Raw genomic sequence first — 49006 nt, forward strand, 5'->3', positions numbered from 1 at the left:
TCAGGCGGGCTGCGCGCATGCTTTACAGCGGTTTGATGGGCTTGTCTGGCTCGACGGGTGTCGCCGGTACCGGTTGCTGCACCGGACGCGGTGGCACCACGCGCGGGAAGCCCGGGGGCATCGGGGTTTGTGTCGGGGTGGTCGGTGTCACTGTCGGCAGCGCCTGGGGCGGGGGCGCTATCAGGCGCGCGGTGGGCCGCAGTTTCAGCAGCGCGGCCCAGTCGCGGCGGTTGAGGTCGCACTGGGACTCGCGCGCCGGCGAGCAATCCAGCGCGACGCCCACGCCATCCTCGCTGCCATCGCCCGTCGCCAAGGGCTTGGGCAACACCAGCCGGCCCGTGCGGTCGAGTGGCAGCTTGCGCATCATCACCGTGTTGAACACGTTGCCGCCGATCAGGTACAGCGTGCGATCCCCGCCCACGTTCGCCGCGATCACGATGTCGCAATGCGAGGGCCAACCCACGGCGCCCGTGCGCGACAGCGCCGCGCTCAGGCCGGCAAAGCCCACCACGTCGTCGCGCCCGCGCAGCAGGCACAGCAGGTCGCCCGGCTCGGGCTTGGAGTTCTCCGGGTCGGTGAACGTGTAGGCGTCGCCATCCTGCGCGCGGTAGGCGGCGCGGATGTAGTCCAGGTGCCGCGCCGAGGCGTGGAAGCCCGCCACGCCGGCACGCGCCATCACCCAGGAGACGAACGCGGCGGACCACGGCGTGTCGATCAGGAATGCGCGGCAATCCACTTCGCTCCAGCGCGAGCCATCCGGGGCCATGCAGCTGCGCGCGCCGGGGCGGTCGGCCACCGATTGCAGCAAGCCGCTATCGCGCCAATACGAAGCGACCCGCATCCATGCCGACATGCCGCCGTAGGAGAGCTCGCCGCGCTCGGCTTCGGTGAGGCTGAGGCTGGCGACGCGGCCCTGCGTATCGATGAACGGCTGGTTCCAGGCGCGATGTTCGTTGCAGGCCGTGCGCACGATGGACATCGCGGCCGCGCTCAAGCCGTAACGCGGCGGCAGGTCGCAGATCTCCGCCGCCGCCGCATGGCCACAGGCCAGCAACAACAGCGCGAGAGAGCAGCGGATGAGGGCGTGGAATTTCATCGGCAGGCATGCGGCGAGGACAACCGCACACTGCCAGAGCGCCGTTCAGGCGATGTGATGAGGTGGCGGGCCGAGCTTGAGCGACAGGTCGATCGCGTGGACGTGCTTGGTCAACGCGCCGATGGAGATGCAGTCCACGCCGTCTTCGGCGATCGCGCGCAGGCCGTCCAGGCCCACGCTGCCCGAAACTTCCAGCGGAATACGTTGCGCCGCCGGCACACCGTGGGCGATGCGCACGGCTTCGCGACGCAGCGCCGGTTCGAAATCGTCGATGAGGATGCGTTCGCAGCCGGCGGCCATGGCTTCGCGCAGCTGGTCCAGGTCCTCGACCTCCACGACGAGCGGCAGCGTCGGCTGCTGCCGGCGTGCCTCGGCCACCGCCGCGGTGATGGAGCCCGCCGCGCGCACGTGGTTCTCCTTGAGCATCACCGTGTCGAACAGGCCGATGCGGTGGTTCTCGCCGCCGCCGCAGCGCACGGCGTACTTCTGCGCCAGCCGCAGGCCGGGCAGGGTCTTGCGGGTATCGAGGATGCGCGCCCCGGTGCCGGCGACGGCTTCCACGTGCCGCGCGGTGGTGGTCGCGGTGCCGGAAAGCGTCTGCAGGAAATTCAGCGAGGTGCGTTCGGCACTCACCAGTGTGCGGCTGCGGCCGGCCAGCGTGGCCAGCACGGTGCCGGCGGAGACGCGGTCACCTTCGGAGATGCGCCAGTCGATCCGCACCTCCGGATCCAGCGCGCGGTGGCAGGCATCGAACCACGGGCGGCCGGCGATCACCGCGTCCTGTTTGCACAGCAGGTAGGCGATGTCGTCCGTATCGGGCAGCAGCGCGGCGGTGACGTCGCCACTGCCCATGTCCTCGGCCAGGGCGCGGGCGACATCGGCCTCGATCTGCGCCTGCGACAGCCAGGCCGGCAGGACGGGCACGGCGACGGACACGATTCAGCGCGCGGGGAAGTCGGCGACCTGGCTGCTGTCGATGGCCTCTTCGGCCAGCAGCACGGGGATGCCGTCCTCGACGCGGAACACCTGCTTGCGGTCGCGGCTGACCAGCGCCTCGCGCAGCGGCTGGGCGAGCGTGCTGCCATCGGCCTTGCGCACGGTGCCGGCGGCGATGGCCCGGTTCAACGCCTCCAGCCCGGCGGAGTCCAGCAGCGAAAGCGGCTGGCGGGTGTCGGGCGAGCAGAGCAGGTCGAGCAGTTTGCGGTCCATGGCCAGGTTCGGTTCTTCGTCTTGCGTGGAAGGCGGCTAGAATACGTCTTTAAGGCAGGGTAGGGCCATGACCTCCAAGCAAACCGCGCCGCTGGTCGGCATCGTGATGGGCTCGCGCTCGGACTGGGAAACCATGCAGCACGCGGCCCAGAAGCTCGACGCGCTGGGCGTTCCGTATGAAGTGAAGGTGGTCTCGGCGCATCGCACGCCGGACGTGCTGTTCCAGTACGCCGAACAGGCCGCCACGCGCGGGCTGCGCGCGATCGTCGCGGGCGCCGGTGGCGCGGCGCACCTGCCGGGCATGCTCGCCGCCAAGACCGCCGTGCCGGTGCTGGGCGTGCCGGTGCAGTCCAAGGCGCTCAACGGCATGGATTCGCTGCTCTCCATCGTGCAGATGCCCGCCGGCATTCCCGTGGCGACCTTCGCCATCGGCAACGCGGGCGCGGCCAATGCCGCGCTGTTCGCCGCGGCGATGCTGGCGCCGGAGCAGCCGGGCATCGGCGAAGCGCTGGCCGCGTTCCGCCAGCGCCAGACCGACGACGTGATGGCCAAGGACGATCCGCGCCAATGACCACGGTGGGTATCCTCGGCGGCGGCCAGCTCGCCCGCATGATGATCCTGGCCGGTGCGCCGCTCGGCCTGCGCTTCCAGTTGCTGGATCCTTCGGCCGAATCCTGCGCCGGGCAGTTGGCCCCGCTGCAGGTCGGTGCGTTCGATGATCGCGCCGCGCTGGCGCGCTTCGTCGAAGGCGTGGACGTGGTGACCTTCGATTTCGAGAACGTGCCGGCCGACAGCACGCAGTGGCTGCTCGACCACGCGCCGGTGTTCCCCGGCCCGCAGGCGCTGGCCGTGGCGCAGGACCGGCTGAGCGAGAAGACGCTGTTCCGCGAGCTCGGCATTCCCGTGCCGGATTTCGCCGCCGTCTCCGACCGCGCCGGGCTGGACGAGGCGCTGGCGCGCATCGGCACGCCGTGCATCCTCAAGACCCGCCGCCTCGGTTACGACGGCAAGGGTCAGTTCCGCATCAAGTCGCCCGCCGATGCCGACGCCGCGTGGGAAGCGCTCGGCGCGCAGGCGGGGACGGTCGGCCTGATCGTCGAGGCCTTCGTGCCGTTCCAGCGCGAAGTCAGCGTGGTGGCCGTGCGGGGCCGCGATGGCGAATTCCGCGCGTGGCCGCTCACCGAGAACTGGCACGTCGATGGCGTGCTTTCCGCCAGCCTGGCGCCGGCGCGCGTCGATGCCGCGCTGCAGGCGACGGCTTCCGCTTACGCGCAGCGGCTCGCCGAGCGGCTGGATTACGTGGGCGTGTTCGCGCTGGAGCTGTTCTGCCGCGATGGCGAACTGCTGGCCAACGAGATGGCGCCGCGCGTGCACAACTCCGGCCACTGGACGATCGAAGGCGCCGAGACGTCGCAATTCGAGAACCACCTGCGCGCGGTGCTCGGCCTGCCGCTGGGCGAGACCACGATGCGTGGCCACGCCTGCATGCTCAACTGGCTCGGCGAGATGCCGGATGCGACCGCCTTCCTGTCGGTGCCGGGCGGTCATTGGCACGACTACGGCAAGACGTCGCGTGCGGGTCGCAAGGTCGGCCACGCCACGTTGCGGGCCGACACCGAGGTGGCGCTGGCGCAGGCGCTGTCCCGCGCGGGCCAGGTGCTGGGGCGTTTGGGCCAGGTCGCGCCGGTGGTGGCGCGGCTGGAAGAGGGCGGCGCGTAAGGGGCGGGTGCACGCCCCACGCGGCGATCAACGCAGCCGCGACGCCACGAAATCCCAGTTCACCAGCTTCCAGAACGCTTCCAGGTACTGAGCGCGGCCGTTGCGGTAGTCGATGTAGTAGGCGTGTTCCCACACGTCGCAGGCCAGCAGCGGCGTGTCATCGCCGGTCAGCGGCGTGGAGGCGTTGGTCGTGCTCACCACGGCCAACTGCCCGTCCGCGCGCTGCACCAGCCACACCCAGCCCGAGCCGAAGGTCGCCAGTGCCAGGCGGTCGAACTCGCCGCGGAAGTGCGCGAAATCGCCGAACGCCTGCACGATCTTCTCGCCCAGCTTGCCGCCAGGCTCGCCGCCGCCACGCGGCCGCAGGCATTGCCAGTAGAACTCGTGGTTCCACACCTGCGCGGCCTGGTTGAACAGCTGGCCCTGCGCGCGGCGCACGATGTCCTCCAGCATCAGCTCGGCGAATTCGGTGCCGGCGATCAGCTCGTTGAGCCGGTCGACATAGGCGCGCTGGTGCTTGCCGTGGTGGTAATCCAGGGTTTCCGCCGACAGGTGCGGCGCGAGCGCGGCACGGTCGTAGGGCAGGGGCGTGAGTTCGATCGGCATGGGCGAGGGAGGGGGCCACGAGGGTCGCGGCCGTGCTTACAATGACGGACCAGGGGGCAGTCTATCCGACCAGGAGGTCGACGCTGCCGCCGCTACAGGAGAATCCCCATGCCGGTGATGGAACGCATCCAGGCGGAAGTCGAAGGGCATCCGATCGTGTTGTTCATGAAGGGAACCCCGCAGTTCCCCATGTGCGGCTTTTCCAGCCGCGCCGTGCAGGCGCTGCTCGCCGCCGGCGCCGAACACCTGCATACGGTCAACGTGCTTGAGGAGCCGGAGATCCGCGCCAACCTGCCGCGCTATTCCAACTGGCCGACCTTCCCGCAGCTGTTCATCCATGGCGAACTGATCGGCGGCTGCGACATCACCCTGGAGCTGTTCGAATCCGGCGAGCTCAAGCGCATCGTTGCCGAGGCCTACGCCTCGTGAGTGCCGGCGAGGTGGCCGCCGCGACGGGCGTGCTCGAAGGTCGCGTCGTGCTGGTGAGCGGTGCCGCCGGTGGGTTGGGCGCCGCCGCCGCGCAGGCCGCCGCCGAGGCGGGGGCCACGGTCATCCTGCTGGGGCGCAAGCCCGCGAAACTCGAGCGCCTGTACGACCGCCTCGCGAAGGTGGGTCCGGAGCCGCTGATCTATCCGCTGGACCTCGTCGGCGCCACGCCCGAGGACTACGCCACGCTCGCGCAGCGCATCCAGGAAGAACTCGGGCGCCTCGACGGCGTGCTGCATTGCGCCGCCGACTTCCCCGGCCTGACGCCGCTGGAACTGTCCGACCCGGCCGTGCTGGCGCGCGTGCTGCACGTCAACCTCACCGCGCGCGCGTGGCTCTCGCAGGCCTGCCTGCCGCTGCTGCGCCAGCGCGAAGACGCCGCGTTGGTGTTCGTGGTCGACGACCTCGCGCGCGTGGGCGCGGCCTACTGGGGTGGCTACGGCGCGGCACAGCACGCGCAGCGTGGCCTGCTGGCCAGCCTGCATGGCGAAACCGCCGCCGGCCCGGTGCGGGTGTCGGCGTTGCAGCCGGGGCCGATGCGTACCGCGTTGCGCGCGCGTGCCTATACCCACCAGGAAGACCGCGAGGCGGTGGACGCTTCGCGCTATGCCGGCGCCTGCATCACCTTGCTTTCAGCCGCAGGCGCTTCGCACCGCGGAGAGGTCTGGTCGGCGCCGCCGCAATCGGCCTAGCCGAATGCCGCCCGGCGCGGGACAATAGCCGCCTCCAGGCGCCGCACCGGCGCATGCCTGCCGGCACCCCATGCCGGCTTTCGCGTCTTTAGCGTGTCGGCCGGCGAACACCCGTCGCCGCTCGCGCGTCTCTCCAGAGTCCCCCGATGACCATCCTCTCCGCCGCCCTGCTGCTGTTCCTGATCCTCGATCCGCTGGGCAACATTCCGGTCTTCCTCAGCGTGCTCAAGCCGCTGCCGGCCCGTCGCCAGCGCGTCGTGCTGGCGCGCGAGCTGCTGATCGCCCTGTTCGTGCTGATGGCCTTCCTGTGGGGCGGCAAGTACGCGCTGGAGCTGATGCACCTGCGGCAGGAGTCGGTGTCCATCGCCGGCGGCATCGTGCTGTTCCTGATCGGCATCCGCATGATCTTCCCGCGCCCGGAGGGGTTGATGGGCGAGATCCCGGACGGCGAGCCCTTCATCGTGCCGCTGGCCATCCCGCTGGTGGCCGGCCCCTCGGGCATGGCGGCGGTGATGCTGATGGGCAGCGGCGAGCCGCACCGCCTGCCGGATTTCAGCCTGGCCCTGCTGATTGCCTGGGGCGCGACCTCGGCCATCCTGTTCTCGGCCACGCTGCTCTACAAGCTGCTCGGCCACCGCGCGCTGTCCGCGCTGGAGCGCCTGATGGGCATGCTGCTGGTGGCCATCTCCGTGCAGATGTTCCTGGACGGCATCGGCACCTATCTCAAGCTGCCCACCACCATCTGACGGCGGCGCCCCTGCCCGCTGTACACGGGGTGTGAGGAAGCGTTGACGGTGGCCTTGCAACGCCCGCCATGCTGCGGGTGCACATAAGTGCCTGTTTTGGCGCAAGTCTTTGTGTTGCAAGCGTTTCCATCCGTGGCGAAGAACGCATTCCCGGTCATGCAGCGGTCACATTTCGCGACTAACGTGTTAACCTGTTGTTAACCGTTACGGCCGAAACCAGACCGTCCGGTAGGGAACCCCAGATCACATCAGCGCATTGCCGGGAACGGTGGTGGCTGAGTCGTTTTTATCGCATCCGTCAACGCATCGAGGCTACCGCCCATGACCCACCCCCGTCAGTTCCGCATGTCCAAGCTCACGCTTGGCCTCGTGGCCGCCCTGGCCGCCGCTCCCGTCTTCGCGCAGAGCACCTCCGCCGGCGTCGGCGGCGTGGTCACCACCACCGCCGGCCAGCCGGTTTCCGGTGCCGAAGTGACCATCACCCACGTCGAATCGGGCACGGTCAGCCGCGCCACCACGGACGAAGCGGGTCGTTACACCGCGCGCGGCCTGCGCGTCGGTGGTCCGTACAGCATCACCATCACCAAGTCGGGTGAGGGCACCAAGACCGAAGACGGCATCTACCTGGGCGTCAACCAGACCGCGAGCGTCAACGCCGCGCTGACCGGTGACCTGACCACCCTGGAAACCGTCAACGCCGTCGCCGTGGCCGGTGGCTCGGAAGTGTTCAGCGCGACCAAGACCGGTTCGGGCACGCAGGTCAGCCAGGAAACCATCCAGGCCCTGCCGTCGATCAACGGCAACATCCAGGACTACATGCGCCTCGACCCGCGCGTCGCGTTCGTCGACCGCGCCTCGGGCACCATCTCGGCCGGCGGCCTGAACCCGCGCTACAACTCGGTCAGCATCGACGGCGTCGCCGCCAGCGACACGTTCGGCCTGGAAGGCAACAACATGGCGACCCGTCGCCAGCCGGTGTCGATGGAGGCCATCGAAGCCCTCGACATCAACCTGTCCAACTACGACGTCAGCATCGCCAGCGCCGCCGGCGCCACCGTCAACGCGGTGACCAAGTCCGGTACCAACGAGTTCCACGGCTCGGTGTACGGCAGCTACCGCGACGGCGACTGGTTCGGTGACAACCCGGACGGCACCCCGTTCAACGGTTTCACCAAGGAAAAGACCTACGGCATGACCCTGGGTGGTCCGGTCGTCAAGGACAAGCTGTTCTTCTTCGCCAACTACGAGAAGTTCGAGCAGGCCGCCCCGGGCGCCGACCTGGCCAGCACCGCTTACGGCAAGACCAATGCGGTCATCAATGATGACTTCATCGCGCAAGCGCAGCAGATCGCCCAGAACAACTGGGGCATCGACCCGGGCACCCTGAGCAGCAACGGCAACACCGACCTGGAAGAGTACGCGCTGAAGCTGGACTGGAACATCAACGACCAGCACCGCGCCAGCATCCGCTACAGCAAGCTCGACCAGAGCAAGCTGCGCATCAACGGCATGACCAGCAGCTCGGTCTCGCTGAGCTCGTACTGGTACCAGCACGAGAAGTCGATCGAGAGCTACGTCGGCCAGCTGTTCTCCGACTGGACCGACAACTTCTCGACCGAGTTCAAGGTGTCCTACCGTGACTACTCGGCCATCCGCGTCACCCCGACCACCGCGCCGAGCATCCAGATCCAGTCGGGCACCGATTCGCTGTACCTTGGTACCGAGCTGAGCTCGCAGAACAACATCCTGACGACCAAGACCTGGAACTACTACGGTGCCGGTACCTGGACGCTGGGCGACCACGACCTGAAGTTCGGCGTGGACTACAGCACCAACGAGATCTACAACTACTTCGCCCAGAACGGCTGGGGCAGCTACATCTTCCAGGGCCTGGACAACTTCGCCGCCGGCATCTGGTCCAGCTACCGCCTGGCCGCCGAGACCTCGCCCGGTTCGATCCCGGCCGACTACAAGTACAACAGCCTCGGCCTGTTCGTGCAGGACACCTGGTACGTCAACAGCAACCTGACCCTGACCCTGGGCCTGCGCGCCGACCGTCCGGACACCAGCCCGTCGCCGACCTACAACGCGCCCGCCTCGAACACCTTCGGCTACAACAACAGCGAAATCTTCAACGGCGATTTCCTGTTCCAGCCGCGCGTGGGCTTCAACTACAACTTCGACACCGAGCGCCCGATGCAGCTGCGCGGTGGCGTGGGCCTGTTCCAGGGTGATTCGCCGCAGGTGTGGATCGGCAACAGCTACTCCAACACCGGCCTGAACTACACCTCGTACAACCAGACCAACACCAGCACCACTACCACGCCTGTGCCGTTCTCGCCGGATGGCCTGAACCAGCCGATCCCGACCGTGCCGGGTTCGGCGTTGCAGAGCGTCAACTTCGTCGGCCACGACTTCAAGCAGCCGTCGCTGTGGAAGGCGAACCTGGGCATCGACAGCGAGCTGCCGTGGTACGGCATCGTCGCGTCGGCCGAAGTGCTGTACACCAAGGTCAAGGACGGCCTGTACTACCAGGCGCTGAACCTGGGCCCGGGCTACACCGGTCCGGACGGCCGCACCCTGTACTGGAACCCGAGCAAGGTCAGCTGGACCTCGTCGGAAACCGGCAGCAACTCGGCCGCCAGCCGCTACGGCCGTTATTCTAAGTACGACTCCGTCTACCTGATCGACAACACCGACAAGGGCAAGACCTCGCAGTTCACCGTCTCGCTGACCAAGCCGTTCTCGGAAGGCAGCGACTGGTCCTGGACCCTGGGCTACACCTACACCCACGCCACCGAAGTCGGCCCGCTGACCAGCTCCACCGCCAGCTCGGGCTGGGCGTACCAGTACGCCTTCGACGTGAACTCGAACACCGAGAACACCTCGCGCTACGAGATCAAGGATCGCATCAGCGGTTCGCTGGACTGGAAGCACAAGTTCTTCGGTGACTACGAAACCCGCGTGGGCCTGGTGTATGAAGGCCGCAGCGGTCGTCCGTTCAGCTACGTCTACGCCAACGACTTCAATGGCGACGGCCGTACCTACAACGACCTGTTCTACGTTCCGAATGGCGACGTGCTGTTCGGCAGCGTGAACACCGCTGGCCAGTTCACCCCGGATGCCACCATGGCCGCCAACTTCAATGCGTGGCTCGCCGCGCATCCGGAAGTGGCGAAGTACGCCGGCAGCTACGCCCCGGCCAATGCGTTCCGCACCGGCTTCGTGAACACCTTCGACGTGCGCATCAGCCAGGAGCTCCCGGGCTTCTACAAGGGCCACAAGTCGGAGATCTGGCTGGACATCCAGAACGTGGGCAACCTGATCAACAAGGATTGGGGCCACATCGTGGACTACGGCTTCTACGCCGACGCATCGGTGGCACGCCTGGCCGGCATCTACAACGGCCAGTACGTGTACAACTACACCGGCACCAGCCAGCCGACCGCCGCCAACTCGGATGCCGACGGCTTTAACGTCGGTGTGTCGCAGTGGTCGCTGCAGGTGGGCTTCCGCTACCAGTTCTGATTCGTCAGAACCTGAGTGGCACAAGAAACGGCCGGGGCAACCCGGCCGTTTTCTTTTGTCGGGGGGACTGGGTTACAGTCCCGCGGCTGCATAGAAGGAGTAGCTCATGGAACAAGGCAACAAGGCGGCGACGGCGCTGCCGGTGGTGGACGCGCGGATCTACCCGCGCGGCGGTCTGGACGTCCTTTCCCGCGCCGAAGTGGCGCGCCTGCGCGACGCGTCCGCCGGCGGCATGCACGAACTGCTGCGCCGCTGCGCGCTGGCCGTGCTGACCAGCGGCAGCGCCTCGGACGACCCGCGCGCCGCGCGCGACCTCTACCCGGATTTCGACATCCAGGTCACCCAGCAGGACCGCGGCGTGCGCATCGACCTCAACAAGGCGCCGGCCATGGCCTTCGTCGACGGCGAGATCATCCGCGGCGTGGCCGAGCTGCTGTTCGCGGTGGTCCGCGACCTGGCCTACATGGCCATCGAACTCGGCCCGCAGTACGCCGCCGACCTGGAGTCGGGCGAGGGCATCACCAACGCGGTGTTCGGCCTGCTGCGCAACGCGCGCATCTTGCATCCGTCCGACCCCAACCTGGTGGTGTGCTGGGGCGGCCATTCGATCTCGCGCGACGAATACCTCTACACCAAGCAGGTCGGCTACGAGCTGGGCCTGCGCGGGCTGGACATCTGCACCGGCTGCGGCCCGGGCGCGATGAAGGGCCCGATGAAGGGCGCGACCATCGCCCATGCCAAGCAGCGCCGCACCAACACGCGCTATATCGGCGTCACCGAGCCGGGCATCATCGCCGCCGAGTCGCCGAACCCGATCGTCAACCACCTGGTCATCATGCCGGACATCGAGAAGCGCCTGGAGGCCTTCGTCCGCATCGGCCACGGCATCATCGTGTTCCCCGGCGGCGTCGGCACGGCGGAGGAAATCCTCTACCTGCTCGGCATCCTGCTGCGCGAGGAGAACGCCCACCTGCCGCTGCCGCTGATCCTCACCGGCCCGACCATCGCCGCGCCGTACTTCGAGCAGATCGACCGCTTCATCCGCCTCACCCTGGGCGACGCGGCGGCCTCGCGCTACGAGATCATCGTCGGCGATCCGGTCGAGGTGGCGCGGCGCATGACTCGCGGCATCAAGCAGGTGCGCGAATACCGCATCGCCCAGCGCGACTCGTTCTACTTCAACTGGTCGATCACCATTCCCGAGGAATACCAGCGTCCGTTCGTGCCCACGCACGAGGCGATGGCCAGCCTGGACCTGCACCAGGGCCGTCCGGCGCCGGCGCTGGCGGCCGACCTGCGCCGCGCGTTCTCCGGCATCGTGGCCGGCAACGTCAAGGAAGAAAGCATGCAGCGGATCGAGGCGAACGGGCCGTTCGAGATCCACGGCGATGCGGAAATGATGCAGGCGCTGGACGCGCTGCTGCGGGCGTTCGTCGAGCAGCGCCGCATGAAGATCGCCGGGGACTACAAGCCCTGCTACCGGGTCGTGACCTGACCGGGACGCCGGCCTGCGGGGCCGGCCGGGGAGGGCGGGCGTCAAAGCCTTGACGCCCGTCCGCCCGAACCGACCGTTCATCCCGCCCGCGCTTGCCCCCGGCGGTCCCGGCGGGCACGCTGGGCACCTACACGCTGGGGAGCGTATGTATGCCGTGCCGTAGCAGTCGTGGCTTCACACTGGTGGAACTGATGGTGACCATCGCCGTGCTGGCGATCCTGGTCGCGATCGCGTTCCCGAGCTTCGAAGCCTCCATGCGTTCCAATCGCGTGGCCACCAGCAACAATGCGCTGCTGACAGCGCTCTCCATGGCCCGCAGCGAGGCGGTGCGCAATACCCGCGGTGGCGGCGTCTGCGCCAGTACCGATGGCAACGGCTGCAACGGCGAGTGGAGCAATGGCTGGATGGCCTTCGCCGACAACAACGGCAATGGTGAGTTCGACGATGGCGACACCGTCATCAACTTCACCCAGCTCAACGCCAAGATGCAGGCCGAAGCCGAGGGCGACGACGTGATCGCCTTCAACTCGCGCGGCATGCGGATCGCCGGTGGCGACCAGATCATCACGCTGCGCCCCGTCGAGTGCGGCGGCCAGGAAATGCAGCGCACCATCAGTGTGGCCCCCACGGGCACCGTGCGCGTCCAGAAGGGAGCATGCCAATGAGCCGCCGCCTGAGTTTCCGCCCGCGTGCGAGCGCGGCGGGTTTCACCCTGATCGAAGTGATGATCGCCGTGCTGGTGATGGGCGTGGGCCTGCTGGCCTTCGCGCTGCTGCAGACGATGAACGTGCGTTTCACCAAGAGCGCCCAGCAGCGCACCGTGGCCACCAACCTGGCCTACGAGATCATCGACATCATGCGCAGCCAGCGCAGCCGTGGCTCCTACTTCAACGGCATCAGCTACGACGGCTTCGACGGCTACACCGGCCCCTGCGACCGCGACCAGGACATGGGCCCGACCGCCAGCATCGAGCGCTGGAAGTGCGAGGTGGCCACCTCGCTGCCGGAAGGCCAGGCACAGGTGCAGTTGCAGGCGGATGGCACGGTGGACGTGACCGTGCGTTGGGGGGATTCCAGTTGGGAAACCGACGTCAACAAGGCCGTGACCGCGTTCAGCGTGAGGAGCCGGATATGAGTTTCGCCGTACCCCGCGCGACGATGCGTGGTTTCCGCCGGCAGGCGGGTCTGACGCTGATCGAAATGATGATCGCGATGGTGATCGGCCTGGTGCTGATGCTCGGGTTGGTCCAGGTGTTCGGGGCTTCCCGCCAGGCCTACCAGCTCTCGCAGGGCATCGCCCGCAACCAGGAAAACGGTCGCTTCGCGATGGACTTCCTGTCGCGCGACCTGCGCATGGCCGGCCACACCGGTTGCGTCAACGACCAGCAGCTGTTGACCGCCAATGCGGCGGGCTTTCCGATTGGCGGCAACATCCGTTCGCTGTTCCTCAACGAGGCCGACCGCAACAGCAACACGGTCGCCAATATTCCTTTCCCGCTGCGTTTCGACGTCGCGATCCAGGGCTTTGATGCGGCGGGCACCGAGCCGGGCGATACGGTCACCCTGAGCACGACGCCCGCGGCCGGCGCTGCCGCCGACTGGTCGCCGGCGCTGCCGGATACGCTGGCCAACCTGGCGCATACGCCGATCCGCGGCAGCGACGTGGTCGTGCTGCGTTACTTCTCGCCGGAAGAAACCAAGATCCAGGGCTATACCCCCGGCGGCACGCCGGCAGTCACTTACCCGGACGAAGGCGCCGCGGGCAGCACCCGCGTGGCCACCGGCGGCCATGGCTTGTATGCCGTCGCCGATTGTGGCGGCGCGACCGTGTTCCAGGCCACTGCGGTGCCGGGCAATACCGGCATGAACGTGGAGCAGAGTGGTCTGAACCTGAGTTCCCTGGCGTTCGTCGGCACATACGATGGTGCTCCGGCCTACAGTGCGGGCCAGGCGTCGCTGTTCCGTGCCGAGTCGGTGGCCTACTACGTCGCGCTCAATGCCGACAACGTGCCTTCGCTGTATCGCGCCCACTGGGAAGCCGCGCCGAACGGCACGCTCACCGCGGTCGAAGACGAGATGGTAGAGGGCGTCGAATCCCTGCAGCTGCTGTATGGCCAGGATTCGGCCGCGCTGACCTCCATGCCCAGCGGCTACATCAACGAGAGCTTCTCGGCGGCCGACATCGGCGGCGCGAACAACGCCGCGCGCTGGCGCCGCATCGGTTCGGTGCAGCTCGGCGTGGTAGTGCGTGGCGGCAGCGAACGCGCCGCCTCCGAGCAGGCGGATGCCGGCGAGATGAGCGTGCTGGCGGTGTCGATCAATCCGCCGGCCGACGGCCACTACCGCTCCGTATACGAAACCACGGTTGCGCTGCGCAACCGCCTGTTCGGGAACTGACGCATCATGAACAAGCGCAAATTCCAGTCGATGCGCCTGGGCGCCGGCCACCAGCAAGGTGCCGTGCTGTACGTGGCCCTGATCATGCTGATCCTGCTGGCGCTGATCGGCGTGGTCGGCATGCAGGTGGCCAGCATGCAGGAACGCATGTCGGCCAATTACCTGGCTTCCAACCAGGCGTTCCAGCAGGCCGAACTCAAGGTGCGCGAGCGCGAGGCGGCCATCACCAGCGGTGGCGAATACGACTACGAAGAATGCAACGTGCCGTTCGAGCCGGTGGAGTGGGCGAACGAAGTGGGCGCCGATGTCGGTTCCGAGGTGCGCACGCGCAACGTCAGCATCTGCAACCGCCAGTGCAGTGCCGGCGCCGGCGTCGATATCTCCGAGCAGCCCTGCAACATGTTCCGCACCACCGCGTTCAGCCGCAACCTCCCCGATGACGCCGCCGCTTCTTCCTCGCTGGCCGCGGTCGACACCATCTTCATCAGGCCCTGATCGATGAAACAGAATCTCTTCAAGTACGGCTTGCCGCTGGTCGCGATCGCCGCGCTGGGTTCACTGGTCTACAAGGGCGTTACCGCGCCGGGCCCGCTGAACATCGCCGACGCGCCGCTGTTCACCCGCGTGGCGCTGCCGCCGCTGAACATGCTGGTCATGGGCCGCGACCACAAGCTCTACTACGAGGCGTACAACGACGCCTCGGACCTGGACAACGATGGCGCGCTGGACGTCGGCTACAAGCCGGACCAGATCTCTTCCTATTACGGCTATTACAACTCCAAGGTCTGCTACACCACCGATGGCAGCAAGTTCGTGCCGCAGTCGGCGGCCGGCGGTACCAACGGCAAGCAGTGCGATGGCGCCACCTGGAGCGGCGACTTCCTCAACTATGTCACCACCTCGCGCATGGACGCCCTGCGCAAGGTGCTGTTCGGCGGCTACCGCGAGGTCGATAGCGCCACCCAGACCATCCTGCGCGCTTCCTATACCCCGCAGGACGCCCACAGCTGGGGCAAGCAGTACACCTCGGTGGCGGTGGACGGCTACGACATCACCAAATACACGCCCCTCAGCGCGCCGGGCACCGGCCGCAACCATCTGTTCGCGATAACCACGCTCAGCGACAACGGCATCCCGCAGATGCGCGTGTTGCGCAACACCACCTTCAAGATCTGGAACTGGGTGTCGATCGAGCGCCCGGTGGCGGGTGATGACTGCTTCACCGCGACCAATAGCCGCGTGAACTGCGTGAGCGGTTCCGGTTCGGCCACCGGCTGGCAAGTGGTGCCGGCGGCGAGCCTCTCCAACTTGAATATCACGACGTGGAAGCGCTCCGGCAATACGCCGGGTAGCAACGCGGACATGACCACGTTCTTCAACGGCAACAACAACAACAACCGTTGCGGCACGGGCACCAACATCACCCAGATCTACGCCACGGGCGCGAACAACAACCCGTTCGTGCCGGGCAGCAATAGCTGTACCCATGATACCTACAACACGCTGATCACCGGCACGATCTACGCCTCGACCGCCGGCGACTACAGCTTCGCCGTGAACGGCGACGACGCGATTGACCTGTACATCGACGGCCGCTTGGTGGTGGGCTGGTACGGCGATCACGGTGGTGACGCGTCCGATGGCGGCCTGACCAGCCACTCCGGCACGGTCAACCTGAGCCAGGGCAACCACACCGTGCAGGTCCGCCACCGTGAGAACGGCGGCGACGACTACTGGCAGCTGTACTGGAAGACGCCGAACTCCGGCGGTTCGGTCAGCATGACCAATTACCCGCTGCGCGTGGAAGCCTGCCCGCCGGGCGCCGGCAAGGCCACGCTGCGCGAGGACAACTGCAAGGTCTACTCGAACAACACCTCCTACAAGCCGACCGGCATCCTGCACGAGTACGGCGAAAGCAACCGCATGTTCTTCGGCCTGCTCACCGGCTCGTACCAGAAGAACACCACCGGCGGCGTGCTGCATTCGAACATGTCGAGCTTCTCGCGCGAGCTGAGCCCGACCACCGGCCAGTTCTGCCTCAACAGCAATTGCGGCAGCGGCAACGACGTGAAGGGCATCGTGCATACGATCAGCACCTTCCGCATGCTCGACTTCAACTACAACGGCTACCAGTACGGCTGCGGCTGGATCACCACCCGCCCGGTGAACGAGGGCGAGTGCTGGATGTGGGGCAACCCCGTCGCTGAGATGATGTACGAGACGCTGCGCTACTTCGGTGGCGCCACGCAGCCGCGCTCGGAGTACGACATCAACAACAGTTCGCAGGACATTGCCACGCTGGCGCTGTCCAAGCCGAGCTGGAAGCCGCCGTACACCTCCGTGGCCAATGGCGGTGGCGGCTACCCGGCCTGCTCGCAGCCGACCATGACGGTGCTGAGCGACATCAACCCGTCCTACGACTACAAGGTGCCGGGTTCGCACTGGGGCTCCTTCAGTGGCAGTGGTGATCCGACGTCGCTCAATGGCCTGAACGTGTCCACCGAAGCCGACGCCATCTGGGCGGCGGAAGGTGGCGGCACGCGCAAGGTGTTCATCGGTGAATCCAACGGCGTCGTCGACAACGCGCCCACGCCGAAGGACGTCAACAACATGTCGACGATCCGTGGCCTGGCGCCGGAAGAGCCGTCCAAACAGGGTACTTATTACTCCGCTTCGGTCGCGCGCTTCGGTGCCAACCACAAGATCGGTGGCGACAAGTTCGTGCGCACCTATTCGGTGGCCCTGGCCTCGCCGCTGCCGAAGTTCGACTTCCCGGTCGGCAATGGCCGCGTGACCCTGGTGCCGTTCGCCAAGTCGGTGCGTGGCAGCTCGATCGACGCCAGTGGCAACTTCCAGCCGACCGACCAGATCGTCGACTTCTACGTCGCCAAGGTGGCCAATACCGGCACCCACGACCAGGACGCCTCGGTCAACGGCGGTCGCCCGTACGCGGAATTCCGCATCAACTACGAAGACGTGGAGCAGGGCGCGGACCATGACATGGACGCCATCGCGCTCTATACGCTCGAGGTGACGGCGACCAATGAGCTGAAGGTCACGCTGAAGTCCGAGTACGCCGCGGGCGGCATCGACCAGCACATGGGCTACATCATCTCCGGTACCACCGACGATGGCGTGTACCTGGAAATCTGTGACCTGGCCGACGGCCGCACCAACGACGGCAACCGCAGCAGCTGCGCCGGCCAGCAGGCGTACAAGCTCAACACGCCGCCGAACCGCTCGCCGGGTTACTGCAATACGGCCTCGATGCCGAGCGACTGCACCGGCTTGCCGCCGACCGCCGTGCGCACCTTCAGCGTGGGCACCACCGCCGGTGCGACCCTGCTGAAGGATCCGCTGTGGTATGCCGCCAAGTACGGCAACGACCAGGGCGTGACCGTGGATGCCGACGGCGACCCGACCAACTACTTCCTGGTCACCAACCCGCTGTACCTGCGCGAGCAGCTGACCAAGGCGTTCGACGCCATCGGCACATCGTCCGGCTTCAGCGGTTCGACCGCGGTGGTGGGCGCGCGCGTCAACGCCAGCTCGTTCCTGGTGGTGCCGTCGTATGCCAGCCTCAACGACGGCAAGGACTGGGTGGGTGATGTCACTGCCTACTCGGTGTCTTCGAGCGGCGGCTTCGGCACCAAGCTATGGTCGGTGGCCGGGCGCCTGCCCACCACGTCCACGGCGGTGAATGATCGCAAGGTCTACACGGCCATCGCCGACGTCAACGCGGCCAACCGTGACGACAACGTGCGTGAGTTCCGTGCCACGGAGCTGGCGGTCGATCCGGACCACACCAGCAACGCCGAGATGTTCAACCGCCTGGGTTACACCGAGGGGGAGATCTCGGCCAACTTCGGCTCGGTCACCCCGAACCAGCTGGTGGCGTACCTGCGCGGCGATCGCTCGATGGAAGGCGCGGTGCTGAACTCCACGCCGTTCCGCACCCGCAGCAGCATCATGGGTGACATCATCAACTCCTCGCCGGTGGTCGCCACCAAGCGCGCCAACTATGGCTGGGCGGGCGCCAGCGGCTTGTCGCAGGACGCGCGTACGGCGTACACCGCCTTCGTCAAGGCCAAGTCCGGCACGGACGCGCGCGAGTACGTCTACGTGGGCGCCAACGACGGCATGCTGCACGCCTTCAACGACCAGGGCGACGAGCAGTTCGCCTATGTCCCGAACGGCGTGCTGGGCAACATGGCCTACCTGGCCAACCGCGCCTACCAGCACCGCTACTACGTGGACGGCAAGCTCACGCTGGGCGACGCGCTGGTCGACGGCAACTGGAAGACCGTGCTGGTCGGCGGCCTGGGCGCCGGCGGCCGCTCGGTGTACGGGCTGGACATCAGCAACCCGTCCGAGTTCGACGAAAGCAACGTGATGTGGGAAGTGACCTCCACTACGCAGCCGGACCTGGGCTACGTGATGGGCAAGCCGGTCGTGGTGCCGCTGCAGAACGGCCGCTGGGTCGCGCTGTTCGGCAACGGCTACAACAGCACCAATGGCCGCGCCGGCCTGTTCGTGGTGGACATCGCCACCGGCGCCGTGGTCAAGAAGATCATGGTGGACGACGGCATCGTCGGCAGCGAGACCGCCGCGGGCCTGTCCGAGCTGGGCTACAACGGCATGGGCAGCATCTCGGCCGTGGATACCAACTACGACGGCCTGGTGGACACCGTTTACGGTGGCGACCTGCACGGCAACATGTGGAAGTTCGACCTCAGCGCGGACGACGAGGCGAACTGGGGCACGTCCTACCAGGACGGCCTGGGCAACGCCAAGCCGCTGTTCATCGCGCGTGACCCGAGCGGCAACCGCCAGCCGATCACCGGCGGCATTGAAATCGCCGTGGGCCCGGGCACCGGCTACATGGTGTACTTCGGTACCGGCCGCTACTTCGCCGTGGGCGACAACGGGACCAAGGACGTCAGCAGCCTGTACGCGGTGTGGGACAACGGCACGGCCGTGGACAACTCGCGTGCGGCGCTGGTGCAGCAGACGCTGAGCGCCGGTTCGAATGGCGACCCGTCCACCCGCACGGGCAGCCGCAACTCGGTGAATTACTACACGCACCGTGGCTGGTACATGGACCTGATCGTCGGCACCGACGCGCAGGGCGAGCGCATGATTGCCCAGCCGCAGATTTCCGAAGGCAGCATCCTGTTCCCGACCTACACGCCTGGCGTGACCGCCGATTGCGATCCGGGCGGCCTGAACATGACCTACAAGCTGGCCTCGCTGACGGGCGCGCCGAACATGGGCACGGTGACACTTGAGCCCTCTGGCACGACGGTGGGCGGCGAGGACACCGTGGGCGTGGGTACCAAGGGTGACGCGCCGAACCAGAACGTGGGTTTGACGCACAACTCCACGCCGGACCAGGCGTTCTGCAACCCCGGCGATGACGACTGCACGTTGCCCGACGAGGACGGCGGCAGCGAGGCCCGCTGCACCGAGGTGATCCTGGACAGCCCCGACTCGACCAACACCCTGACCACCAACCGCGTGTGCGGCCGGCAATCCTGGCGACAGCTGCGATGACAACGAGGACTTCGAAGATGGACCTGGCTCGTATCCGTAACCGTCGCCGCGCAGCGGGCTTCACGCTGATCGAGCTGATGATCGTGGTGGCGATCATCGCGATCATCGCGGCGATCGCGTATCCCTCGTTCGCCGACCAGGTGCGCAAGTCGCGCCGGGGGCAGGCCAAGGCCGACCTGCTCGAGCTGGCGCAGCTGGCCGAGCGCTCGCGCACGGTGCACAACACTTACGCGGAGTTCGACCTGCCGTTCGCACAGTCGCCGCGCGAGGGTACGGCGCACTACACGATCCAGTGGGTCGGCGATCCGGATGCCTCCACGTTCGAGCTGGAGGCGGTGCCGCAGGGCAGCCAGGACAAGGATCCGTGCGGCACGATGAGCATCAACCAGGCGAACCAGAAGACGCCGTCGGCTGCCGACGTCACGCCCTCCTGCTGGTAACAAATCGTCTCGGAAAAGAAGTCGCGTTCGGGCGCTTGCATGCCTCCCGGAAATATCGTTACAATGCGCGCCCCCGCCCGAATAGCTCAGCCGGTTAGAGCACTTGACTGTTAATCAGGGGGTCGTTGGTTCGAGTCCAACTTCGGGCGCCAGAAATATCAAGGGCTTGCGGATCTTCCGCAGGCCCTTTTCTTTGTGGTGGGACAATTGGTGGGAAAATTAAGCTGTTTCAGGCGACTCCAAGGCGTCATCTGAGAAGGCGAGATCCTCGCCCTTGGGCAGCATCGGCGGCTGCACCACCTGCAGCTCGTGGTCGTATCGATCGGTCATCTGTGGTGTCACGTGGCCGGCCGCATCCTGCTTGTGCGCGCGCGTTCCACGCGTGTCGGTGATGCCGCGGTGCTTGAGCCCGTGCAGCGAGAACCGCTCGCTCTCCTCGATCACACCTTCCGCGATGGCGGTGGTGATCAGACGCTGCCATGCGGTCTTGAGAGTAGAGCGCGCCAGCGGCGTACCAGTCTGCGTTACCAGCAGCACTCGCTGCTCCGGTCGGAGAAGCAAAGGGCGCGCGTGCGCTTTGAGTCGCTCGGCGCGGTACTCGCGCAGCCACGTCCACGCCCAACGCAGTTCCTCGTTCCAGGCGGTGATGTTGTCGCGCGAGCCCTTGCGGCGCGAGCAACGCACACCTTCGCGCAGTGCATCGGCGTCGCTCAGGTCGGTCACCTCGATGCCGCGCAGGCGAGCGTTGTAGGCCAGAACCATGACGGCAGGCATGTAGGGCGGCACGGAACCTTTGCTGTGGAGTGGCAACGCTGCACGAGCCTTTGCGAACTCAAGCACGGCGAGGAAGGCATGCGGTTGCGGCATCTTGAACTGGGCACGCTCTCGTACGCTTCTAACGCCGCTGGCAGGGTTGGTTCGGCAATGGCCCATGCGGATGCCCCACGCGAATAGCCTGTGGAGATATCGCAGGACGTGGTTGGCCGTGGACGGGCGAGGGGGCAGGGCCGGCTGAATCATCCCGGCCTCGCGCCCCGTCGCTAGCGTCTCCACCAGTCGCTGCACCAGGGGCACAGACATGCGATCCACCTGCAGCTCGCCGAGCGTGCGGCCATCGCGCAGGATGAAGCCGCAGGCGATCGCCGCATGGTGGTCGTAATCGTCGCGAGAGCCCTTGGCTAACCCATTCCTCCTACGGCAAGACCACGATGCTGAAGAACCTGCGATGTGGCGAGTGCGCCCGGCTGCGGTGCAAGGCCGGCGCATTCGACCAGCTCCAGATCAAGTGCCCGCGCTGCGGCACGCTCAACCATGAAGGCCGGGAGCCTCACCTCAGATCGCCGCGAGCGATTCGACCACGAAGGCTCTCACCATGACCAACCAGCTATTGAAAGGCGACGCCCTGAAGATCCTGCCCACGTTCGACGCGGAATCGTTCGACGCGCTCATCACTGACCCGCCGTATGCCAGTGGCGGTGTCACCGCCGCTGCGCGCGCGCAAGCGCCTTTGAGGAAGTACGTTCAGGGTGGCGGCCCACACCTGCATGCGGACTTCGTTTGCGATGAGCGCGACCAGCGCGCCCACCTTCGCTGGATGCACCTGTGGCTGACCGAGTGCGCGCGCGTACTAAAGGATGGGGCGCCTGTACTGCTGTTCACCGACTGGCGGCAGCTCCCGCTCACCACCGACGCGCTGCAGCTGGCGGGCTTCACTTGGCGCGGTATCACGGTCTGGGATAAGACCGAAGGCGTACGGCCGCAGCTCGGTCGCTTCCGCAACCAGGCCGAGTACATCGTTTGGGGTAGCAAGGGCCACATGCCGCTGCAGCGCCGCGCGCCGGTGCTTCCGGGTGTCATCCGCGAGCCCGTGCGCAAGGCCGACAAGCACCACCTCACGGGCAAGCCGACCGCGCTGATGCGCCAGTTGGTACGGATCTGCGAGGCAGGCGGGAGGATCCTTGATCCATTCGCAGGCAGCGGCACGACGCTAGTGGCGGCTGCTGCCGAGGGATTCTGTTGTGCCGGTATTGAAATGACCGATCACTACGCGAAGGTCGCTCGCGCGAGAATGAGTCAGCGCAGTTGACAGATAGAGAGGGGGCGAAAGCCCCCTCTCGATGATCACTGTTTTGCCATTGCGGCGCGAAAGATGCTTGCCGGATCTATCATGTGCTCGTGACTATCTTGGCCGCCTTCCATCTCAATCCAGCGAATTGTGCCGGTAAATTTGCTATCACCGTCGACGTAGTCGTCGGTCACGGGCGACTGCGCATCACGACCAACCTCCGTGTACTCGTAACCGAAGCCTATGGATTCAGTGCGATCGAGGCGTCCGGTCCCAACCTGCTCGCCGTCGAGGTACAAGGTGATGGTTCCGCCCCTACCTAGCCCACCTCCGTCGTAAGCGAATTCCACCCGTACCTGATGTTCGCCCTCCGGAGTCGGTCGCTCTCCGCGCACGTGTGTCCAGTGAAGGCCAAACAGGTTGTAGCAAAAGGTGGGAACGCTCTCTTTGAGGTATAGAGACCACCCGCCTCCGTGTCCGCCGAGGTTGAGAATGACGCCGTTGGCGCCACCAGTGGGCACCTCAATGAGCGCGGTGAGCGACCATGAGCGATTGCGCCAATTGACCACGTGCTGCTCGACCATTCCCCCCATCCCAGGTAATAGTATTTGGCGGTCACCCACCAAGGTCGGCCTGCCAGCGACATCCGGCAACACCCGTTCGAAGCCTCGGTCGTCCAGCGGCAAGACGTTGTATTTACACGCCTCGATCAGGAACAGGCGTTGTAGTTCGCGCAGCTTCGCGGGAAGCTCCTTGGAGAGATCGTGTGCTTGCGTCCAATCGTTGTTACCGTCGTACAGCTCCCACTTGTCATCGTCGAGGGCAATGCCCGCGTCGCCCGTGGTTTCCCAAGGGGTGCGATGCTTGGTGACCGCCGACCAGCCTTGGTGGTAGATGCCGCGGTTGCACATCATCTCGAAGTACTGGGTGTCGTGACGCTCGGGCGCGTCTCCGTCGTCGAAGCTGTAGGTCATGGAGGTGCCTTCGAAAGGCTTCTGCATGACCCCGTTTACGAATGTCGGTGCCGGCAGGCCGGCGGCATCGAGCACCGTTTGGGCGACATCAATCACGTGGCAGAATTGGTGCCTCAACTCGCCTCTGGCGCTGATGCCGGCGGGCCAGTGCACGATCGTACCGTTGCGGGTGCCTCCCCAGTGCGATGCCACCTGTTTGGTCCACTGGTAAGGCGTGCACATGGCATGCGCCCAACCCACCGCATAATGTGGCGTCGATTCGGGGCCGCCGAGCTTGTCCAAGCGCGCATTGAAGTATTCGGGCGTCTCCAACTCACCCATGCCGCTGATGCTGATCAGCTCATTGAACGTGCCCTGTAGCGAACCCTCTGCCGAAGCGCCGTTGTCGCCGATGATCAGATAGATCAGGGTGTCATCCAAGAGTTCTAGCCTTTCCAGCTCGTCTATCAGCAGGCCGACGTGGTGATCGGTGTGCTCAAGGAAGCCTGCGTAGTTCTCCATCTGGCGGCGCAAGAAGGGCTTGAGCGCCTCATCCATTTCGTCCCAGGCCGGGATGCCCTCGCTACGCGGTGTGAGTTCGGCATCAGATGGAATGACGCCCAGTTCCTTTTGCCGTGCGAACGTGCGCTCGCGCTGGACGTCCCAACCCTCATCGAACTTGCCCCTGTACTTGTCCGCCCACTCCTTGGGGCAATGGTGCGGCGCATGTGTCGCGCCGGTGGCGAAGTACATGAAGAAGGGCTTGTCCGGGGCCAGCGCCCGCTGCTGGCCGATCCAGGTGATGGCACGCTGGGTGAGGTCCGGCGTTAAATGGTAGCCCTGCTCGGGAGTGCCCCACGGTTCCATCGGCGTGATGCCCTCACGCAGCGTCGGATACCACTGGTCAGTCTCGCCGCCAAAGAACCCGTAGAAGTATTCGAAGCCATTGCCAGGCGTCGGCCAACGGTCAAACGGCCCGACCGGGCTGGTCTCCCAGACCGGCACTTCGTGGCATTTGCCGATATGCGCCGTCGCGTAGCCGTTGAGCTTAAGCACCTCGGGCAGTGGCGCACAGGTGTTGGGCCGCATAGAGCTGTAACCGGGTGCAGAGGTAGCGAACTCGGTGATCGCGCCCATGCCCACGGTGTGATGATTGCGGCCGCCGATGAGCGCCGCGCGCGTCGGCGAGCACAGCGCGGTCGTGTGGAATCGGGTGTACTTCAATCCACCTGCAGCCAGACGTTCCGCGGTGGGCGTATGACAGGGGCCACCGAACGCGCTCGACGCCCCAAAGCCGACGTCGTCGAGTAGGACCACCAAAACGTTGGGCGCGCCTGAGGGCGGGCGGAGCGGCGTGATAGGCGGGAACTTGGCAGCCGGATCCCGTGCGTCATAGGTGGTCGGTCCAACGGGCGGGATGTCAGGGACAGGCAAGACGCTCCGTGCGACGTCGGTATTTTTGGGAAATGACTTCCGGTCATTCATGGGTTGCCTCCGCTGGCTCCAAGTCGCTTGAAGTCTGAAGTCCATGGGGGGGCGCCACCAACAGTGATCCTACTTAGGAACCCTCAGAGAAATTACCGTACCCCGGCGCGCGCAGTCGTCGCCCCGCCACGCCTGCGGTCTTCGTGCCCCCTTTTTTCTGCACCCCCGCGCCACCGGGCGAGGCGGCGCCGCTGCTGGCGATCGAGGTCCGCCGTCACGCCACCGCCGCCCTGCGGAACCCTGCCCCGCGACGCCCTGCAGACCTACCTCGACCACCTCGACGCGGCCGTCGACGGGCTGCTCGCTTGAGGGCGATCACTTCTTGGTCGCGTTCGCCGGCATGGCCGACGCGATATTCGATGAGGCGGCCATCCACGACGGCTGTTGGGTTCCGCGAGCGGGCGGGGTCGATGGCGGCGCGCTGTCGCCCCGCAGATGGCATCTTTATCTGGCAGTACGCCCTCTGGTATTTAGACAATGCAGGTCTGATGCCTGAAGGCGTGGCGCCGGTGCATAGAGGCTGAGTCAGACGAGCAGCTGCAGGGCGGCCCCCGAGGACCGTCCTGCATTCCCCTGTCCTAATATCACGCCGCTGCTCGGCTTGAAGCAGCCGCCTGCGCATTGCCACCGGACTTGGCGAGAAGGGTCAACTTTTCATCCGTCGACTTCTCTTCCTTCAGCGTGTCCAGCAGAAGGGGGAGAGCGTCCGTGTAGCCCAGCTGCTTGGCGAGCGCGGCCAAGGTGCCATACGCGGCGATTTCATAGTGCTCAACCTTCTGGGCACCGCCAATCAGGGCCGCGTCGCGCAGGGGGCCTTCTTCGATGGAGTCGATGATCTCCTTGCCTTCTTCCACGAGACCTTCCATTGCGGCGCATTTGATGCGCTTAAGGCGCACACCTAGCAGCTCCACGACTTGGTCAATTCGCTCTACCTGGCCTTGCGTCTCTTCGAGGTGCGTCTCGAAGGCCGTGCTGAGCTCGGGATTGCTTGACGCCCGCGCAAGCTTGGGCAAAGCCTTCGTCAGCTGCCTCTCAGCGCTGTAGATGTCCGAAAGCTCGTGAATGAAGAGGTCTTCGATGGTCTTGATCGCCATTGTGCTCTCACTCCAACATTTGTCTTGTGGAGGACCAACGTAGGCGTAGTCGTGTTAACGACATACCCCTTCGGCGTGATGTGCTTTGCGAGGTCTGTGAACTGTTCAAGCGATCTGAGCGGCCGCGCTACAATTCCCGCCAGCACTCTCCCGTAATGCGAGCTATTTGCTCGGGGAGGTGAGAACGTGAAGGGTGCGGCGGCAACCCCTTCCTCCGAGGGCTCACTCTGCGGTAACAGCAAAAGGCGCAGCGTGGGGTTGCGGTGATCTCACCGCCTAGGAGTAGATGATGTCCAGTAATGATCGCAATACGAAGCCGCAGGAGGGCGAAACTCGCCCCCAGAGTGATGTCGAGAAGCAGCGTCAGCAGCAGCAGGAGAATTCTCGTCCGGCTGAAGATAAGGAAGGCGATAAGCCGACCCAACGCAAGCCGTAACGCGCGCGTTTCTGACTGAAGAACGCGTTTCTGACTGAAGAAGCTGATGGCTGCAAAGGGAGGCTGCGCGGAAGCGCGGCCTTTTTTATGATCTGATTGAGGGCTTGAGATGTCCAGGCGCACGCAGGCTAGTGAGTTGATGGGGCTTGTTGTTCACCAGCTGCGACCGGCTGCGACCACAACCATGGCCTCCTGCAGCCGATGCGGACGCACTAGTCCCGGCGGACGGATCTGTGCTGACTGCTTGGGAGATGACTTGGGCAAGATGATCGGAAACAAGGGTGCGGCAATGCGCTGGCTGGAGTCCGTAAGGCGGGCTACCCAAGACGAGGGCACGGTACTTCTCTACGCAGCGAAAGAAGATGCCCTGAGAGGATGATCAAGTAAGCGTTGAATGGAGATCTGCGGATGAGCGGTCTAGGCGCGGCTATTGAAGACGCCAGCCGCGCAACCACTTGCTTAACCGGTAGGAACCCTTCGGCAACAACAATGTTCGCTGCTTGGATGGTACAAGCGACGCGCTCATTGAGAACGCATCCTCATGGGGGCGAAATGCCACATGGGCCAAGAACGTCGGGGCAATCCAGCGGAGGAAGAGAGCCGACTTGGATCGAAGCGCTGCATAGAGCGTTTTCATAAAGCCTCCGTCCGCATCAGGTGCGGTCCATTTGATCCGCCATTCGAAGGATCTCAGGGGTGAGGACGGGGAGCACGGCTGAGAAGCGCCCAACCTAGAGTCTACGCGCAAGCGCATCATGCGCTGATTCGGTGCGAGAGCGCTTTCCTTGAAGGGGCTGTTTATCTGGCGTTCCTTTGCTCGGGTCCCTCCGTCGCCCGTGAATCCAGCGCGCTGTATCGGGATGGCGTAGGGTGGTGAGGGCTGCAGAGAGTGAAGGCTTGACTTCAATGCATGAAGTGGAGTCATCGACTTGACCCGGTGCCCATTACCCAGCCCCGAGAAGGAGTGGGAAAAATGCCGATACGCGCCAACCCCTGCCGGAGATACCATGAGGTGGCGGGGAAAAGAGGCCGCCCTAAGTACTTGATTGAAAATCAAAGTGGCTATAACTGTTAATCAGGGGGTCGTTGGTTCGAGTCCAACTTCGGGCGCCAAATACATGAAAGGCTTGCAGGCAACTGCAGGCCTTTTTTGTTGGCTTCGGCTGGGGACGTTCGGGAAGCAGATCAGCGCTTCCGACCCAGGTTCGAGATCCGCTGTAGCGTCGGCCGCTTGCTGTCTAGGGGATCAACCGCATGAGGCCTGAAGATCGGGGGAGAGCACATGGCTCGCGTGCGCCCGACAACCAGGTTCACTTGGGTAGCGGGTGCCTATGGAACAATCGATCGTAGAGCTTGAGATAGAAGTCACGCTGCTTCCAGCATCCAGCCGAAAGCGCTCGGACTATCGCCCAAACCACAAGCACCCATTGACGGGCGAGTATTTCCTGGGGCACGTCACTTTCCACGACGGCCACGTTGATCCCGGCACGGTCGGGCGCGCTCACGTCCGGATCCTCGCGTACTACCACGATATCGAGTCCCTCATGGCGTTCGGTTCATGGACGATCTGGGAGGGGGCCCACCACGTGGGCAGCGTGCGGATTGCGGATGTCGGATCGTTCGTGGATCGTTAGCGGTAACGTTTGGACGACGCTACGCGCAGGGCAGCGCCGGGTGTCCACTGAACACTGGTTAGTCCACTCTGGTATCCGGCCTCGGAGGCTCTTCATGAAACGCGACAGGGATTTCTCGGCGCGAGCGCCCTTGGACCAGGCGTTCGTTCTTCAAAATACGTGGTGCGATATTTGTCAGGAGGCCGATATCGGCTTGGCTAACCCAACGGAATACGAAGAGGACGGTCGCGTATTCGTCGAAGGCGCATGCGCCAGATGTGGTAATGGGATCGTTACCGAGCTGTCGGCGTTGTAAGTAAAACTACGGCATCAAGAACGGCAAACTTACCGAAGAAAAAGTATTCACCGCGGCCCAAGCTGGCCACTCCCTTGCCCGTGGAGTGTCCGTGATGCCCGGTTCCAAGAAGCCCAACATCCTCGTCATCTTCGGTGACGACATCGGTATCCCGCAGATCAGTGCCTATACCCGCGGCCTGATGGGCTACCAGACCCCGAACATCGATCGCATCGCCAACGAGGGTGCGCTGTTTACCGATTCCTACGGCCAGCAGAGCTGCACCGCGGGGCGCGCCTCGTTCATCCTTGGGCAGGAGCCCTTCCGCACCGGCCTGTTGACCATCGGCATGCCCGGCGACCCCCATGGCATCGCCGAGTGGATGCCCACTATTGCCGACGTGCTGAAGACCGCGGGCTACGCGACCGGCCAGTTCGGCAAGAACCACCTGGGCGACCAGGACCAGCACCTGCCGACCAACCACGGCTTCGACGAGTTCTTCGGCAACCTCTACCACCTCAACGCCGAAGAGGAGCCGGAAGGCTATTTCTATCCGAAGGATCCCGCGTTCAAGAAGAAGTACGGGCCGCGCGGCGTTATCCATTCCCACGCCGGCGGCAAGGTCGAAGACACCGGCCCGCTCAACAAGAAGCGCATGCCCACGGTGGACGAGGAGTTCCTCGGCGCCGCGCAGAAATTCATCGACAAGAGCGTGAAGGACGACACCCCGTTCTTCGTCTGGTTCAACACCACGCGCATGCATGTGTTCACCCACCTCAAGCCCGAATCCGATGGCGTGACCGGCAAGGGGCTGCATGCGGATGGCATGGTCGAGCATGACGGGCATGTCGGGCAGCTGCTGGACCAGCTCGACAAGCTGGGCATCGCCGACGACACCATCGTGGTTTACACCACCGACAACGGCGCCGAGATCGCGCTGTGGCCCGATGGCGCGATGACCCCGTTCCGCGGCGAGAAGGGCACCACCTGGGAAGGCGGCATGCGCATCCCGATGATGGCCCGCTGGCCGGGCGTGATCAAACCTGGCACGGCCTACAACGACATCATCTCGCTGATCGACTGGTTCCCGACCCTCTGCGCGGCGGCGGGCGTGGACGACGTCGTGGGCAAGATGAAGAAGGGCTTCAAGGCGGGTGACAAGACCTTCAAGGTGCACTTGGATGGCCACGACTTCGGGCCGTACTTCCAGGGCAAGGAAAAGGAAGGGCCCCGAAAGGCGCTGTACTACTTCGACCAGGGCGGCAACCTCAACGCGGTGCGCTATGCGGACTGGAAGGTGAGTTTTGCCGTCGCCAGCCATGGCAACATCGCCACGGCAACGCGCGAGGTGACCTCCTGGGCGACGATCGCCAACCTGCGGATGGATCCCTACGAGCGCGGCATGGAAGAGGGGGGCGGGGCGACCCAGTTCCTCGGCCAGCAGATGTGGCTGCTGGTGCCGATCCAGGGACTGATCAAGCAGTTTTTCTCCGACTTCGGCGACTACCCCTACCAGACCGGCAGTTCGCTCAACGCCGCCGGCATCAACTACGGCCTGCTGCAACAGCAGGATGCGATGAAGCGGCTCAAGGAGCTGGAGACGATGCGGACGAACTGACGCCATCCGGCGTCGGGGGGGCTTGCGGGCCACCGCAAGCCTCCGGCCTCGCCATGTCCTACGGCGCAGCCCCCACCACATGCGTCTCCCCCACCGGCATCTCCAGCGCCTTGCGTACCGCAACCGACAGGTCCGCCCGGGTAAACGGCTTGGCGAGGAGGCTCATGCCGCGCGCCACGCTACCGTGCGCGGCCATGTCGCGTGGATAGCCGGAGGTCAGCAGTACGCGCAGGTCCGGCTTGCGCAGCTTGGCCTGCTGGGTGAGCTCCCAGCCGCTCATGCCGGGCATCACGATGTCCGAAAGCAGCAAGTCCACGCGCACGTCCGGGCGTTCCAGCAGCCGCAAAGCGGAGGCGCCGTCATGCGCCTCCAGCACCCGATAGCCCAGGTGCCGCAGCGCTTCGACCGTATAGGCCCGCACGTCGTCATTGTCTTCGGCGACGAGCAGCGTCTCCTCCGGCGCATCGACGCCGGCCATCAGCGGTGCAGCATCTTCGCGAGACAGCGGCAAGGGCAGGTCCGAACGCGGGAACAGCAGCGTGACCATCGTGCCCACGCCCGGCGTCGACTCCAGCAGCACATGGCCGCCGGACTGCTTGACGAAGCCATACACCATCGGCAGTCCCAGCCCGGTGCCGCGCCCCACTTCCTTGGTGGTGAAGAACGGCTCGAACACGCGCGTCATGGTCTCGTGCGACATGCCATGCCCGGTGTCGCGAATCCGCAGGCGGACATAGTCGCCCTCGGCGATATCCGGGTGGTGGGCGGCGTAGTCCTCGTCCAGATGCACGTTGCCCGCTTCGATGGACAACACGCCGCCCTCGGGCATGGCGTCGCGCGCGTTCACCGCCAGGTTGAGGATGGCGCTTTCCAGCTGCGCCGGATCCAGCTCCACGCACCACGCATCGGTGGGGACATCGACCTCCAGCCGCACCAGTTCGCCCAGCGCACGCTGCAGCATGTCCTGCATGCCGTGCATGTGCGCGCCGATATCGACGGCCTGGCTCTGCAGCGGCTGCTGGCGCGCGAAGGCGAGCAGGCGCTGGGTCAGCGAGGCGGCGCGCGATACGCCGCGCATCGCGTTGTCCAGCGCGCGCGCCGGCCGCGCGGCGGTGTCGCCGAGGTGGTCGATCATCATCCGCGCATGCTCGATGTTGCCGGCGATGATCGTCAGGATGTTGTTGAAGTCGTGGGCGATGCCGCCGGTCAGCTGGCCGACCGCCTCGATCTTCTGGCTCTGCCGCAGCGCGGCTTCGGCCTGCCGGCGCGCCGTGGTTTCCACCGCTTCGGACACGATGGCCGAGACCTGGCCATCCGGGTCCTGCAGCGGCCGGAACGAGAAGTCGAAACTGCGCGTGCCGGTGGGCAGCTGCAGTTCCAGTTCATGGCGCGATTCATGCCCCTGCGCGGCCGCCGCGACCGCCGCGCGGATCAGCTCCGGCGCGCCCGGCGTGGCCGCGAACCACGCCGAATCGGCGAAGGCCTGTCCGGCCACCTCCGGCAGCGTGGAGAGGATCGCCGCCAGCGAAGCGACGTTGGCCTGCACGATGTCCCCATGGATCGTCAGCAGGTTCTGGTGCTGGAAGCTGGACTGGAACACGGCCTGCAAGCGGCTCTCGCTGCGGCGCAGGTCGGCGGTGCGGGCCAGCACCTGGTGTTCGAGTGATTCGTTGATCTGCCGCAGCGACAGTTCCGCGCGCTTGAGGTCGCTGATGTCGCGGGCCAGGGTGTAATAGCCGGTGATGGCGCCGTGCGCATCGTGCTCCGGCACGCCGTCTACCTGCGCGTAACGCACCGAGCCATCGGCACGCGGCAGGTGGGTTTCGAAGTTGACCCGTTCGCCGCGCAGCACGCGTTCCAGGTGCGGACGGGCGCGCTCGAAGGCGTCCTGCCCGATGGCCTGCTGGATCGACTGGCCGACCAGCGCCTCCGGCGGCACGCCATACCAGTCCAGGCTGGCATGGTTGACGAAGCGGAAGTGGTGGTCCGTGCCGAAGTGGGTGATCAGCGCGGGCAGCGAATCGGTGATCAGCTGCAGGCGGTCGCGGCTTTGCTGCAGTTCGGCCTCGGCGTGCGCGAGCCGGGCGCGTTCCTCGCGTTCGGCCAGTGCGCGCAGCACGGCGTCGGGCAGGCGCTGAAGGCGCTGCTTGACGACATAGTCGCGCGCGCCACGGGTCAACGCCTGCACCGCCAGTTCCTCGGTCAACGTGCCGGAGACGAAGATGAAGGGAATCTCCGGCGCGTGCTCGCGGGCGAGGGTGAGCGCGGTATCGCCATCGAAGCCGGGCAGCACGTGGTCGGCCAGGATCACGTCATGGCCACCATCCTGGATGGCGCGCAGGAAATCGTCCCGCGTCCACACGCGTTCGGTGGTGAACGCCAGGTGCGCACGCTTTAGTTGGGCGACGATGAGTTCGGCGTCGAGCGCGCTGTCCTCCAGCATGAGGATGCGGATCGGCGCGGGATGTTGCGCCTCAGCCATTGCCGCGGAAGGACCCGGCCGGCGGCGTGCGATGCGGCGGCGGCTGGTTGGTGATGCCCCAGAACATGCCCAGGCCCTGGATGGCCTCGAAGAACTCCTTGAAGTCCACCGGTTTGACGACAAAGGCATTCACGCCCAACTCGTAGCTCCTCACCAGGTCACGCTCCTCTTTGGAGGACGTGAGCATAACGACGGGGGTACTGCTCAGGGCGGGGTCTTTGCGGACTTCGGCGAGAACTTCTAAACCGTTCAGTTTCGGAAGCTTGAGATCCAGCAGCACGACGACCGGCCCACCGTGATGGGTGCCGGCATAGGCGCCTTCCGAGCGCAGGTAGTCCAGCGCCTCGGCCCCGTCGCGCACATGGGTGACTTCGTTGAGCAGTTGGCAGCGGGCGAGCGCGGCCAGCGTCAGTTCGGCATCTTTCGGGTTGTCTTCCACCAGCAGGATCGGGCGCAGGTCCCTCATGTATCGGCTCCGGAAAAGAAGGGAACGGTGAAGTGGAAGGTGGCGCCCTTGCCGAGTTCGCCCTCGGCCCAGGTACGGCCGCCGTGGCGGTCGATGATGCGGCGCACGTTGGCCAGACCGATGCCGGTGCCCTCGTACTCGTCGGCATGATGCAGGCGCTGGAAGACGCCGAACAGCTTGTCGACATAGCGCGGGTCGAACCCGCAGCCATTGTCCTTCACGTGGAAGATGTCCTCGTGTTCGGTGCGCGCATGGCCAATCTCGATCACCGGCTCGGGCGTGTGGCGGGTGAACTTGATGGCATTGGAGAGCAGGTTCTGCCAGACCAGGCGCAGCATCGCCGGGTCCACTTCCACGCGCGGCAGCTTGGCCATCCGCCATTGGATCGAGCGGCCGGCATATTCCATGTCGAGCTTGCTGCGCACGTCCTCGGCGAGCACGCCCATGTCCACCGACGCCAGGCCCAGGGTGGAGCGGCCCATCTGCGAAAAGCTCAGCAGGTCGTCGACCAGCGTGCCGGCGGACTTGGCCGATTCGACGATGGTGGCCAGGAAGCGGCGCTCGGTGTCGTCCAGGCGCTCGCCGGCCGAGGCGCCGAGCAGTTCGGAGTAACCGACGATGTGGCGGAACGGGGCGCGCAGGTCGTGGCTCACCGAATAGGAGAAGGCTTCGAGCTCCTTGTTGCTGCGCAGGAGCTGCTCGTTGAGCTCGGCCATTTCCTCGGCCTTGCGCAGCACGATGTCGACGATGGCGGTGCGCAGTTCCAGCGCCGAATCGCGGTCCACTTCCTGCCAGGGCAGCGACTGCTGGCGCACGGTCTGCTTCCACGCCTCGAAGGACATGCGCGGGGTCAGCACCTGGGCCTGCGCCTTGTGGCGCGGGTCGCCGCCCCAGCGCACGGTGCGCACCACCTCGGGACGGAACCACAGCACGAAGCTGTCGTGCAGCTGGGAGATGGAGATGGCGAGCACGCCACTGGCCGGGCCGCAGAAGGCGTCAGCCTCCTGCCAGGCCGCGGGCAGCTTCTCGGTCCAGAACACGTCCTGATCGCCGTGGTGCAGCGTGAGCCAGTGGACGAGGTCGAGGATCTGCGACTGGCTGGGGCAGTCGCCCAGCATCACGCAGACGCCGCGATGGACGATGGCCGCGCCGCCGGCACCGGTGAGCGCCAGCAGGCTCTCCGGGTCGCGGCCCAGCGCGGCCATGAAATCCTCGTCGCCGGCCATGCGCGCCAGCAGGCGCACCTGGATGGCGCGCCGGGCGATGCGTTCTTCCACCGCCAGCGCGCGTTCCTTGAGTGCGATCTGCAGCGAGAGGATCTGGCCGATGAACTCGCAGGCAGTACGCACGTGGTACGGCACGCGGCGGGCGGCGCGGTTATGGCAGGAAATCAATCCCCACAGCTGGCCTTCGCGGATGAGCGAGACCGACATCGAGGCGCCGGTGCCCATGTTGCGCATGTACTGCAGGTGCACCGGCGAGACGCTGCGCAGCACCGACGCGCTGAGGTCGGTGGGCGGTTCGTCGGCGCGTGCGCCATCGCGCAGCAGCGGCACCGGCACGTAATCGCAATCGGCGATCAGGCGCACGCGGTTGCGCTGGTACAGGGCGCGCGCCTGGGCGGGGATGTCGGATTCCGGGAAGCGCAGGTCCATGTACGACGGCAGGATCTCGTTGCGATCCTCCGCCACCACCACGCCGTTCCATTCCTTGTCGAACTGGTAGACCAGCGTGCGGTCGAACTGCGCCAGGGTGCGCACGTGCTCGCTGGCGATGGCGCACTGCTCGGCCACGCTGGTGGCCTTCTCGATCTCGGCCATGAACTGCCGGATCGCCGGGTACAGGTCTTCCAGCGAGCCGGGCTCGCCGGCAATGGGCGCCTCCATCTCGACCAGCAGGCAGTGGGTCGAGCGGTGCGCCAGCGTGTGATGCGGGCCGGCCTCGCCGAGCTTCAGGGCGCCGAGGAAGGCGGAGGTGTCCGGCGCGAGCGCGGCAAGCGTGGCCTGCGCGTGTGCCAATGCGCCGCCGAGCACCTGGTCGAGCGGTTGCCCCAGCGGATCACCGAATGCCTCGACCAGCGCGGGATCGGCCACCGCGCGTTCGATCACCACCCATCGCGAAGGATCGACCACCAGCAGCAGACCGTAGGGCTGGATCGCGCCGGGCGTATGGATGGGCTCACGCGCGCAGGCGGAAAGGTCCAGCGTCGGGTCAAGCACGGTGTCTGGGGGCATTCGGGGCTCCTGTTGCGGACCGCGCTTTCCCGGCGCGCGAGGCGACTGCGCCACGTTCGGCAAAGTGCGCGCATCGGCGGGAATGTCGCGTATTCCGGCGTCCCGGCATCTTGCCGGAATCTCCCCATGATTCCCACCTGCACGCATCGGGCGCGCGAAGGCGCGTGAAGATCAGGCGAATGCTTCGCGCAGGTGCACGTGGACGCGCGTGAAGGCGGCGCGTGCGCCGGCCACGACGTCGGCTTCCTCGTGCGCGTCCAGGGCGACGGCATCGAGCGCCGAGGTGAAGCGACGCCAGTGGTTGGCCACGCCCTCGGCCGCGGGTGCGAGGTGCGAGGCACCGAAATGCACGCCCAGTCCCAGCGATGACGCGAGCTTGAGGATGACCGCGGCCCCCAGGTTCGAACCCTCGGCGACGTAGAGCCACCCCAGCGCGGCGGGAAGCGGCAGCGACGATGCCGGCAACTCGCGGCGTGGCGGCGGCAGGTCACCGCCCAACGCGCACAGGTCCGCGGCGACGAGGTCAAGGCGCGTGCGCGCCGCGAGATCCGGAAAGTGGGCCAGCAGGTCGGCACGCGCATACAGCGGGGCGATATCGGCGTGGAAGCCGTGCTGCATGCGCAGGAAGCCGGCGAAGCGCGCGCGGTCGCGGAAGATGCCTTGGGCCATGACCGCATGATCCAGCCGCGCATGCGTATCGCGGGTCAGCTGACGCAGGTTTTCGACGCGCGATGCGGCAGCGAGGGGGGAAGGGCCGAGCATGCGTTCAGCCTAACAGGATCGCTGGCGCGATTCCGCCAGCATTTTTACTGGCGGCGCGGCCGTAGATTTTCCGACGAACCGCGGCGCCATCGAGCATAGGATCCCAGCCCTCCGTTCCTGCGAGAACCGCAATGGCCTCCGCCAAGAAGCCCAACTTTCTCGTCATCATGGGTGACGACATCGGCTGGATGAATCCAAGCTGCTACCACCGCGGCATGATGGGGTACTGGACGCCCCACATCGACCGCATCGCCAATGAAGGGGCGCTGTTCACCGACTGGTACGGCCAGCAAAGCTGCACGGCCGGCCGCGCCGCCTTCATCACCGGCCAGTGCCCGATCCGTCCCGGGCTGACGAAGGTGGGCCTGCCGGGCGCGGATATCGGCATCCAGCCCGAGGACCCGACCATTGCCGAGATCCTGCAGCCCCTGGGCTACGTCTCCGGCCAGTTCGGCAAGAACCATCTCGGCGACAAGAACAAGTTCCTCCCCACGGTGCACGGCTTCAGCGAGTTCTTCGGCAACCTCTACCATCTCAATGCCGAGGAGGAGCCGGAAGATCCGATGTATCCGAAGGACCCGCGGTTCAAGGAGATGTTCGGCCCGCGCGGCGTGCTCAAGGCCTGGGCGACCGACAAGGAGGACACCCGCGACGAGAAGCGTTGGGGCGTCGTGGGCCGGCAGCGCATCGAGGACACCGGGCCCTTGACCAGGAAGCGCATGGAGACGGTGGACGAGGAATTCCTCGGCGGCGCGCTGGATTTCATCGAACGCCAGGCGAATGCCGGGCAGCCGTTCTTCTGCTGGATGAACACCACGCGCATGCACGTGTGGACGCACCTCAAGCCGGCCTCGCAAGGCGTGACGGGCCTGGGCATCTATCCCGACGGCATGGTCGAGCTCGATGGCTACGTGGGACAGCTGCTGGACAAGCTCGATGAACTGGGCATCGCCGACGACACGGTGGTGGTGTTTACCACCGACAACGGCGCCGAAGTGCTCAGCTACCCGGACGGTGGCCAGACCCCGTTCCGCGGCGAGAAGGCGACCAACTGGGAAGGCGCGTTCCGCGTGCCGATGGTGATCCGCTGGCCGGGCGTCATCGCGCCGGGCAGCGTGGTCAATGACGTCTGCGCGCACGAGGACCTGATGGTGACGTTCGCGGCCGCCGCCGGCGACGCGGACGTCAAGCAGAAGTGCAAGGAAGGCACGTACACCGCCAATGGCAAGACCTTCCACGTGCACCTGGACGGCTACAACCTACTCGACGCATTCAAGGCGCACCGGAGCGGCCCGCGCCCGCCCCAAGGCAATGCCGAGCCCGGCAAGGCGGAAGGGGATGCATGGCCGCGGCAGGAATTCATCTACTGGAACGATGATGGCCAGTTGTGCGGCATCCGCCTGAAGAACATCAAGCTCAATTTCCTGCAGCAGATGGGCAAGGGGCTGGATGTCTGGACCCAGGAATTCACCAACTACCGCATCCCGCGTGCCTACAACCTGCGCAGCGATCCGTTCGAGCGCGCCGACGAGAGCGGGATGCCGTTCCAGACGTCCAACCAGCTGTATTACATCGTGCCTGCCCAGGCCGTGGTGGCGAAGTGGCTGGGTACCTTCAAGGACTTCCCGCCACGGCAGAAGTCGTCGAGCTTCAATGTGGATGCCGTGGTGGAGCACATCATGGACGCTGCCGCGAAGGGCCCGGGCCGCTGAAGACACGCGCCACCGCGCGCCGGGGGCTTGGCGGAAGGTCGTAGGCACGCCAGCATGGGCATCCTTTTTGGGATGCCCTCATGCTGCTGCCCACCGCCACGCTCGCCGGCTTCCTGTCCGGCGCCGGACTCATCGTCGCCATCGGCGCGCAGAACGCCTTCGTCCTGCGCCAGGGGTTGCAGCAGCGGCACGTCGCGCTGGTGGTGGCGACGTGCGCGCTGGGCGACATCATGCTGATTCTCTGTGGCGTGGCCGGGATCGGGGCGATCGTGCAGGCTTGGCCGGTCGTGCTGGATGTGTTCCGCTTCGGCGGCGCCGCCTTCCTGCTGTGCTACGGCCTGCTGGCGGCGAGGCGCGCGTGGACGGGCAGCGGCGCATTGGCGCCCGGCGCGGATTCGGGCGGCAGTTGGCGCGGAACGCTCGTTGCCTGCCTCGCCTTTACGTTCTTGAACCCCCACGTGTACCTGGACACGATGATCCTGCTGGGGAGCCTCTCCACCCGCTATCCCGGCGCCGCGCAGTGGGCCTTCGCCGTGGGGGCATGCCTGGCCAGCGTGTTGTGGTTCTCGATGCTGGGCTTCGGCGCGCGGCTGTTGTTGCCGCTGTTCCGCCAGCCGAGGGCCTGGCGCATCCTCGATGGCCTGGTCGCGGTGTTCATGCTGACGCTGTGCGTGCTGTTGCTGGTCAAGCCGCTGCGCTGAAGGCGGGGCGGACGGCTCAGGCGGCCGGCCGCGTATCGGCCAGCACGCCGGTGCGTCGCAGCGCCGGCAGCGCCACCACGCGGCGCCCGACCAGATAGACCACGAGCGGCAGCACCCAGCTCACCCACAGCAGCGTGGCGATCATCGTCGGGGGCGCGGCCAGCGTCATCAGGCCCGGGATTCGGATCATCAGGCGGAACGTCACCGGCGCCAACGTCACCAGGTAGCAGCAGGTCATCGCGCGGCGATGCAGGGTGACGTGGCCGCGAAGGATCGCCCGCAGGCCGAGCAAGGCGCAGGTCAGCCACGCCAGCGCGGTACTGGCGAACGCCAGGCGTATGCCGAACGGGGCAGGGGAGGTGGCGATCAGCCCGGTTGCGCCCGTGCAGGCGACCAGCATGCCGATGAGGAACGTGCGCCCGATCCAGCGATGCAGGCGAGGGCGCGAGCGCCACCAGGGAGAGAGGAACTGCACGGGCCCGAGCAGCAGGGTGATCGCGCCGCCGGCCAGATGGGTCCACAGCCAGCCGTGCCGTTCGGCGAACAAGGCATACGCTTCGGACCCGAGGTGGCGGTATTTGCCGTAGGCGATCAGCAGGAATTCGCCACAGAACCACGCGACGACCAGCCACAGCAGTGCCCATCCCACGCGCCGCAGCGCACGCCCCTGCGGCGCGTGCGGCGATCGAACCGTGCCATCCATACCGCGCCCTCCGCGTGGTGTGGGCGCCAGCCTACAGGCAAACGAGGCGTGGGGTCATTCGTCGAGCCGGGGGGCGACATCCAGGAAGGCGTTGAGGGCCGGGCTGCGGCTGTGTGCGCGCCAGAAGACGACCTGCTCGATGGTGGGCGCTTCGGCCAGCGCACGGAAGGCGACGCCGGGCAGCCCCAGCCGGCGCAACGAGGCCGGGACGAGGGCCAGGCCCAGCGATTCGGCCACCAGGCTGACGATGCTGTGCTGCAGCTGCACTTCCAGGCGGATCGTCGGCGTGACGCCGGCCGCGGCGAACCAGTGGTCGATGGCGTGCCGTAGCGTGGGCACGATGTCGGCGGGAACGGTGATGAGCGCCTCGCCCGACAACGCCTCGGCCTCCACCGCCTCTTCCCCGGTGGCCAGCGGATGCTCGGCCGGGATGGCCAGGCACAGGGGCTCGCGATGGATGGGGCGGCTCTCGAGGCCTTTGCGCTTGCCGGGCAGGAAGCCGATGCCGGCGTCGTGTTCGCCCTTGAGCACGGATTCCACCAGCGCAGCGGGCAACTGCTCGCGCAGGTGCAGGCGGACCTGGGGGTAGCGCGAGACGAACGCCCGCGTCAGCGGCGGCACCGAGCTCAATGCCGCGTGCATCATGAAGCCCAGATGCAGCTCGCCCAGTTCGCCCCGCTCGACCAGCCGCGCGCTGCGGCAGGCCTCGTCGAAACTGGCCAGCACGGCCTTCGCGTCCTCCAGGAAACGCTGCCCGGCCGGGGTCAGCCGTACCTGGCGCGAATGCCGTTCGAACAACCGCACATCGAGCGAGCGTTCCAGCGCGGCGACCTGCCGGCTCAGCGGTGGCTGGCTCACGTGCAGGCGCTCGGCGGCGCGGCCGAAATGCAGGGTCTCGGCGACCGCCACGAAGTAACGCATTTGCCGGAGGTCGATCATGATGCGGAAGCGGTATCGATCAGTGCATGAGAAGGTATTGGCCGGCGTGGAGGTCGCCCGATAGCCTGCGTCGGTTTTCCGCACGGCGACATCATGCTTTCCCTCCTGGCGATCGTCCTGCCGATCTTCGCGTTGATCCTGGCCGGCTGGCTCGCCCGCCGCACCGGCGCGCTCGGCCCCCATGCTACAGGCGAGCTCAACCGCTATGTGGTCTACCTCGCCTTGCCGGCGCTGCTGTTCGACGTGGTGGCCAATGCGCACTGGGCCGAGCTGTGGCAGCCAGATTTCATTGGCGCGTTCGGCCTGGGGGCGGCGGTGGTCTTCGTTGGCACGGTCCTGCTGCGGTTGAGGCGCCGTCCGCTGGCCGATGCGGCGATCGATGGACTCAATGCCGGTTACGCCAATACCGGCTTCATCGGCTTCCCGCTGGCGGCCGCGCTCTACGGCCAGGGCGCGCTGCCCGCGACGCTGGTGGCGACGATCCTCACGGTGTGCGTGTTGTTCGCGATCGCGCTGGTGCTGATCGAGACCGGGCTGCAGGAAGAGCGGCATCCGCGCCGGATGCTCGCCAGCATCGGTGGGCGGCTTGCCCGCAACCCGCTGCTGGTCGCGCCCGTGCTGGGGGCGCTCGTGTTGCTGGCCGGCCAGCAGGTTCCCACGCCGGTGGAGAGTTTCCTGAAGCTGCTGGGCGCCTCGGCCTCGCCGTGTGCGCTGGTGGCGCTGGGGTTGTTCCTCGCCGAGCCGCGGACGATGCAGGCCTCCGCGCGGCGAACCGTCGCCGGGCTCGTGGCCCTCAAACTGGTGGCGCAGCCGTTGCTGACCTGGGCGTTGGCCACCCAGCTGTTCCACCTGCCGCCGCCGCAGGCACACGTGGCCGTCCTGCTGGCGGCGCTGCCGACCGGCACCGGGCCGTTCATGGTGGCCGAGTTCTATCGGCGCGAGGCCAGCGTGACCTCCTCGGTGGTGCTGGCATCCACGGTGCTTTCCTTGTTGACGCTCACGGCGTACCTGGCCTGCGTGCACTGAGGGGGCCGCGTCAGCCATCGCAGGTCTGCCAGCCGGGCAGCCGCCGCGAGCGGATCCTCCCGAGGTTGTTCACTACGACTTCCCCGCGCAGCGCGCCGCCCAGGCAGATGCGCAGGCGCAGGTTGCTGCCGGCGCTGCGACCATCCGGCAGGAAGTGCAGGGCGCGGCGCCCGGTGCTGGAATGCACGCGCAGGCTGGCATGCCCGGGCGGCGGGAAATGGCGCAGCACGGCCTCGGGGCTTTCCGGTTGCGAAGCGCGATGCGCGCCCCCATACATGAGCCAGCCGCTGCTCCAGTCCAGCCCTTCGGCGCAGCCCTCGCCGCCGGGCGAGGGGCACAGGCTGACCACCTCGCGCCTGGTGATGGCCGAGTTACGGGCAGTGGCGAACTGCGCGGCGACGGTGAAGATCGCCGCGCTGATGCGCTGCCGTTCTAGGCTGCCACGGAATGCCGGCACGCCGACGCCCAGCAGCACCGCCAGCACGGCCAGGGTGACGAGCAGTTCGACCAGGGTGAAGCCGGCTTGGCGTTGCATGCGGAACTCCGCGTAATGGGCAGGCCAGTTTCAGCAGGCCGTCGGCCTCCCTCCATCGGGCCACAGCGTTCCCTCGCGTAGGCGCATGCCTCGCGCGTCCGTCATCGCCCCATCGCTATACTGACCAATCGTTTCCGAGGCACGTTCCATGAGCGACCGCTTCCAGCTCGTTTCCCCCTATTCGCCCTCCGGCGACCAGCCGCAGGCCATCGAGAAGCTGGTCTCCAATTTCGAAGCCGGCCTGGCCAAGCAGACCCTGCTGGGCGTCACCGGCTCGGGCAAGACCTACACCGTGGCCAACGTCGTGCAGCAGATCCAGAAGCCGACGCTGGTGATGGCGCCAAACAAGACGCTCGCCGCGCAGCTGTACGGCGAGTTCAAGGCGTTCTTCCCGCACAACGCGGTGGAGTACTTCGTCAGCTATTACGACTACTACCAGCCGGAAGCCTACGTGCCGTCCTCGGACACCTTCATCGAGAAGGACAGTTCGATCAACGAACACATCGAGCAGATGCGGCTGGCGGCGACCAAGACGCTGCTCTCGCGGCGTGACGCGCTGGTGGTGGCCACGGTCTCGGCGATCTACGGCCTCGGCGCGCCGGAAGACTACCTCTCGCTGCGGCTGATCCTCTCGGTGGGCGAGCACATCGATCAGCGCCAGCTGATCCGCCACCTCACCGACCTGCAGTACACCCGCAACGAATTCGAGCTCACCCGCGGCGCCTTCCGCGTGCGCGGCGAAGTGGTGGACGTGTTCCCGGCCGAATCGGATACCGAGGCGCTGCGCATCGAGCTGTTCGATGGCGACATCGAGAAGCTGACCCTGTTCGACCCGCTCACCGGCGAGACGATGCGCGTGATGCAGCGCTACACCGTCTACCCGAAGACCCACTACGCCACCACGCGCGAGCGCACGCTCAGCGCCATCGACACCATCAAGGACGAGCTCAAGCAGCGGCTGGAAGTGCTGTACGCGCAGAACAAGCTGGTGGAAGCGCAGCGCCTGGCGCAGCGGACCCAGTTCGACCTGGAGATGATGGCCGAGGTCGGCTACTGCAACGGCATCGAAAACTATTCCCGCCACCTCACCGGCAAGGGCCCGGGCGAGCCGCCGCCGACCCTGTTCGACTACCTGCCGGCCGACGCGCTGCTGGTGATCGACGAATCGCACGTGACCATTCCGCAGATCGGCGCGATGTACAAGGGCGACCGTTCGCGCAAGGAGACGCTGGTGGAGTTCGGCTTCCGGCTGCCTTCGGCGCTGGACAACCGTCCGCTGCGCTTCGAGGAGTGGGAGGAGCGTTCGCCGCGCAGCATCTATGTTTCGGCGACGCCGGGGCCGTACGAGCTGCGCGAATCGGGCGAGGAAATCACCGAACTGGTGGTGCGCCCGACCGGCCTGGTCGACCCGGAAGTGGAGATCCGCCCGGTCGGCACGCAGGTCGACGACCTGATGAGCGAGTGCAACAAGCGCATCGCCATGGGTGACCGCGTGCTGGTGACCACGCTGACCAAGCGCATGGCCGAGAACCTCACCGAGTACCTCGGCGAGCACGGCATCCGCGTGCGCTACCTGCATTCGGACATCGACACGGTGGAGCGCGTGGAGATCATCCGCGACCTGCGCCTGGGCAAGTTCGACGTGCTGGTGGGCATCAACCTGCTGCGCGAGGGCCTGGACATGCCGGAGGTGTCGCTGGTGGCGATCCTGGACGCGGACAAGGAGGGCTTCCTGCGTTCGACCGGCTCGCTGATCCAGACCATCGGCCGCGCCGCGCGCAACCTGCGCGGCAAGGCGATCCTCTATGCGGACAACATGACCCGTTCGATGAAGGCGGCGATCGAGGAAACCGACCGCCGCCGGCAGAAGCAGGTGGAGTACAACGAGGAGCACGGGATCGTGCCGAAGTCCGTGGCGCGGCCGATCGCCGACATCCTGGAAGGCGCGCGCGAGGAGGGTGCCAGCGGGCGCGGCAAGGGCAAGGGCCGGCGCGTGGTGGCCGAGGAACCGGCGGATTACCGGGCGCTGGGGCCGGCGGAGATCGCCAACAAGCTCAAGGCGCTGGAGCAGCAGATGTACCAGCATGCCCGCGACCTGGAGTTCGAGGAGGCCGCGCAGATCCGCGACCAGATCCAGAAGCTGAAGGCGGCCAGCCTGGCCTGAGGCGAGCCCGGCACGCGGGGCGTCGCGGGCTATTGCCCTGCGTCGCGCGGCTGGGCTAGAATGCGCGCCCCGCAACGCGCAATGTGTTGCCGGGCTTACCGGGCGGTTAGCTCAGCGGTAGAGCACTACCTTGACATGGTAGGGGTCACAGGTTCGAACCCTGTACCGCCCACCATCTAAGTACCTGAGGAATCAGGGGAAAGATGGATCAGACGGAAGCCGGCCGAGAGGTCGGCTTTTTCGTAAGTGCGCTATAAGTGCGTTTATTGCGCGGGGGGAGTGATCCATGGATAAGTGGATTGACGTGCTCTTGAAGGTGGGTATTTCCAAGGGTGCAGCGACGATTGCGTTGGGTACAGGAGTTCTGCTTGCCCTCGCCTACCTAGAAGTTCTGCCAGTGGTACTACAGCCCTACCTACCAGGCCTTTGGCTGGGTTGCGTACTAGCATGTTCCTTTCTGGTACTCGACCTGATTGCTCGCCTGGCCGGCTGGGCTAAAAACAAAGTCATTCCTTCGCCGAATGTTGTAGATAGCATCCTCTACTCCGCATACCGGAACCTCGACGCCGACGAAAAGCGCGTCCTAAAGGTGTTCGTGGATCGGCATGTCTATTCAGTGCATCTCAAGGAATTCGGTTCCACCCACGAAGAATTGGAGCCGGTTCGCCGACTCGCTCAACGCCATTTTTTACACGTCTCTGATAGCTATCGGCTAGAGGGGCAGACTGTGGAGATCGACAGCGTACATTTTCGGTCGCTGGTCGAAAATTCCACACTTGTAGGTTCCAGGGCTCCGCCGCGGTCGTTTGGTTGATAGTCTAGTCGCCACCGATGCAGCAGGCTTTCCGTGATGGCGACGCGGATATCACACGGCGATGGCGGTAGACCCATTGCCCTTGAGTTTGGATATGCGCGCCCCTCGCAATGATCGCGAACTAAGCGATTTTCATATCCTCAAGAACGTCCGCAGCTACGAGTGAAGGCTCTGAGTAATCCTTCATCTCCACGCCTAGTTTGCTGAATTTCCATCGAAAATCTCCCAGCAAATCATCGAACCTCTCAGCTTCCACGGAAGGCTCGCCTCTCACGACGTACATCAGGAGGCGATCTTGGCGATACAGCCGCTTCGCAATCTGAAGATCATTGTCTGCGCGAAGAAGTTGGAGTTCGGCGCTCCTTGCTGCGTACTGCGTGGAGATTATGGTTCCGAGCGCTTTATCTGTTTGAAGTGGTATGTCTAAAAAATGCGTCCTTTCGCCATCTTGAACAGCGAACCGCCGCTCGCTGCTGATGATCCGATCAGCATGCAGTCCTCCAATCCGTCTCATCTCTGCAAAGACAATGTGCCTAACGTCAGCAGTGTGCTGAGGAACCACGGTCCGATCCAGTTTGCGAATTCTACGAGCGCGCGCCAGCGGTACCGTATGCAGGAAGAGGCTGTCGGTGATCTGGTCGGCGGAGTGGCCGGAAGCGTATTTGGGCTCCGAAAGAAAGACATTAGGACTGGGAAGGGCGCTCCCTGAAAGGATTGCCTGCCTGACCATTGCCACGAGGAACTTGGCCTGGGACGCGAGTGCGTCGTCATACATGCAGCGAATTCTGTCAAACGATTCGAGAAAGCGCGTGTGAGTCGCGCCGCTGCCTTCCTTGAAAAGCACGCCAATGTTCAGTGTCTCGCCCGTAGCCAAGTTTGGCAGCCACCGAACACTCTGCCAGCTTCCACTGAGCTCGTTGACCTGCAGAGGCTCGGTTCCAAAATTCAGAGTGATCATGCGATGAGTCCAAACTCGGCTTGGTAGTGCGGCGGCAAGAACGAGGTCCGCACGTCCAGAAAGCCTCTAACGTCAGACTCGTCTTCTGGACCCATAAGCTGGGGAAGCCAATGGTCGAGCTCGATTTCTGCGGAGGCCAAGGCTTCAGCCAGCTTGTTAATCGACTCGAAAAGCTGTGAATGTGATGGGGGAGGCGCTTCTTTGGTCAGAGGATTGCCCCAAGCGATCAGTGCGAGCTTGTTGATCGTATCGACCACAGCGCGATCCAAGGGGCGATTCCAAGCGAGGCCTGTGCAGACTCGCCCGTGATCAATGAGCGCGAACCTGCGTGGACCTATTCTGATTAGATTTCCGAGGTTTCTATCTTCATTCACCAGCCAGTCGTCAAGGGCAACGGTATCAGCAAGTTGTGGCCATTTCCTGATTTCTTCGGCAAGTGGTGCGTATGCTGCTGCATCCGCGGTAAGTAGTTGTTTTGGGCTCTCACCTGAAAGCTCCTCTACACACCAAGCGATAACATTTCCTTGTGTGTCGAGCTGCGGCGACATGCCGCTGGGAAGAAAGAGGCTCTGGCTCGGGTTTAGCCTCAAGATCGCTGATTTGGCTGGCACCTCGAGCCCGGCTGCCTTAGCTAGTGCGTAGCCGATGAACTCATTGGCGAGACCTCGAGGTGCTGTTGCTGCGCAGTAGACCTTGACATAAGCCTGAGAAGGCTCAGTTTGACCGTGGAAGGCGACAAGGGCTTTGTGCGTAGAGGCGTCGCTACCTTCGCCGATATGAGCCAAATAGCCTCGATAACAACCTGGTCCCAGTAGTTCCGTCGCCGCCATCCTTGCGTCCTCCCTGTTATGCTCGAAAAGCGTCGCATAGCTTGAGACTGCAGGCAATCGGCCTAGAGGGGAGGGGGCATTTAGCTAATACGCGAAAAGGCCGCTCCAGTGGGCAGCCCTCCCGCCAAAACCACCGCGCTCCGAGCGTGCGCGGGTGTTCTAGTCCGCTGCTAGCAGCGTCTCTGGACTAACGTCAGCGCGGCGGGCGATGCGAACGCCGGCGGCGGCAGCTTCCCGGATGGTGCGCTCCTCCTGGCGTTCAAGCTCGCCGAGCTTGGCCTCCATCTTCCCGCGCTCCTTGTCATCAGCGATCGTCACGCCGCGGGAGTAGGCGGCTTCGATCTCGCCTTTGAGCAGGCCGATGATCTGTTCCGGGAACAGCTTGCACAGCAGCGCATAGGCGCCGTTGGCGCCGTGAGGCGTCGGGTTGACCAGGTGGCTGCGCTCCTGATCGAGGAAGTAATGGGCGGGGAAGTCGACGTCGGCGGCGAAGGCATACACGCTGGCCTCCGCTCGCTGCAGCGCAGCCGCCTTAGGCAGTACGCCGTTCTCCTGCTCTTCCAGCTGTTCCTTGAGCGCGGTGATCTGGCTGCGCAGGCGGCTCACGTCTTTGTTGAAGTCGGGCATGGTTGCTCCTCAGTGGTTCTCAAAGCCCCAGGCCACAAGCGTGCTGCGCATGTGCTGCTGGGCGGCTTGGAAGGCGGCGGCATCGCCTCTGTTCTCGTCGTGGTCGCGCTTTGCCTTCTCTACGATCTCGAGCATCGCGTCGATGGCGGCGACCTGTTGGCGTGCCGCCTCGGTCTTGGCTTTGACCGTCGCGTCAACGCTGCCGCGCGACGTGTACCGGCGTTCGCCGGGCATGATGTGCGGCTGGCTGCCGTCGAAGTAGTTGCCCAGATCCTGGATCTCCTGTTCCAGCGAACGGCGGTGGCGGCGAAGGTCGTTGGCGCGTTCGGTCAGCGCGCGCGACGCGCCGTAATAGGCGACGCTCAGCACGCGCAGGCGTTCGAGCTGCAGGAGCGATTCGGGGACTTCCGGTTTGTCAGACATGGGCGGTCTCGGTTGGGATGGACAGGTCGCCAGAGAGCGCCATTTCCGGGCGACGGCGCAGCGCGGCCTGGAACAGCGGCAGCGCGCGCAGCGCGTCGATCACCAGCTCCTGGGGCGTCAGGCTGGCGGCGCGGGCAGCGTCTAGCAGGGCGCCGGCAGCGACTTGCGGCAGTTCGATCTGGAGGAGAGGCATGGAGGTGCGCTCTCCGCGCACGAAGTGAACGAAAGCCGGCCCCTTGGGTCGGCTTTTTCGTTTCGGCCTTCCGGCCATCCTCAATCGTGATTCACCGCCTGCCGGAACAGCTTCAGCCTCCCGGCCTCATCCCGCTTCCACAGATTCAGGCTCTTGCCGTCCACCACGCCATGCGCGTCTCCGGCTCGCCAGCCCACACGGTAGAAGCCTTCCTCCAGCACGACCTCATGGCCTTCCAGCGGATGGAGCTTCCCGCTGCGCAGCTCCAGTGACTCGATGGTCACATCCCCAGGCTTCTCATGCTCGATGAAGTAGTCGCGGATCTGCGCCTCGCCCACGCGCATCGGCGTGTAGTAGGTCAAATAGATCGCATTCGGAAAGAACAGTTCAGCGTGCTCGGCACCGTGCCGTTCCGTCACCAGCCTGTCGATGAGCGCATTGCGTGCCGAGATTTCGCGGACTAGCGCAGCATCGGCATCCGCCGGCTGGGCATCCGCTGTCAAAGCTGCAGTGATCCGCGGCCACAGCGCCGGATCAAACGGCGCATCCGCCCCCCACAGTTCGCAGACCAGTCGTGGCTCCGGCGCGCTCAAGTCCCACAGCGCCATGAACTTCCCCTCGAACGTCGTGCTCGCCGCATTCGCATGCGAAAACGCGAGCGTATAGCGTCCCGTCTGCACGGCATGCTGGCCGTACACCACGACATCGTGGGACGCACGCCGGTAATCCTCGACCCGCACCGCATCGAATAGCGCAGCGTAGTAGTCGGCAATGGCAGGGGTGCCGCGCCGCACGGCGCTGTGCTCGGGCATCAGCGTCGCCTCGACGGCATACCGTTCGCCGAACGACGCCGCATCGGAACTTCGCCAGTCGGCGGCGATGCCGTCATTGGCGCGTTGCAGCCGTTGCGCCACGGAGGCGTTGTCGGTACCGGACGCGGTAGCGGAAACAGCCAGCAGGACAAACAGGAGCCACTTCATGGTGGACCTCTTGCCGTGTCGAAGGAACGCGCGATGCCCCGGACTCTATGCCCGGCCCCGGCTCAAACCAAGCGGGGACAGGGCACGTCGCCCGTCATCGCGATGCGGCCACTCGCTTGAACCGGAACGTCACCTCGCGCCCATCCCCGGACGTCACCACCACCAGTTGGTCGCCCTCCAGCCGATAGGCGATCCGCTTCGGGAAATCGTGCGCCGGGTTCTCGAATACCGCTGACGTCCCGGCCTGCTCCACCATCCGGAACCGCACCGACTGTGGGTTCTCCGCCACGTCCGCCACGTAGAACACGTCCGTGCCGTTGGCCTCCAACCGCAGTTTCTCCTCGAACGCCACGGTCGTTCCCTTCAGCCGCTTGCCGCTGCCGACGAACGCATCGCCCACCACCTGCCACGTCTCCACGCCGCTGCTGCCTTCGCGCAACCCTTCGCGCTCCCAGCTGCCGAGCAACCACGCCAGCGATTGCAATCGCGCTGGCACGGCTTCGGCTGCCTGGGCCAAAGGCATCACGCCTCCCAGGAAGAGCAAAGCCAAACAAAGAAAAGTGCGCATCCTTCGCTCCTCCTGCCGGCCGGAAGCGGCTTGCGGCAGAAGGTAGCAGAGCGTCCGGCGCGCGGCTCAATCCACCGCGCGCTGCAAATCCTCCCAGCAATCCCGGGCAATCCGACGCAGCTCCTCATTCGTGGAATGCACGGCCTGCTGGCGGGCCAGCTGGCGCTTGAGATGCCGCCACATCCGCCTTTCCTGCCCGGGATATTCGCGGTAGGCCTCGCACGCGGCCTGCAGGATCGGCGCCACCTCGCGTTCGAAGTGCAGGTGCTGGTACGGCCCCAGCGCATGGCTGACGCGCCAGGCGGCCAGTTCGTGGTCCAGGCGGCGGGGGCTGGGGCCGTACCCTGTCCTTTATACACATCT

At 65.7% G+C, this 49006-nt stretch carries 46 protein-coding genes and 2 tRNA genes; 26 read left to right on the forward strand and 22 right to left on the reverse strand.

What is annotated here, in order from left to right:
* Positions 1 to 22: 22 nt before the first annotated feature.
* The 3 genes from ARC20_RS08895 to ARC20_RS08905 are packed head-to-tail and all read right to left on the reverse strand — an operon-like array spanning position 23 to position 2305.
* Entirely contained in the window at positions 23 to 1096 is a 1074-nt protein-coding gene (locus ARC20_RS08895) for a DUF2272 domain-containing protein (RefSeq protein ID WP_057646427.1), read from the reverse strand.
* A 45-nt stretch (positions 1097 to 1141) separates the two neighbouring features.
* Positions 1142 to 2035, reverse strand: coding sequence for a carboxylating nicotinate-nucleotide diphosphorylase (gene nadC, locus ARC20_RS08900; protein ID WP_161809479.1), 894 nt, complete (start codon positions 2033 to 2035; stop codon positions 1142 to 1144).
* Positions 2036 to 2305 (reverse strand): Trm112 family protein, encoded by a 270-nt coding sequence (locus tag ARC20_RS08905; RefSeq protein ID WP_057646429.1) that lies wholly within the window; start codon positions 2303 to 2305, stop codon positions 2036 to 2038.
* A 67-nt stretch (positions 2306 to 2372) separates the two neighbouring features.
* On the opposite strand from ARC20_RS08905, the gene purE reads away from it, so the two are divergent.
* Entirely contained in the window at positions 2373 to 2876 is a 504-nt protein-coding gene (gene purE / locus ARC20_RS08910; protein WP_057646430.1) for a 5-(carboxyamino)imidazole ribonucleotide mutase, read from the forward strand.
* Positions 2873 to 4024, forward strand: coding sequence for a 5-(carboxyamino)imidazole ribonucleotide synthase (locus ARC20_RS08915; RefSeq protein ID WP_057646431.1), 1152 nt, complete (start codon positions 2873 to 2875; stop codon positions 4022 to 4024). The genes purE and ARC20_RS08915 overlap by 4 nt, the downstream gene beginning before the upstream one ends.
* A gap of 27 nt (positions 4025 to 4051) precedes the next feature.
* Here ARC20_RS08915 and ARC20_RS08920 read toward each other — a convergent pair whose 3' ends face one another.
* Complete coding sequence (locus ARC20_RS08920) at positions 4052 to 4630, reverse strand: superoxide dismutase (protein ID WP_057646432.1); 579 nt, start codon at positions 4628 to 4630, stop codon at positions 4052 to 4054.
* Between the two features lie 108 nt (positions 4631 to 4738).
* On the opposite strand from ARC20_RS08920, the gene grxD reads away from it, so the two are divergent.
* From grxD to ARC20_RS08980, 12 genes are all read left to right on the forward strand, one after another.
* Positions 4739 to 5059: a Grx4 family monothiol glutaredoxin gene (gene grxD, locus ARC20_RS08925; protein ID WP_057646433.1), complete on the forward strand. Its 321-nt coding sequence runs from the start codon at positions 4739 to 4741 to the stop codon at positions 5057 to 5059.
* Positions 5056 to 5808, forward strand: coding sequence for an SDR family NAD(P)-dependent oxidoreductase (locus ARC20_RS08930; RefSeq protein WP_057646434.1), 753 nt, complete (start codon positions 5056 to 5058; stop codon positions 5806 to 5808). Before grxD ends, ARC20_RS08930 begins: the two co-directional genes overlap by 4 nt.
* A gap of 146 nt (positions 5809 to 5954) precedes the next feature.
* On the forward strand, positions 5955 to 6554 hold the full coding sequence (locus tag ARC20_RS08935) for a YhgN family NAAT transporter (RefSeq protein ID WP_057646435.1): 600 nt from the start codon (positions 5955 to 5957) through the stop codon (positions 6552 to 6554).
* A 321-nt stretch (positions 6555 to 6875) separates the two neighbouring features.
* The gene (locus ARC20_RS08940; RefSeq protein WP_484600323.1) at positions 6876 to 10082 is read left to right on the forward strand and encodes a TonB-dependent receptor; all 3207 of its coding nucleotides are present in this window, start codon (positions 6876 to 6878) and stop codon (positions 10080 to 10082) included.
* A gap of 106 nt (positions 10083 to 10188) precedes the next feature.
* A complete protein-coding gene (gene ppnN, locus ARC20_RS08945; protein ID WP_057646437.1) occupies positions 10189 to 11577 on the forward strand; it encodes a nucleotide 5'-monophosphate nucleosidase PpnN in 1389 nt (462 codons plus the stop codon).
* 149 nt (positions 11578 to 11726) lie between these two features.
* On the forward strand, positions 11727 to 12242 hold the full coding sequence (locus tag ARC20_RS08950) for a pilus assembly FimT family protein (protein WP_057646438.1): 516 nt from the start codon (positions 11727 to 11729) through the stop codon (positions 12240 to 12242).
* Complete coding sequence (gene pilV / locus ARC20_RS08955; protein ID WP_057646439.1) at positions 12239 to 12712, forward strand: type IV pilus modification protein PilV; 474 nt, start codon at positions 12239 to 12241, stop codon at positions 12710 to 12712. The genes ARC20_RS08950 and pilV overlap by 4 nt, the downstream gene beginning before the upstream one ends.
* Positions 12709 to 13974 carry a PilW family protein gene (locus ARC20_RS08960; RefSeq protein WP_237642545.1) on the forward strand — a complete coding sequence of 422 codons (1266 nt, stop codon included), beginning with the start codon at positions 12709 to 12711 and terminating at the stop codon, positions 13972 to 13974. Before pilV ends, ARC20_RS08960 begins: the two co-directional genes overlap by 4 nt.
* A 6-nt stretch (positions 13975 to 13980) precedes the next feature.
* Positions 13981 to 14469 (forward strand): pilus assembly PilX family protein, encoded by a 489-nt coding sequence (locus tag ARC20_RS08965; protein WP_057646440.1) that lies wholly within the window; start codon positions 13981 to 13983, stop codon positions 14467 to 14469.
* Positions 14470 to 14472: 3 nt separating this feature from the next.
* On the forward strand, positions 14473 to 19527 hold the full coding sequence (locus ARC20_RS08970; protein ID WP_057646441.1) for a PilC/PilY family type IV pilus protein: 5055 nt from the start codon (positions 14473 to 14475) through the stop codon (positions 19525 to 19527).
* Between the two features lie 17 nt (positions 19528 to 19544).
* On the forward strand, positions 19545 to 19967 hold the full coding sequence (locus tag ARC20_RS08975; RefSeq protein WP_057646442.1) for a type IV pilin protein: 423 nt from the start codon (positions 19545 to 19547) through the stop codon (positions 19965 to 19967).
* A 75-nt stretch (positions 19968 to 20042) separates the two neighbouring features.
* Positions 20043 to 20119 (forward strand) — tRNA-Asn (locus ARC20_RS08980).
* A 67-nt stretch (positions 20120 to 20186) separates the two neighbouring features.
* Here the strand turns inward: ARC20_RS08980 and ARC20_RS08985 are convergent.
* Positions 20187 to 21047 carry a tyrosine-type recombinase/integrase gene (locus ARC20_RS08985; RefSeq protein ID WP_237642546.1) on the reverse strand — a complete coding sequence of 287 codons (861 nt, stop codon included), beginning with the start codon at positions 21045 to 21047 and terminating at the stop codon, positions 20187 to 20189.
* A 128-nt stretch (positions 21048 to 21175) separates the two neighbouring features.
* Here ARC20_RS08985 and ARC20_RS17950 point away from each other — a divergent pair, with 128 nt between their 5' ends.
* Entirely contained in the window at positions 21176 to 21343 is a 168-nt protein-coding gene (locus tag ARC20_RS17950) for a Com family DNA-binding transcriptional regulator (RefSeq protein ID WP_108143386.1), read from the forward strand.
* Complete coding sequence (locus ARC20_RS08990) at positions 21340 to 22053, forward strand: DNA-methyltransferase (RefSeq protein WP_057646444.1); 714 nt, start codon at positions 21340 to 21342, stop codon at positions 22051 to 22053. The genes ARC20_RS17950 and ARC20_RS08990 overlap by 4 nt, the downstream gene beginning before the upstream one ends.
* A 35-nt stretch (positions 22054 to 22088) precedes the next feature.
* Here the strand turns inward: ARC20_RS08990 and ARC20_RS08995 are convergent, their stop codons facing one another.
* Both ARC20_RS08995 and ARC20_RS09000 read right to left on the reverse strand, forming a co-directional pair.
* Positions 22089 to 24470: an arylsulfatase gene (locus ARC20_RS08995; protein WP_057646466.1), complete on the reverse strand. Its 2382-nt coding sequence runs from the start codon at positions 24468 to 24470 to the stop codon at positions 22089 to 22091.
* 584 nt (positions 24471 to 25054) lie between these two features.
* Entirely contained in the window at positions 25055 to 25564 is a 510-nt protein-coding gene (locus ARC20_RS09000) for a YciE/YciF ferroxidase family protein (protein WP_057646445.1), read from the reverse strand.
* A gap of 289 nt (positions 25565 to 25853) precedes the next feature.
* On the opposite strand from ARC20_RS09000, the gene ARC20_RS18520 reads away from it, so the two are divergent.
* The 4 genes from ARC20_RS18520 (at position 25854) to ARC20_RS09010 (ending at position 29526) form a co-directional block, all read left to right on the forward strand.
* A complete protein-coding gene (locus ARC20_RS18520; RefSeq protein ID WP_161809478.1) occupies positions 25854 to 26000 on the forward strand; it encodes a hypothetical protein in 147 nt (48 codons plus the stop codon).
* A 1331-nt stretch (positions 26001 to 27331) separates the two neighbouring features.
* Positions 27332 to 27634, forward strand: coding sequence for a hypothetical protein (locus ARC20_RS09005; protein WP_146165816.1), 303 nt, complete (start codon positions 27332 to 27334; stop codon positions 27632 to 27634).
* A 94-nt stretch (positions 27635 to 27728) separates the two neighbouring features.
* The gene (locus ARC20_RS18775; protein WP_081418109.1) at positions 27729 to 27929 is read left to right on the forward strand and encodes a hypothetical protein; all 201 of its coding nucleotides are present in this window, start codon (positions 27729 to 27731) and stop codon (positions 27927 to 27929) included.
* Between the two features lie 94 nt (positions 27930 to 28023).
* Entirely contained in the window at positions 28024 to 29526 is a 1503-nt protein-coding gene (locus ARC20_RS09010; protein WP_081418110.1) for an arylsulfatase, read from the forward strand.
* A 58-nt stretch (positions 29527 to 29584) separates the two neighbouring features.
* Here the strand turns inward: ARC20_RS09010 and ARC20_RS09015 are convergent, their stop codons facing one another.
* The 4 genes from ARC20_RS09015 to ARC20_RS09030 all read right to left on the reverse strand — a co-directional run bounded on the left by ARC20_RS09015 (position 29585) and on the right by ARC20_RS09030 (position 35470).
* Positions 29585 to 32008 (reverse strand): response regulator, encoded by a 2424-nt coding sequence (locus tag ARC20_RS09015; RefSeq protein ID WP_057646448.1) that lies wholly within the window; start codon positions 32006 to 32008, stop codon positions 29585 to 29587.
* Positions 32001 to 32474: a response regulator gene (locus ARC20_RS09020; protein WP_057646449.1), complete on the reverse strand. Its 474-nt coding sequence runs from the start codon at positions 32472 to 32474 to the stop codon at positions 32001 to 32003. Before ARC20_RS09020 ends, ARC20_RS09015 begins: the two co-directional genes overlap by 8 nt.
* Positions 32471 to 34708, reverse strand: coding sequence for an ATP-binding protein (locus tag ARC20_RS09025; RefSeq protein WP_057646450.1), 2238 nt, complete (start codon positions 34706 to 34708; stop codon positions 32471 to 32473). The genes ARC20_RS09020 and ARC20_RS09025 overlap by 4 nt, the downstream gene beginning before the upstream one ends.
* 171 nt (positions 34709 to 34879) lie before the next feature.
* The gene (locus ARC20_RS09030) at positions 34880 to 35470 is read right to left on the reverse strand and encodes a biliverdin-producing heme oxygenase (RefSeq protein WP_057646451.1); all 591 of its coding nucleotides are present in this window, start codon (positions 35468 to 35470) and stop codon (positions 34880 to 34882) included.
* Between the two features lie 131 nt (positions 35471 to 35601).
* Here ARC20_RS09030 and ARC20_RS09035 point away from each other — a divergent pair, with 131 nt between their 5' ends.
* Both ARC20_RS09035 and ARC20_RS09040 read left to right on the forward strand, forming a co-directional pair.
* Complete coding sequence (locus tag ARC20_RS09035) at positions 35602 to 37182, forward strand: arylsulfatase (protein WP_057646452.1); 1581 nt, start codon at positions 35602 to 35604, stop codon at positions 37180 to 37182.
* An 83-nt stretch (positions 37183 to 37265) separates the two neighbouring features.
* Entirely contained in the window at positions 37266 to 37883 is a 618-nt protein-coding gene (locus ARC20_RS09040) for a LysE/ArgO family amino acid transporter (RefSeq protein ID WP_057646467.1), read from the forward strand.
* A 16-nt stretch (positions 37884 to 37899) separates the two neighbouring features.
* Here ARC20_RS09040 and ARC20_RS09045 read toward each other — a convergent pair whose 3' ends face one another.
* Together ARC20_RS09045 and ARC20_RS09050 are read right to left on the reverse strand one after the other, a co-directional pair.
* A complete protein-coding gene (locus ARC20_RS09045) occupies positions 37900 to 38586 on the reverse strand; it encodes a DUF2306 domain-containing protein (protein ID WP_057646453.1) in 687 nt (228 codons plus the stop codon).
* A gap of 54 nt (positions 38587 to 38640) precedes the next feature.
* A complete protein-coding gene (locus ARC20_RS09050; protein WP_057646454.1) occupies positions 38641 to 39525 on the reverse strand; it encodes a LysR substrate-binding domain-containing protein in 885 nt (294 codons plus the stop codon).
* Positions 39526 to 39618: 93 nt separating this feature from the next.
* Between ARC20_RS09050 and ARC20_RS09055 the strand changes: the two genes are divergently transcribed.
* On the forward strand, positions 39619 to 40551 hold the full coding sequence (locus tag ARC20_RS09055) for an AEC family transporter (protein ID WP_057646455.1): 933 nt from the start codon (positions 39619 to 39621) through the stop codon (positions 40549 to 40551).
* A 10-nt stretch (positions 40552 to 40561) separates the two neighbouring features.
* Here the strand turns inward: ARC20_RS09055 and ARC20_RS09060 are convergent, their stop codons facing one another.
* Positions 40562 to 41086: a GspH/FimT family pseudopilin gene (locus ARC20_RS09060; protein WP_057646456.1), complete on the reverse strand. Its 525-nt coding sequence runs from the start codon at positions 41084 to 41086 to the stop codon at positions 40562 to 40564.
* Between the two features lie 148 nt (positions 41087 to 41234).
* On the opposite strand from ARC20_RS09060, the gene uvrB reads away from it, so the two are divergent.
* The 3 genes from uvrB (at position 41235) to ARC20_RS18300 (ending at position 44064) form a co-directional block, all read left to right on the forward strand.
* Entirely contained in the window at positions 41235 to 43250 is a 2016-nt protein-coding gene (gene uvrB / locus ARC20_RS09065) for an excinuclease ABC subunit UvrB (protein WP_057646457.1), read from the forward strand.
* 100 nt (positions 43251 to 43350) lie between these two features.
* A tRNA-Val gene (locus tag ARC20_RS09070) sits at positions 43351 to 43425 on the forward strand.
* Between the two features lie 111 nt (positions 43426 to 43536).
* Positions 43537 to 44064 carry a hypothetical protein gene (locus ARC20_RS18300; RefSeq protein WP_146165817.1) on the forward strand — a complete coding sequence of 176 codons (528 nt, stop codon included), beginning with the start codon at positions 43537 to 43539 and terminating at the stop codon, positions 44062 to 44064.
* Between the two features lie 121 nt (positions 44065 to 44185).
* Here the strand turns inward: ARC20_RS18300 and ARC20_RS09075 are convergent, their stop codons facing one another.
* The 8 genes from ARC20_RS09075 to ARC20_RS09105 all read right to left on the reverse strand — a co-directional run bounded on the left by ARC20_RS09075 (position 44186) and on the right by ARC20_RS09105 (position 48889).
* The gene (locus ARC20_RS09075) at positions 44186 to 45022 is read right to left on the reverse strand and encodes a DUF3037 domain-containing protein (RefSeq protein WP_108143387.1); all 837 of its coding nucleotides are present in this window, start codon (positions 45020 to 45022) and stop codon (positions 44186 to 44188) included.
* Positions 45019 to 45852: a hypothetical protein gene (locus ARC20_RS18305; protein ID WP_146165818.1), complete on the reverse strand. Its 834-nt coding sequence runs from the start codon at positions 45850 to 45852 to the stop codon at positions 45019 to 45021. Before ARC20_RS18305 ends, ARC20_RS09075 begins: the two co-directional genes overlap by 4 nt.
* Positions 45853 to 46011: 159 nt before the next feature.
* Positions 46012 to 46479, reverse strand: a complete 468-nt coding sequence (locus ARC20_RS09080; protein WP_057646459.1) for a hypothetical protein — start codon at positions 46477 to 46479, stop codon at positions 46012 to 46014.
* A gap of 9 nt (positions 46480 to 46488) precedes the next feature.
* A complete protein-coding gene (locus ARC20_RS09085; protein ID WP_057646460.1) occupies positions 46489 to 46902 on the reverse strand; it encodes a hypothetical protein in 414 nt (137 codons plus the stop codon).
* Positions 46895 to 47095, reverse strand: a complete 201-nt coding sequence (locus ARC20_RS09090; RefSeq protein ID WP_057646461.1) for a hypothetical protein — start codon at positions 47093 to 47095, stop codon at positions 46895 to 46897. Before ARC20_RS09090 ends, ARC20_RS09085 begins: the two co-directional genes overlap by 8 nt.
* Positions 47096 to 47175: 80 nt before the next feature.
* Positions 47176 to 48075, reverse strand: coding sequence for a YybH family protein (locus ARC20_RS09095; RefSeq protein WP_057646462.1), 900 nt, complete (start codon positions 48073 to 48075; stop codon positions 47176 to 47178).
* Positions 48076 to 48169: 94 nt separating this feature from the next.
* Positions 48170 to 48643 carry a DUF6265 family protein gene (locus ARC20_RS09100; protein ID WP_057646463.1) on the reverse strand — a complete coding sequence of 158 codons (474 nt, stop codon included), beginning with the start codon at positions 48641 to 48643 and terminating at the stop codon, positions 48170 to 48172.
* Positions 48644 to 48709: 66 nt separating this feature from the next.
* Positions 48710 to 48889 (reverse strand): hypothetical protein, encoded by a 180-nt coding sequence (locus tag ARC20_RS09105; RefSeq protein WP_057646464.1) that lies wholly within the window; start codon positions 48887 to 48889, stop codon positions 48710 to 48712.
* Positions 48890 to 49006 lie beyond the last annotated feature (117 nt).

The sequence above is a fragment of the Stenotrophomonas panacihumi genome (assembly GCF_001431645.1).
GTDB lineage: Bacteria > Pseudomonadota > Gammaproteobacteria > Xanthomonadales > Xanthomonadaceae > Stenotrophomonas_A > Stenotrophomonas_A panacihumi.

Excerpts from the sequence above, each read along its gene's own strand:
- ARC20_RS09055 (WP_057646455.1), top strand. The coding sequence starts at position 39,619 with ATGCTTTCCCTCCTGGCGATCGTCCTGCCGATCTTCGCGTTGATCCTG.
- ARC20_RS09095 (WP_057646462.1), bottom strand. The coding sequence starts at position 48,075 with ATGAAGTGGCTCCTGTTTGTCCTGCTGGCTGTTTCCGCTACCGCGTCC.
- ARC20_RS09075 (WP_108143387.1), bottom strand. The coding sequence starts at position 45,022 with ATGATCACTCTGAATTTTGGAACCGAGCCTCTGCAGGTCAACGAGCTC.
- ARC20_RS08915 (WP_057646431.1), top strand. The coding sequence starts at position 2,873 with ATGACCACGGTGGGTATCCTCGGCGGCGGCCAGCTCGCCCGCATGATG.
- ARC20_RS08995 (WP_057646466.1), bottom strand. The coding sequence starts at position 24,470 with ATGAATGACCGGAAGTCATTTCCCAAAAATACCGACGTCGCACGGAGC.
- ARC20_RS08895 (WP_057646427.1), bottom strand. The coding sequence starts at position 1,096 with ATGAAATTCCACGCCCTCATCCGCTGCTCTCTCGCGCTGTTGTTGCTG.
- ARC20_RS08905 (WP_057646429.1), bottom strand. The coding sequence starts at position 2,305 with ATGGACCGCAAACTGCTCGACCTGCTCTGCTCGCCCGACACCCGCCAG.
- ARC20_RS17950 (WP_108143386.1), top strand. The coding sequence starts at position 21,176 with ATGCTGAAGAACCTGCGATGTGGCGAGTGCGCCCGGCTGCGGTGCAAG.
- ARC20_RS08985 (WP_237642546.1), bottom strand. The coding sequence starts at position 21,047 with ATGTCTGTGCCCCTGGTGCAGCGACTGGTGGAGACGCTAGCGACGGGG.
- ARC20_RS09085 (WP_057646460.1), bottom strand. The coding sequence starts at position 46,902 with ATGTCTGACAAACCGGAAGTCCCCGAATCGCTCCTGCAGCTCGAACGC.
- ARC20_RS08920 (WP_057646432.1), bottom strand. The coding sequence starts at position 4,630 with ATGCCGATCGAACTCACGCCCCTGCCCTACGACCGTGCCGCGCTCGCG.
- ARC20_RS08960 (WP_237642545.1), top strand. The coding sequence starts at position 12,709 with ATGAGTTTCGCCGTACCCCGCGCGACGATGCGTGGTTTCCGCCGGCAG.
- ARC20_RS09010 (WP_081418110.1), top strand. The coding sequence starts at position 28,024 with ATGCCCGGTTCCAAGAAGCCCAACATCCTCGTCATCTTCGGTGACGAC.
- ARC20_RS08975 (WP_057646442.1), top strand. The coding sequence starts at position 19,545 with ATGGACCTGGCTCGTATCCGTAACCGTCGCCGCGCAGCGGGCTTCACG.
- ARC20_RS09030 (WP_057646451.1), bottom strand. The coding sequence starts at position 35,470 with ATGCTCGGCCCTTCCCCCCTCGCTGCCGCATCGCGCGTCGAAAACCTG.
- ARC20_RS09035 (WP_057646452.1), top strand. The coding sequence starts at position 35,602 with ATGGCCTCCGCCAAGAAGCCCAACTTTCTCGTCATCATGGGTGACGAC.
- ARC20_RS09025 (WP_057646450.1), bottom strand. The coding sequence starts at position 34,708 with ATGCCCCCAGACACCGTGCTTGACCCGACGCTGGACCTTTCCGCCTGC.
- ARC20_RS09090 (WP_057646461.1), bottom strand. The coding sequence starts at position 47,095 with ATGCCTCTCCTCCAGATCGAACTGCCGCAAGTCGCTGCCGGCGCCCTG.
- ARC20_RS09005 (WP_146165816.1), top strand. The coding sequence starts at position 27,332 with ATGGAACAATCGATCGTAGAGCTTGAGATAGAAGTCACGCTGCTTCCA.
- ARC20_RS09045 (WP_057646453.1), bottom strand. The coding sequence starts at position 38,586 with ATGGATGGCACGGTTCGATCGCCGCACGCGCCGCAGGGGCGTGCGCTG.
- ARC20_RS09020 (WP_057646449.1), bottom strand. The coding sequence starts at position 32,474 with ATGAGGGACCTGCGCCCGATCCTGCTGGTGGAAGACAACCCGAAAGAT.
- ARC20_RS18300 (WP_146165817.1), top strand. The coding sequence starts at position 43,537 with ATGGATAAGTGGATTGACGTGCTCTTGAAGGTGGGTATTTCCAAGGGT.
- ARC20_RS09060 (WP_057646456.1), bottom strand. The coding sequence starts at position 41,086 with ATGCAACGCCAAGCCGGCTTCACCCTGGTCGAACTGCTCGTCACCCTG.
- ARC20_RS18520 (WP_161809478.1), top strand. The coding sequence starts at position 25,854 with ATGTCCAGTAATGATCGCAATACGAAGCCGCAGGAGGGCGAAACTCGC.
- purE (WP_057646430.1), top strand. The coding sequence starts at position 2,373 with ATGACCTCCAAGCAAACCGCGCCGCTGGTCGGCATCGTGATGGGCTCG.
- grxD (WP_057646433.1), top strand. The coding sequence starts at position 4,739 with ATGCCGGTGATGGAACGCATCCAGGCGGAAGTCGAAGGGCATCCGATC.
- ARC20_RS09050 (WP_057646454.1), bottom strand. The coding sequence starts at position 39,525 with ATGATCGACCTCCGGCAAATGCGTTACTTCGTGGCGGTCGCCGAGACC.
- pilV (WP_057646439.1), top strand. The coding sequence starts at position 12,239 with ATGAGCCGCCGCCTGAGTTTCCGCCCGCGTGCGAGCGCGGCGGGTTTC.
- ARC20_RS08940 (WP_484600323.1), top strand. The coding sequence starts at position 6,876 with ATGACCCACCCCCGTCAGTTCCGCATGTCCAAGCTCACGCTTGGCCTC.
- ARC20_RS18305 (WP_146165818.1), bottom strand. The coding sequence starts at position 45,852 with ATGGCGGCGACGGAACTACTGGGACCAGGTTGTTATCGAGGCTATTTG.
- ARC20_RS08970 (WP_057646441.1), top strand. The coding sequence starts at position 14,473 with ATGAAACAGAATCTCTTCAAGTACGGCTTGCCGCTGGTCGCGATCGCC.
- ARC20_RS09100 (WP_057646463.1), bottom strand. The coding sequence starts at position 48,643 with ATGCGCACTTTTCTTTGTTTGGCTTTGCTCTTCCTGGGAGGCGTGATG.
- ARC20_RS08935 (WP_057646435.1), top strand. The coding sequence starts at position 5,955 with ATGACCATCCTCTCCGCCGCCCTGCTGCTGTTCCTGATCCTCGATCCG.
- ARC20_RS09080 (WP_057646459.1), bottom strand. The coding sequence starts at position 46,479 with ATGCCCGACTTCAACAAAGACGTGAGCCGCCTGCGCAGCCAGATCACC.
- ARC20_RS08950 (WP_057646438.1), top strand. The coding sequence starts at position 11,727 with ATGCCGTGCCGTAGCAGTCGTGGCTTCACACTGGTGGAACTGATGGTG.
- ARC20_RS08965 (WP_057646440.1), top strand. The coding sequence starts at position 13,981 with ATGAACAAGCGCAAATTCCAGTCGATGCGCCTGGGCGCCGGCCACCAG.
- ppnN (WP_057646437.1), top strand. The coding sequence starts at position 10,189 with ATGGAACAAGGCAACAAGGCGGCGACGGCGCTGCCGGTGGTGGACGCG.
- uvrB (WP_057646457.1), top strand. The coding sequence starts at position 41,235 with ATGAGCGACCGCTTCCAGCTCGTTTCCCCCTATTCGCCCTCCGGCGAC.
- ARC20_RS08990 (WP_057646444.1), top strand. The coding sequence starts at position 21,340 with ATGACCAACCAGCTATTGAAAGGCGACGCCCTGAAGATCCTGCCCACG.
- ARC20_RS09015 (WP_057646448.1), bottom strand. The coding sequence starts at position 32,008 with ATGGCTGAGGCGCAACATCCCGCGCCGATCCGCATCCTCATGCTGGAG.
- ARC20_RS18775 (WP_081418109.1), top strand. The coding sequence starts at position 27,729 with ATGAAACGCGACAGGGATTTCTCGGCGCGAGCGCCCTTGGACCAGGCG.
- ARC20_RS09000 (WP_057646445.1), bottom strand. The coding sequence starts at position 25,564 with ATGGCGATCAAGACCATCGAAGACCTCTTCATTCACGAGCTTTCGGAC.